Consider the following 57,671-nt stretch of genomic DNA (forward strand, 5'->3'; position numbering starts at 1 on the left):
GCGTTTTGTTTAGTTTTCAAGGAACTTTTTCGCTGTCGTTTAATGATGACAGCTATTAAATAGTAACGCGTGGATAACGAAAAGTCAACAACTTTTTTGTTTCGTTGTCGTCACAAGCAATGCTCATTGTATCACATCGATGTTGTTTAGGCAATAGATCAATCTTGCACCATTTCCTCGATATAGATGTCCCTCTGAGCGCTTAGTGAAAGCAACTGTCCGGTTTCGATGATCTTGACGATTGGCCGGGCTGGCTCGTCCGAAGGAATAAACATCACTTCAGCCATTTCACCGTTGGAAAGTTTGACGATGGCTCCTGATTGCAAACCAATGAGACCATTTACTAACGCAGCGACAGCTTCAGCATTCAGTTTACCAAACTGCTCCCGCTGCATCGTTTCAATGGCCCGAAATGGCGATTGTTTGCGGCGATATAACCGTTCAGAAGTCATGGCATGGTAAACATCGGCGACGGCGATCAGCTGACTGTAAGGGTGAATTTTTTCCGCTTTTACTCCGAGTGGGTAGCCGCTGCCGTCATTTCGCTCATGATGCTGCAATACGGCGAGCTTTGCCCCATGGTTTAGCGCGGCGATTTTCTGCACCATGCGATAGCTGAAGACCGGATGTTGCTTTACTTCATTGAACTCGGCTTCAGTAAGCGCCGACGGTTTCGCTGAAATTTGTCGGCTTATTTTCGCCATGCCGCAGTCCGCTAACACACCAGCAAGGACGATTTGATAGCATTCTCCTGCACTGTACCCAAGCTGCATAGCTAAAAAACCAGCGAGCAGCCCGACGCTGACAGCATGGTGGTGCAAATAGTCACCCTTAGTTGCGTAATGATGCAGCATAAGCAGCTCCTGTTTTTGGCCCGCCATTTGTTCAAAAAGCGGGATCATGATCCCTCTGATTTCGCCGATATCAACCGGCAAACCGGCTTGCCATGATTGGAACCATGTTTTGTATTGTTCGACTGCTTCTAAGTAGGAGGCCATCGGCTGTTTGGCGGCCGCCGTTGATGCGGAATCAGCGACAGGAAACGGTTCGCCGTTAGCGAGCAACGGTTCAACGTCCACTTCTTCAACGAGAAATTTTTCCATAACGAGAAGCAACGTTTTCGTGATTACTGTGTTTTTCGGTATAATCGGGCGTTTCGTCTTGCCGAGCACATCTTCAGCGAGCACGCATCCTTCGCGAAGCTGGGAGCGTTTCACGCGGACCATCGGTTGATCCCCCTTGTCTTTTTCGTCATATTTTTATCATACATGATTTTTTCTACGATGGCAGTGCTTTCGAAACAGAAAAACGACGCCCCGCGCATGTGCACACGTAAGCGAAGCGTCGTTTCCGCCTAAGCTGAATGATCTCCTTCTTGTTCTTCTTTCTCCTCTTCAGGCACTTTCGCCACCGTAGCGACGCACTCGTGCCCATCCTCGCTCGAAAGGCGGATGAGTTTTACGCCTTGGGCGATTCTTCCTGTTCGGGAAATATCGCTGATGGCAATGCGGATGAGCACGCCGCCGGTTGTGATCACCATGAGGTCTTCATTGCCGACGACGGTTGTCACTGCGACGACAGAACCGTTTCGATCCGTGACGTTGCATGTTTTCAATCCTTTGCCGCCGCGGCTTTGCACGCGGTACTCCGAAGCCGGGGTGCGCTTGCCGAAGCCTTTTTTCGTAACGACAAGCACATCGTGATCGTCTTCTAAAATTTCCATGCCGACCACTTCATCCCCGTCACCAAGCGTGATCGCTTTGACTCCCGTCGCGCTCCGTCCCATCGCCCGGACGTCGGTTTCCGGGAATCGAATGAGCATGCCGTTTTTCGTGCCGATGATCAAATGCTTTTTGCCATCCGTCAGCCGGACGGAAATCAGTTCATCCCCCTCGCGCAAATGAATGGCGATGAGCCCGTTGTTGCGAATATGGGCGAACGCCGAAAGCGGAGAGCGTTTGGCAATTCCTTGTTTTGTCGCAAACACGAGGTAGCGTTCATCGCTAAACTCGCTTTCAATCGGGATGATGGCGTTGATCCATTCATCTTTATCGAGCTCGAGCAAATTGATGATCGGCAACCCTTTGGCTGTGCGGCCGAATTCCGGGATCTCATAGCCTTTTGCCTGATATACTTTTCCTTTGTTCGTGAAAAACAGCACCGTGTCATGCGTCGACGTAACAAGCAAATGTTCGACGAAATCGTCTTCTGACGTATGCATGCCTTGCACGCCCCGGCCGCCGCGCTTCTGACTTCGGTACGTTGATAAAGGCAGACGCTTGATGTAGCCTTTATGGGTGAGCGTGATGACGACATGCTCGTGCGGAATTAAATCCTCGTCATCGAACTGCTCGACGGCTCCAGAAACGATTTCTGTGCGCCGTTCATCGTTGAATCGCTCCTTAATTTCGCTCAGTTCGTCGCGGATGATTTGCAATACTTTCTCTTCGTCAGCCAATACACCTTTCAGTTCTGCGATCAAACGGACAAGGTCTTGATATTCTTGTTCGATTTTTTCCCGCTCAAGGCCGGTCAACCGTTGCAGGCGCATGTCCAAAATCGCCTGCGCTTGCCGTTCGCTGAGCGAAAATCGCGCCATCAGCCCTTCGCGCGCCGCCTCCGTCGTTTGTGAGCGGCGGATGAGGTCGATCACTTCATCCAAATGGTCCAGGGCAATGCGCAACCCTTCCAAGATGTGGGCGCGCGCCTCGGCTTTTTTCAGCTCAAACGCCGTCCGGCGGCGGATGACCGTCTTTTGATGGTTCAAATAATGCTCCAAACATTCTTTTAAGTTCAGCACTTTCGGCTCGCCGTTCACCAAAGCGAGCATGTTGATGCCAAAACTCGTTTGCAACGCCGTATGTTTGTACAAATTGTTCAACACAACTTTCGCGTTGGCATCGCGCCGCACTTCAATGACGATGCGCATGCCGTTCCGGTCCGACTCGTCGCGCAAATCAGTGATGCCGTCAATTTTTTTCTCGCGCACGAGTTCGGCGATCCGCTCGATCAGTTTCGCTTTATTCACTTGGTAAGGAAGCTCGCTCACAATGATCGTTTCTTTGCCGTTCGGTTGCCGTTCAATTTCCGCTTTGGCGCGCAATGTAATCGAGCCGCGGCCCGTTTCGTACGCCTTGCGGATGCCGCTGCGGCCAATAATTTGTCCGGCGGTTGGAAAGTCAGGGCCTGGGATGTATTCCATCAAATCAGCGACCGTCATCTCTGGATTTTGGCTGAGCGCGAGCAAGGCGTCAATCACTTCGCCAAGCTGATGCGGCGGAATGTTCGTCGCCATCCCGACAGCGATGCCGGATGAACCGTTGACAAGCAAGTTTGGAAACCGGGACGGCAACACGACCGGTTCTTTTTCCGATCCGTCATAGTTGTCTTGGTAATCAATCGTGTCTTTGTTAATGTCGCGCAAAAGCTCCATAGCCATTTTCGACATGCGCGCTTCCGTGTAACGCATGGCCGCCGCCGCGTCGCCGTCGATCGAGCCGAAGTTGCCATGTCCGTCAACGAGCATATAGCGGTAGTTGAAATCTTGGGCCATGCGCACCATGGTGTCATATACAGCAGCATCCCCATGCGGATGGTATTTCCCGATCACTTCACCGACGATGCGGGCCGACTTTTTATATGGTTTATCGGCGGTCATGCCGAGGTCGTGCATAGCGTATAAAATGCGACGGTGCACCGGTTTCAACCCGTCGCGCACGTCCGGCAGGGCGCGCGAAACGATGACGCTCATCGCATAGTCAAGAAACGAAGAACGCATTTCTTGGCTGATGTTGACTTCTCGGATGCGCGGTTGTTCTTGTTCTGCCATTCGTTCAAACCTCCCTTTGAAACCTCCTCCAGTCCGGCCCGGCCAGGCGGACGCAGATGGATGGCGGGCGCCGCTTCGCTCGCGCGCCGGGTAGCCCCGTCGGCAAAGTGAAGCGGGGAGGGCGTGCTTCCCTCTCTTTTCAGCCTAAATATCCAAGTTTTTCACGTAACGGGCGTTTTCCTCGATGAATTGGCGGCGCGGCTCGACTTTATCACCCATTAAAATTTCAAACGTTTCATCCGCTTCAATGGCATCTTGCAAACTGACTTGGAGCAACGTTCTCTTTTCCGGATTCATCGTCGTTTCCCAAAGCTGCTCTGGGTTCATTTCTCCCAACCCTTTGTAGCGCTGAATGGTCGGCTTCGGCTGATCTGGAAGCTCAGCGAGAATTTTTTCGAGCTGGCGATCGTTGTATGCATAGCGCACTTGTTTCCCCTGCTCAATTTTATATAGCGGCGGCTGGGCAATGTACACGTAGCCATGCTCGATGAATTCGCGCATGTAGCGGTAAAAGAACGTCAAAAGAAGCGTGCGGATGTGAGCGCCGTCGACGTCCGCATCCGTCATGATGATGATTTTATGGTAACGTGCTTTGGAAATATCGAAATCTTCGCCAATGCCGGTGCCAAGAGCGGTAATGATCGCCCGCACTTCGTTGTTGGACAAAATTTTGTCCAGTCTTGCTTTTTCTACATTGAGAATTTTCCCGCGCAATGGCAAAATCGCTTGAAAATGGCGGTCACGCCCTTGTTTTGCCGAACCGCCGGCCGAATCGCCCTCAACGATGTACAGTTCGCTGATGGACGGGTCTCTCGATGAGCAGTCGGCTAGTTTTCCCGGCAAATTGGAAATTTCAAGCGCACTTTTGCGCCGCGTCAGTTCGCGCGCTTTTTTCGCTGCCAATCGCGCTCGAGCCGCCATCATTCCTTTTTCGACAATTTTCCGGGCAATGGTTGGATGTTCAAGCAAAAACGTTTCGAACTGTTCGGAAAAGACGGCATCGGTCACCGTGCGCGCATCGCTGTTGCCAAGCTTTGTTTTTGTCTGTCCCTCAAACTGCGGCGATGGATGCTTGATCGATACGATGGCCGTCAGCCCTTCGCGCACATCTTCGCCGGTCAAGTTGGCATCGTTGTCTTTGAAAATTTGCTGTTTGCGGGCATAGTCGTTGATGATGCGTGTCAGCGCCATTTTAAAACCGGATTCGTGCGTGCCGCCTTCGTGCGTATGGATGTTATTGACGAACGAATAAATGTTGCTCGTATAGCCGTCGTTGTACTGCAAGGCAATTTCTACAGCAATGCCGTCGCGCTCGCCAGCGATATAAATCGGCTCCTCGTGCAGCACTTCCCTCGTCCGGTTCAAATGACGGACGTACGAACGAATGCCGCCTTCATAAACATATTCGTTTTTTCGGTTATCAACCCGTTCGTCCGTCAGCGTAATTTTCAGCCCGCGGTTTAAAAAGGCGAGCTCACGCAGCCGAGTGGCCAGCGTTTCATAGTCGAATTCGGTCGTCTCGGTGAAAATTTCCGGATCCGGCTTAAAGCGAGTCGTCGTCCCGGTCCGATCTGTCTCGCCAATGACTTGCAAATCGGTGCACGGCTCCCCGCGCTCGTATCGCTGGTAATGAATTTTTCCATCTCGATAGACGTACACTTCGAGCCATTCCGATAAGGCGTTGACGACCGAAGCGCCAACGCCATGCAATCCACCGGACACTTTATAGCCCCCTCCGCCGAATTTCCCGCCGGCATGCAGGACAGTCATAATGACTTCGACGGCGGGGCGCCCGGTCGCTTCATGAATGTCAACCGGGATGCCGCGTCCATTGTCGGCGACGGTGATGCTGTTGTCTTTGCCGATTGTTACATCAATGTTTGTGCAATAGCCCGCCAACGCCTCGTCAATGCTGTTGTCGACGATTTCCCAAACGAGATGGTGCAACCCTTTCGGCCCCGTTGAACCGATATACATCCCCGGGCGCTTGCGGACCGCTTCAAGGCCTTCAAGCACTTGAATTTGGCTTGCATCGTACGTCTGCTCAACCCGTTGTTCCATTGTCATGTCTGATCACCTACGCTTTCTTTGCAAACGTTCAATATTGCGCGGTCAAGAAGGGGCGGTTACCGAACCGGAACGGACTCGATAAATGGCCGCTTCTTGAATGATGTCGTGTTTAATGCCGTCGATGCTTGTTGTTGTGACAAACGTTTGTACTTTCTTTCGGATGGCATCAAGGAGGTGGGTTTGCCGAAAGTCATCAAGTTCCGACAACACATCATCAAGCAATAAAACGGGGTAATCGCCTAACTCGGAAAAGATGAGCTCAAGCTCCGCCAGTTTGACCGCCAGCGCCGTCGTGCGCTGCTGTCCTTGGGAACCGAACGTTTGTACGTTTTTTCCGTTTACGAAAAATGCGATATCATCGCGATGAGGACCGATCAGCGTCGTCCCTCGCTGAATTTCCCGCTCCCTCATATCGGCGAACGTTTCGTTGTATGCTTCTACTATTCTCGACAATTCTGCCCTTTCTGATACGTCGACCGACGGTTCGTATCGGATGTGAAGCTGTTCGGCGCCGCGGCTGATTTCATAGTGGATCGGCGCCGCCCATTGCTCAAGCAGCGACAAAAACTGGCGGCGCCGCAGTGTAATTTTGGCCGCCAGCAACACGAGCTGTTCCGTTAACACGTCAAGCACTGCTTCGTCGCTCCGCTCACGCGCCTGCATCATTTTTAAGTAATGGTTGCGCTGTTGCAGCAACTTTTGGTATTGGCTTAAATCATGTATATACACAGGCGATACTTGCCCGATTTCCATGTCGACAAACCGGCGTCGCACTTGCGGGCTTCCCTTGACTAAGTTCAAATCTTCGGGAGCGAACATGACAACGTTTAAATGACCGACGTATTGGCTGAGCCGCTGTTGTTCGATGTGGTTGCACTTTGCTTTTTTTCCTTTTTTCGAGATCAACAGCTCAAGCGCTAATGATCCGCTCCGCTTTTCCGCTCTTCCCTCTATTTTAGCATACTCTTCGTTCCAACGGATAAGGTCTTTATCATTGGACGTGCGGTGCGACTTTGCCATGGCCAAAACGTAGATGGCCTCCATCATGTTCGTTTTTCCTTGGGCGTTTTCCCCTAAAATGACGTTTACGCCTTCGTCAAAATGTAACGTTTCATGCTCGTAATTGCGATAATTCGTCAACGTTAAGCTGGTTAAAAACACCTAACTTTCACCTACTCCGCCTTCACGACGACAAACGTGCCGAACGATTCAATGTCGACCCGGTCGCCGTCTCTCAGCTTTCGCCCACGCCGATTTTCCCGCTCTCCATTGACCAGCACGTGATGTTCTTGCAAAAACCATTTGGCCGCACCGCCGGTATCGATCAAGCGCACGAGTTTCAAAAGCTGCCCCAGTGTAATGGTTTCTGTTGTGATCGTCACTTGTTGCACCATCCGTTCATCGCTCACTTTCCTTACAAACTGCCTATTTCTTTATTTTACCGAAAAATCGGCTCATTCGCAAAGAAAGCCGATGGGAGGGATAGGCAGAGACGTTGCCCACCTTCTCATCGGACATAGAAAAAAGCAGCGGAACGGCTTTCCTTCTTCAGATCAGCTCTTTTTTGGCCAACAGGGAGGGTGGTAGATCAATACGTTCTCACCGGCAAAATAAGCTGGAGCATTGAGTCGGTATGAAGCGGACGCAGCAAGAACGGCCGCATCGCTCCAGTAAAGCTGATTTGAATGTCTGTGCCGTCGAGCGCCCGCAGCGCGTCCATCATGTATTTGGCGCTGAAGGAAATGTTTAATTCCTCGCCTTCGAGTGATTCCGTTTGCAGTTGCTCCGTCACTTTCCCAATCTCCGGAGAAATCGAGGAAATTTCAAGCATCCCTCCAGGAAGCGTCGTCAGTTTCACGACATTGTTTCTTCCTTCCCGCGCGAGCAAGGACGCTCGGTCAATCGCCTGCAAAAACTCTTTTGCATTGACGATCATAGTTGTTTTGCTGTCGGTTGGAATTAAGCGGGCCGTTTCCGGATAGTTTCCGTCAAGCAGCCGCGAGAAAAAGAGGAGATGCTCAGCCTTAAACAACACTTGATTGGCCGTCATAACGATCTCAACCGGGCGGTTGTCGTCATCCAAAATTTTGCTCAGTTCATTCAGGCTTTTTCCTGGGATGACGACGTTGTATGACACGTCGCGTTCCGACTCGATTTTTACTTTGCGCATCGCCAAGCGATGGCTGTCGGTCGCTGTGCAGACAAGTTCGCCATGTTCAACTTTCCAGTTGACACCTGTCAAGATCGGGCGCGTTTCCGATGTAGAAACGGCGAACACCGTTTGCCGAATTACGGCTTTCAACAAGTCTGCAGGAATTTGAAACATATTTTCTTCCTCAATTTGCGGCAGACGCGGATATTCGTCAGCGTTTAGCCCATTAAGGCGAAATTCTGAATGACCCGAGCGGATGATTGTCAGAAAGTTGTCTTCCGTTTCGATTTCCACCGTCTGCTGCGGCAGTTTTTTCACGATTTCAGCGAAAAAGCGCGCCTGCAGCACAATGCTTCCTGGTTTTTTCACATCGACGAGCAGTTTCCCTTCTTTTTCAAGCGGAATGAACGATTCGATCGAGATGTCAGAATCGCTTCCTGTCAGTGTCACTCCTAAAGCGGTCGCGGTCAATTTGATTCCTGTCAAAATCGGGATCGTTGTTCTTGTTGATACAGCTTTCATTACATCTTGAACGCTTTTCGCCAGCGCTTCGCGGTCAATGGAAATATTCACGTTCCTGTTCCTCCCCGTTTCTTTGATCCTTTAGGAAATAAATTATAAAAATATAAAAACAAAAACCGTAGTACTAGTCGTATGGCTTGTTAGTATGTGGATAAACAAAAAAAGCGAAGCAAGCACAGCCTGTCCACATGTGGATAAGCTGTGCATAAAGCCGCCGCCGTTGTTCACAGTTGCTTCAGCTTTTCTTGAATCTCCTGGATATGTCTTTGCAGCTGCGTGTCAGTTTGCAAAAGTTTCGATATTTTTTCATGGGCGTGGATGACGGTCGTATGATCGCGTCCGCCAAATTCATCACCGATTTTTGGCAACGAACAGTCAGTCAGTTCACGAGAGAGATACATGGCAATTTGCCGCGGAAACGCGACCGATTTTGTTCGTTTTTTCGCTTTGAAATCTTCCATTTTGATGTTGAAATACTGCCCAACGACGCGTTGAATGTCTTGAATCGTGATTACTTTCGGCTTTGCGCTCGGGATGATGTCTTTCAACGCCTCCGCTGCCAAGTCAGCGGTGATCTCTTTGTTGATGAGCGATGAATAGGCGACGACGCGGATGAGGGCGCCTTCAAGCTCACGGATGTTCGAGTCGATTTGATTGGCGATGTAAAGCATCACTTCGTTCGGGATGTCGAATCCTTCCGCCTTCGCCTTCTTGCGCAAGATGGCGATCCGCGTTTCCAAATCAGGCGGCGTAATATCGGTGATGAGCCCCCACTCAAAGCGTGAGCGCAAGCGGTCTTCAAGCGTTGGAATTTCCTTCGGCGGCCGGTCGCTTGAGATGACGATTTGTTTGCTTTCTTCGTGCAACGTATTGAACGTATGGAAAAACTCCTCTTGCGTTTGTTCTTTTCCGGCCAAAAACTGAATATCATCGATCAGTAGAACGTCGACGTTCCGGTACTTGTTGCGAAAGTCGTCAGGGCGGTTGTCGCGGATGGCGTTAATAAACTCATTCGTAAATTTTTCGGAAGATAAATAGACCACTTTCGCCGATGGGTTATGTTCAATCACGTAATGGCCGATTGCGTGCATTAAGTGCGTTTTTCCCAGTCCGACGCCGCCGTAGATAAACAAGGGGTTGTACGCTTTGGCCGGGGCCTCAGCGACCGCTAATGAAGCAGCGTGGGCGAACCGGTTGCCAGAGCCAATGACAAATGTATCGAACGTGTATTTCGGATTTAACATGCTTTGAGGGAAATCGTTCGCCTCTTCATACGGTTTCCGTTGCTTTTTCTTGGATGACTGGAACTCCAGTTCTTCATCATCCTGATTTGGCGGAATGATAAACTTGACAGCCAATTCTTCGCCGGTGATGGCGTAGATCGTTTCCGCAATCAAATGGGAGTAGCGGGTATCAAGCCAATCTCTAGCAAACTCGTTCGGGGCTACGATGACGAGCGTGTCACCTCGTAAAGAGTGGGCTTTCGTTGACTTGAGCCAAGTTTCAAAGCTCGGCTTGCTGATTTTTCGTTCGATCTCCGCGAGCACGCGACCCCATAAGTCATGGATATTTTCCACCCGTTGCCCCTCCCTTAAGTCAGAGGATGATCGTTTGTTTTAAAAAATGAAGTTTGTGGAAAAATATATTTAAGGAAAAAAAGCGGCTTTTCGACAAAATCCACCATCTGTGGACAATGTTATAAACATGCTGTGAAAAAATATATCCACAACCTATCCACAGAATGTGGGTATCTTTTTTTATCCACACATTTATCCATAGTGAAAACACAATAATAATAGCAAATAAAACGTCTTGTTGCAACGGGATTTTTTGATTATCCACATAACGGACAGGTTGTGCAAAAAATCGTTATCCACACCGTTGGATATGTGAAAAAGTTGTCGATAAATGTTGTGGATTGTTGATGGGGGAAGGAGAGATTATCCACGTCATCGATCAAAGCTGGAAAAACGAAGAGGCGGTTGACAGTAGCTAAGATTGTTCAATATAATGAGAAAGACTGCCCGTAACTGTTATTCCCTAGGGAGGTGTCATAGATGAAACGGACGTATCAACCGAATAGACGGAAACGGAGCAAAGTGCACGGATTCCGTGCGCGCATGAGCACGAGAAACGGAAGAAAAGTGTTGGCGCGCCGCCGTCGCAAAGGAAGAAAAGTATTGTCTGCATAATAGGCCACTGAAGTTTCAGTGGTCTTTTTTCTCAATATTTTGCCGCCGGGAAACTAGGCGAATGGAGTGTTTCAGGAGAATGAAAAAAAAGTATCGGATCAAGAAAAATGAGGAGTTTCAGGAAGTGTTCCAGCGGGGCGCTTCAACGGCCAACCGCCAATTTGTCGTCTATACGCTCGACCGCCCGGAGCAGCCTTATTTCCGCATCGGGCTGTCCGTCAGCAAAAAGCTCGGCAAGGCGGTCGTTCGAAACCGAATCAAGCGATATATCCGCCAATGCTTTCTCGAATTGAAAGAGGACATCACCCCAGGAAAAGATTATGTTGTGATTGCTAGGCAACCGGCAGCGGAGATGAACTATGCGGAAGTGAAAAAAAGTTTAATCCATGTACTCCGGAAAGCCGGGGGGCTGAAAAAAGGGGGGCAGCCGCCGCATTCGGCTTGAAAAAATGCTCCACGCGGCGAAAAAAGATGGTAAAATACATACGTGAACTTGTATATGCGGGAGGAAAAAAGAAGGTGAAAAGGCAAATCGGATTGATCGTTTTGCTTGGCGCGCTGGCGGCCGTGCTGGCCGGATGCACGGAAATTCATAAACCAATCACTCCGGAAAGCAAGGGGTTTTGGAACGAGTACATCGTTTATCCGCTTTCTTGGCTGATCAAATATGTCGCCGGGCTGCTTGGCGGAAGCTTTGGGCTGTCGATCATTGTCGTCACCATTTTCATCCGCCTGTTGATTTTGCCGCTGATGATCCAACAGACGCGCAACGCAAAGGCCATGCAAGCGCTTCAGCCGGAAATCGAAGCGCTGCGCAAAAAATACAGCTCAAAAGATGCCCAAACCCAGCAAAAGCTCCAGCAAGAGATGATGCTCTTGTTCCAAAAACACGGCGTCAACCCAATGGCCGGCTGCTTCCCGATTTTGATCCAAATGCCAATTTTAATTGGCTTTTACCATGCCATTATGCGCACGAGGGAAATTGCCCAACATAACTTTTTATGGTTTGACCTTGGCGAAAAAGACCCATACTACATTTTGCCGGTCATTGCCGGCATAACGACATTCATTCAGCAGAAAATCATGATGGCCGGCTCTGCTCAGCAAAATCCACAAATGGCGATGATGCTTTGGATGATGCCGATTATGATCGTCATTTTCGCCATCAACTTCCCGGCTGCTTTGTCGCTTTATTGGGTCGTCGGAAATATTTTCTCCATTGTGCAAACGTATCTCATTAAAGGGCCGGAGATTGCCGCCCATTCAGGGGGAGCGAAAAAGTGAAAGAAGTGATTGCGGCTGCCCAAACAGTCGAAGAGGCGGTGCAGTTGGCGCTCGCGCAGCTTGGCGCGCCCCGGGAACGTGCGGACATCGTTGTGCTTGACGAAGGGAAAAGAGGCTGGTTTGGCTTGTTTGGCAACCGGCCGGCGGTCGTGAAAGCGGTGTTGAAAATCGACCCGGTTGAGGAGACGGTTCGCTTTTTGCAACAAGTCATCGCGCAAATGGGGGCGGAAGGGGCAAGCATCGAAGCCGTCCGCCGCGGCAAGCAGGTGACGCTTCAGGTGCACGGGGGGCTGGTCGGTCTACTGATCGGCAAGCACGGGCAAACGTTGAACGCTCTTCAGTTTTTGGCGCAGCTCGTCGCCAACCGCCATGCGGACGAATACGTGTCGATTGTCGTCGATGTCGAAAACTATCGCGAACGGAGAGAAAAAGTGCTGATCGAACTGGCGCACAAGCTGGCCGCCCGGGCGGTGAAGACGGGAAAAGAAGTGAGGTTGGAGCCGCTGCCGGCGCATGAGCGGAAGATCATTCATGCGGCGCTGGCTGGCAATAAACATGTCTTGACGTATTCCGTCGGCGTTGATCCGCACCGTTCGATCATCGTCGCTCCGAAAACAGGCCAAATATCGTCGAAAAGAGAGGCGCCTCGCTAAATTGGGCAGAGGCGGTTTTTTTATGCTTTCCCGCGGCTTGGAAGATTGGCGGTTGAATGGAGAGAACGCTCCAGCGAGAGCTTTTTCAAATGGGGAAAGAACGCAGCAGCCTTTTTTGCGTATACGGCCGGGCGATGGTGAAGAAATCACTGATTGCTGCTAACTTTTTACGGCTCGGCAGATGTTGCTTGCATTTTTCAACAACCGTGCTGAGTGCACCATATTGTTATTCACATGTGGATAAGTTAAAATTGAACTAAGTGAACATGCACAAGGGAATAAGCAGCTGAAGCGGGCTGTGGATATAGACAAAACAGTGAAAAGAGAGGTGAACGGCTTTGACGGAATTTGATACGATCGCCGCCATTTCCACGCCAATGGGGGAAGGGGCGATCGCCATTGTTCGGCTGAGCGGCGATGAGGCGGTTGAGATTGCCGATCGGATTTTTCGCAGTCCGAGCGGAAAGCGGCTCAGAGACGTCCCATCGCATACAATTCATTACGGGCATATCATTGATCCAAAAAGCGGGCGGATCGTCGAAGAAGTGATGGTGTCGGTCATGCGCGCACCGAAAACGTTCACGCGTGAAGATGTGGTCGAGATCAACTGCCACGGCGGGTTTGTTTCTGTCAATCGGGTGCTGCAGCTCGTGCTGGCGAACGGAGCTCGGCTCGCCGAGCCCGGAGAATTTACGAAGCGGGCGTTTTTAAACGGGCGCATCGATCTGTCTCAAGCGGAGGCGGTCATCGATTTGATCCGCGCCAAAACGGATCGGGCAATGAACGTCGCCCTTCAGCAAATGGAAGGGCGCCTGTCGAAATTGATTCGCGAATTGCGGCAGACGATTTTGGAGACGCTCGCGCACGTGGAGGTCAACATCGATTATCCAGAATACGACGACGTGGAAGAAATGACGCCGCGCCTGTTGCGGGAAAAGGCGGAATACGTGCGCGGACAAATTGAAAAGCTGCTGTTGACCGCCGCGCAAGGAAAAATATTGCGCGAAGGCTTGGCGACGGTCATCATCGGGCGGCCGAACGTCGGCAAATCGTCGCTTTTGAATGCGCTCGCCCATGAAAACCGGGCGATCGTCACCGACATTCCAGGGACGACACGCGACGTGATCGAGGAATATGTCAACGTCCGCGGCGTGCCGCTCCGCTTGATCGACACGGCTGGCATCCGTGAAACGGAGGACGTCGTTGAACGGATCGGCGTTGAGCGCTCGCGGCAAATGTTGAAGCGGGCCGATTTCATTTTGCTCGTCTTGAACTATCACGAGCCGCTGACCGAGGAGGATGAGCGGCTGTTTGCCATGATCGAAGGAATGGACGCCATCGTCATTGTCAATAAAACCGACTTGCCGCAACGGATCGATATGGGCCGGGTGAAAGAGCTGGCGGGCGGCCGTCCGATTGTGGCGACGTCACTGTTGCATGAGCAAGGAATTGATGAACTGGAAAAAGCGATTGCTGACCTGTTTTTTGGCGGTGAGCTGGAAGCTGGCGATTTGACGTATGTTTCCAACTCTCGCCATATCGCCTTGCTTGAGCAGGCGAAACAAGCGATCGAAGATGCCTTGGCCGGCATTGACGCCGGCGTGCCGATCGATCTCGTCCAAATCGATTTGCGCCGTGCGTGGGAGCTGCTTGGCGAGATCATTGGCGATACCGTCCACGAGAGCTTGATTGACCAACTGTTTGCTCAGTTTTGTTTAGGAAAATAAACGAGGAGGAAATGCCGTATGGATTACCATGGAGGAACGTATGACGTCATCGTCGTCGGCGCCGGTCATGCCGGCTGTGAAGCAGCGCTCGCTTCTGCCCGCATCGGTGCAAAAACGCTTGTCATTACGCTCAACCTCGATATGATCGCATTCATGCCGTGCAACCCGTCGATCGGCGGCCCGGCGAAAGGAATCGTCGTGCGTGAAATCGACGCCCTCGGCGGGGAAATGGCGAAAAACATTGACAAAACATACATCCAAATGCGAATGTTAAACACCGGCAAAGGGCCGGCCGTCCGCGCGCTCCGGGCGCAAGCCGATAAAGTGCTGTATCAGCGGGAAATGAAAAAAACGCTTGAAAGACAGGAAAACTTGACGCTTTTACAAGGGAAAGTCGAGCGGCTCATTGTTGAAGACGGCGTCTGCAAAGGCGTCATCACCCATACAGGGGCGCATTATTACGCCAAAGCGGTCGTCATTACGACCGGGACATTTTTGCGCGGGGAAATCATCATCGGCGACATTAAATATTCGAGCGGCCCGAACAACCAGCAGCCGTCGATTAAGCTGTCCGAGCATTTAGAAGAGCTCGGGTTTGAGCTTGTTCGCTTCAAAACGGGCACGCCGCCGCGCGTCAACAGTCGGACGATCGACTACAGCAAAACCGAGATCCAGCCGGGTGACGAGGAGCCGCGGGCGTTTTCGTACGAGACGACGACATACATCACCGACCAGCTGCCGTGCTGGTTGACGTACACGACGGAGGAAACGCACCGCATCATCGACGAAAACTTGCACTTGTCGCCGATGTACTCCGGCATGATCAAAGGAACCGGGCCGCGCTATTGCCCGTCCATTGAGGATAAAGTCGTCCGGTTTCACGACAAGCCGCGCCATCAAATTTTCCTCGAGCCGGAGGGGCGGGAAACAGAGGAAGTGTACGTACAAGGGCTGTCAACAAGCTTGCCGGAACATATCCAACGCAAGCTGCTTGAGACGATTCCAGGGCTTGAGAAAGCGCAGCTCATGCGGGCCGGCTACGCGATCGAGTACGATGCGATCGTGCCGACGCAGCTATGGCCGACGTTGGAAACGAAGCTCGTGAAAAACTTGTATACGGCGGGGCAAATCAACGGCACATCCGGCTATGAGGAAGCGGCGGGCCAAGGCATCATGGCCGGCATTAACGCCGCCCACCGGGCGCTCGGCCGCGAAGAAATCATTTTAAGCCGTTCAGATGCTTACATCGGCGTTTTGATCGACGACTTGGTGACAAAAGGGACGAATGAGCCGTATCGTCTGTTGACATCGCGCGCTGAGTACCGGCTTTTGCTTCGCCATGACAACGCCGATTTGCGCCTGACCGAGCTCGGCTACCGGATCGGCTTGATTTCCGAGGAGCGGTATCAAAAGTTTTTGGCGAAAAAAGAAGCGATCGAACGGGAGAAAAAGCGGCTGCAAACGGTGATCATCAAACCGACGCCCCAGGTGCAGGAAGTCATCCGCGAAGCAGGCGGAAGCGAATTGAAAGACGGCATCCGTGCGGCCGATTTGCTCCGGCGCCCGGAGATGACGTACGAGCACATCCGAAAACTGGTGCCGGCTGACGAAGAGATTGCTCCGGAAGTGGCTGAACAAATCGAAATTCAAATCAAATACGAGGGCTACATCCAAAAATCGCTCCAAGAAGTTGAACGGCTCAAAAAAATGGAAAACAAAAAAATTCCGGAAGACATCGATTACGACGCCATTCAAGGGTTGGCGACCGAGGCTCGGCAAAAGCTGAAACAAGTGCGCCCGCTCTCGATCGCCCAAGCGTCGCGCATTTCCGGCGTCAATCCGGCCGATATTTCAATATTATTAGTGTATTTGGAACAAGGAAGAATTGCGCGTGTGTCGAATGAATAAACAATGAGGGAAAGGATTGGCTTATGGAGGCGACACAATTTCAAGCCATGCTCGAAGAGAGGGGGATCCCCCTCTCTTCCCGGGCGCTTTCGCAGTTTGAGCGCTATTACGAACTGCTCGTTGAGTGGAACGAGAAGATGAATTTGACCGCCATTACGGACAAGCCCGGCGTTTATGTGAAGCACTTTTTCGACTCGGTCTCCCCGGCGTTTTACTACGATTTTTCCGCGCCGCTTGCGCTTTGCGATGTGGGCGCCGGGGCGGGATTTCCGAGCATTCCGCTGAAAATATGTTTTCCGCATTTGCGCGTTTCGATCGTCGATTCCCTGCAAAAACGCATTCGTTTTTTAGAGCATCTCACTGCCGAGCTCGGGCTTGCGGACGTGGCGCTTTACCATGACCGCGCCGAGACGTTCGCCCGTCAAAAGGGGATGCGCGAATCGTTTGACGTCGTCATGGCCAGGGCGGTGGCGCGCATGCCGGTGCTTGCCGAACTTTGCCTTCCGATGGTGAAAGTGGGCGGCACATTCATTGCGATGAAAGCTGCTTCGGCGCCCGAAGAGCTGAAAGAGGGGCGAAAAGCAATCAGCGTGCTCGGCGGCGAAGTGGCGGCAGCGGAAACGTTCACGCTGCCGTTTGATGAAGGCGGACGGACGATCATTTTCATCCGCAAGACGAAAAAAACACCGAACCAATACCCGCGCAAACCGGGAACGCCGAACAAGCAACCGATTCAATAGCGCCTTTGCGGACGGCGGGATGGATTTGCCGGCGGAAAGAGAGACAAGCTGCGCCGCCTCCTGCTTTTGTTCCGCGCCAAAAACCGGCTGTAAAGGCGCCTGCCGGGCGAGACAGAGATATTTTGGCCAAGTATGTCCAAAGGTGGTGTAGGGGGATGAAGCATCCATTTTCGCGCTTGTTCAGCTTTGGAGAAAAAGAGCAAGAAGAAACAGGGGAAAAACAAGAGCGGGAGGAAGTTCGCCACATTCCGGTTGCCAGCATCATTCCGAACCGCTTCCAGCCGCGCACGATGTTTGATGAAGAGAAGATCGACGAGCTGGCGCTGACGATCCGCACGCACGGCATCATCCAGCCGATCGTCGTCCGCGAATGCGGAAACGGGCGGTTTGAAATCATCGCCGGCGAGCGGAGATGGAGAGCGGTGCAAAAGCTTGGCTGGACGGAAATCCCCGCGATTATCAAAAACTTAAATGACAAAGAAACCGCCTCCGTCGCCCTCATTGAAAACTTGCAGCGCGAGGAGCTGACGCCGATCGAAGAGGCGATGGCGTACGCCAAATTGATCGAGCTTCACGATTTGACGCAAGAGGCGCTCGCCCAGCGGCTCGGCAAAGGGCAATCGACGATCGCCAACAAACTGCGCCTGCTGAAGCTTCCGCAAGAGGTGCAAGAGGCGCTCCTGCAGCGGGCGATTACCGAGCGCCATGCGCGCGCGTTGATTGCGTTGAAAGATAAAGAGAAACAGCTGAAGCTGCTGCAAGAGATCATCGACAAACAGTTGAACGTCAAACAGACCGAAGACCGGGTGTTAAAGCTGCTCGAGGCGAAGGAACGGAAGCCAAAGCCGAAGCGGAAGGCGTTCAGCCGCGATATGCGCATCGCCGTCAATACGATCCGCCAGTCGCTTTCTATGGTGGAAAACAGCGGGGTGTCCGTCCAATCGGAAGAAGAAGAATTTGATGACTACTACCAAATTACGATTCGAATCGCAAAAAAATAACGAACGTCATCTTTGGCCTCATCAAGCGCAGCTGATGGGGTTTTTTCTTTCAGAAAACAAAGTCATTTTCCGGTTTTCGTGCTAAAATAAAATGGATTGAGGAAGAGATACGAGGTAGGTGGCATCGTGGGAAAAGTCATTGCTATTGCAAACCAAAAGGGCGGAGTTGGAAAAACGACGACAGCCGTCAATTTATCGGCCTGTTTGGCGCATCTTGGGAAAAAAGTGCTGCTTGTTGACGCCGACCCGCAAGGAAATGCGACGAGCGGCATCGGCATTGAACGCGGTGATGTCGATGAATGCATTTACAACGTCATCATCGGGGATATGAAGGCGAAAGATGTCATTCGGCCGACGGACGTCGAAAACTTATACGTCATTCCGGCGACGATCCAGCTTGCCGGCGCGGAAATTGAGCTCGTCTCAGTCATCTCCCGTGAAATTCGGTTGAGAAACGCGCTCGAGCCGCTAAAAGACAAATACGACTTTATTATTATCGACTGCCCTCCTTCGCTCGGCTTGTTGACGCTCAACGCATTGACAGCGGCCAATTCCGTGCTCATCCCTGTTCAATGCGAATATTATGCGTTAGAGGGATTGAGCCAGCTGCTGAACACGATCCGGCTTGTGCAACGGCACTTAAACTATGATTTGCGTCTTGAAGGAGTTCTATTGACGATGCTTGATGCAAGGACGAATCTAGGCCTGCAGGTCATTCAAGAAGTCAAAAAGTATTTTCGCGAAAAGGTGTATCAGACGATCATCCCGCGAAACGTGCGGCTGAGCGAGGCGCCAAGCCATGGCAAACCGATCATTTTGTACGATGTGAAATCGCGGGGGGCGGAAGTGTATTTGGAACTGGCGAAGGAGGTGCTTGAACGTGGCTAAAGGTCTCGGCAAAGGCATCAGTGCGCTGTTTGACAATCTCTCGCTTAATGAACTTACTGGGAGAGAGGAAACAGTGCGGGAAGTCAGCATTCACGACCTTCATCCGAATCCGTATCAACCGCGAAAAACGTTTCAGCCTGAGGCCATTGAGGAGCTGAAACAATCGATTTTGCAGCACGGCATTTTGCAACCGCTCATCGTCCGCCGTGTGCCGGGCGGATTTGAAATCGTCGTCGGAGAGCGGCGCTATCGGGCGGCGAAAGAGGCGAATTTGCCGTCGGTGCCGGTCGTCGTGCGCGAGTTGACTGATGAGCAAATGATGGAATTCGCCCTTCTTGAAAACTTGCAGCGCGAGGATTTGAACCCGATCGAGGAAGCGATGGCGTACAAAATGTTGATGGACAAGCTGCACTTGACTCAGGAGGAAGTCGCGAGCCGGGTCGGGAAGAGCCGTCCGCACATCGCCAATCATTTGCGTTTGTTGTCCCTCCCTTCAGATGTGCAAAAGCTGCTTATGGACGGCACACTTTCGATGGGACATGGCCGCGCGTTGTTGGGGCTGAAGCAAAAAAGCAAAATGAAACCGATCGTGGAACGGACGATTCGCGAAGGATTGAACGTCCGCCAGCTTGAAAAGCTGATCCAACAGGCGAACGAAAATGTTTCACGTGAAACATCGAAGCGGAAACCGCCGGAAAAAAGCGTGTTTATTCGGGAAAGCGAATCGCTGCTGCGCGAAAAATTCGGGACGAATGTCACGATTAAACAAATGAGGAAAAGAGGAAAAATTGAAATTGAGTTTTTTTCTCCGGAAGATTTAGAGAGAATATTAGAACTGCTCGATGTGCGGTTCGACGAGTAGGTCGGCCCTTTGATCAAGGCCGGTTTATTTTTTTTGCAAGAGAGGGTTGGACATCATGGTGTTGTTAGGAACGATTGTCAACGGAGTGAGCATTATCGCCGGGGCGTTGATTGGAAAATGGCTTCATCGCATCCCCGAGCGGGTAAAGGAAACGGTGATGGGGGGGATTGGGCTTGCGGTGGCGCTGCTTGGCATACAAATGGGAATGAAAAGCGAACAGTTTCTCGTTGTTATTTTCAGCCTTGTTTTCGGCGGCATTCTCGGGGAGTGGTGGAACTGGGAGGAAAAGCTGAACCGGCTCGGTCAATGGCTCGAGGCGAAAGTGGGCGGAAACGGGCAAGGAAGCATCGCTAAAGGGTTTGTCAGCGCGACGTTGTTGTTTGTCATCGGGGCGATGGCCATCGTCGGAGCGCTTGACAGCGGGCTGCGCGGCGACCATAGCGTCTTGTATACGAAATCGATTTTAGACGGCTTTGCCAGTGTCATTTTGACGACGACGCTCGGCATCGGCGTCATCTTCTCCGCCTTGCCGGTCGTTGTTTATGAGGGGGGCATCGCGCTGTTGGCGACGCAAATCGAACGGTTTGTGCCGAAGGAAGTGCTTGATTCGTTCATTGCTGAATCAACAGCGACTGGCGGCATTTTAATTATGGCCATTGGACTCAACATGCTCGGTTTGACGAACATTCGCGTAGCGAACTTGCTGCCGAGCATTTTCGTTACAGCAGCGGCCGTTTTCGTTTTTTCCTTCGTCTGATAGCCGGCCTCGTGCCCCTCGAAAGCAAACAAAACACATTCATGAGTGTGTTTCGCTTTCCACCCCCGGTATGAAAATGGCGATTCAAGGCGCGCAAAAGAAATCCCCTCCTTGGACAGCTGAACAAGAGGGGGATTTGCCGCCTACCATAATGAATGCCGTTCTGTTGAGAGCAAAGGGGCACCGAGCCGCTCTTTTCGGAGGATGAACCGCTCCGCTTCATAAATGCCGTTGGCGATCGTTTTCGCCATATTCATGACAAGATGAAGGCGCGTATTTTGCAGGACGAAAAACTCCATAAACCCGCTGACATTGACAACTCCTGTAATATGGGCGTCGCCGACGGGAAGAAGCTGTTTATTGACCCCGGCGCCAGGACGGACAGGCCCTTTGGCGATCGTAATGGCGCCGACGCTTTTCAACCGCCCAAGGCAGGCATCGACCGCGATCATGAACGGATCGTCATGAATGAGCCGAATGGATTCTACTTTTTCTTCCAAATTGACGGCATGAATCGGTTCTTCGAGCGTTCCGTACACGTGGAAGCGAGCCAGCGGCTTTTCCTTGAGCATCGTGCCGACGAGCGGCCCGAGTGAATCGCCGGTCGAGCGGTCCGTGCCGATGCAAACGATGGCGACTGGCTGAACGAGCGGGTCGGGAAGCAGCGAAGCGATCCGCCAGGCGATCGACGACACCGCCCCTTGCTCGTCATAAAAGACGCGGTCTCTTTCCTCCTTGGACGAGAAAAATATCGATGGGATGCTCATTCGCTTCACTCCTACTTTCGTTTCAAAAGTATTAACAGTATACGGAAAATAAAAGAATGATATACATTTCTCCGTTTGTTTTCTTGCTTTTTCTCCGCTTTAGCAGCTCTCTATTGAGAGATCGGGCTACAAATCGGCGAGCGGTCTTGTTAAAATAAAAGCGCAGAAAAAGAAAAAGGTTGAGGTGTCTCTAACGTTGAACACGATGGAAAAAACGGTTAGCCGATTGTTCGCATTTTTGATGGATGAACAATTGTGGCTTCAGATCGGAAAAGGAACGCTGAAAATCGTCCTTATTCTACTCATATGCGCCGTAGCGGTGAAAGTGTTGAAAATCGCTGTCCATAACATGTTCAAAGTGCGGCAGAAGGCGCCGATCCGCATTTCTGAACGTCGGGAGGCGACGCTCGTACGGCTGCTCGACAACGTTATTACGTATGTATTATATTTTATTGCACTGTTGATGATTTTAGATGCGTTTGGCGTTCCGGTCAAAGCGCTGCTCGCTGGAGCCGGGGTCGTCGGACTGGCTGTCGGTTTTGGCGCGCAAAGTTTAGTGAAAGACATCATCACCGGGTTTTTCATCATTTTTGAAGACCAGTTTGCGGTCGGCGATTATGTGCGCATCGGCAATTTTGAAGGATATGTCGAAACGATTGGGCTTCGGGTGACGAAAATTAAAAGCTGGACGGGAGAAGTGCACATTTTGCCAAACGGCAGCATCACTCAAGTGACGAACTATTCACTGCACAACAGCCTCGCTGTCGTTGACGTCAGCATCGCCTATGAAGAAGACATTGAAGAGGCGGAGGAAGCCATCCGCGAGCTTCTGCCGCAGCTGCCGGCGAAGTATGAAGACATGGTTGCCCCGCCGGAATTGCTTGGTGTGCAAAATTTATCAAGCTCGGAAGTCATATTGCGCATCACGTGCGAAACGAAACCGATGCGTCATTTAGCGGTCGCTCGGGCGATCCGCAAGGAAGTGAAGATGCTGTTGGACGAACGGGGAATCGAAATCCCGTACCCGCGGCTTGTGCTGCATCGCCGCGACGGACAAGAGCAGCCGGGGGCAAAGCCGCAACGGGAGCAATCGCTGTCATGAGGAGGTGGACGGATGGAAGAGAAACAGTTTGGACTATACGATATCGTTGAAATGAAGAAGCCGCACCCGTGCGGAACGAACCGCTGGAAAGTGATCCGCTTAGGCGCCGACATCCGCATTAAATGTGAAGGGTGCGCCCATAGCGTGTTATTGCCGCGCAAAGAATTTATCCGCAAAATGAAAAAAGTGCTCGTGAAGCATGAGGAATAGGCAAACGAAGCATGGGGGCGGACCCATGCTCTTTTGTTGCAAAGAGAGGGGGGAAGATGGTGAAAGCGACGCATGTGACATCATGTCCGCTCAACTGTTGGGATGTGTGCGGGCTGAAGGTGACGGTGAGCGAAGGAAAAGTCGTGCGCATCGATGGCGACGAACACCATCCCATCACGAAAGGGAACATTTGCGGGCGCGGGCGGATGTTGAAAGAGCGGGTAAACGCCAAAGAACGCCTTCTCTATCCGTTGAAAAAAGTAAACGGGCAGTTCGTTCGCATTTCTTGGGAAGAGGCGCTTGATGACATCGCCAGAAAGATGCGAGAATTGAAAGAACGGTTTGGGCCGACTGCTGTACTCCACAGTCATGATTACGCCAACAACGGGTTGCTGAAAAACCTGGACCGCCGTTTTTTTAATTGCTATGGTGGGGCAACAGAGCTTATCGGCAGCCTTTGCTGGGGCGCGGGCATTGAGGCGCAGACATGGGATTTTGGCAACGCCTATAGCCATGCGCCAGAAGATATCGACAACAGCCGCCATATCGTCATTTGGGGGCGAAACGTTGCCCGCACGAACATGCATTTATTCGAGCGGTTGCTTGCCGCGAAAAAACGCGGGGCGACAATTGTGGTCATCGATCCGCTGTTTGGCCCGACGGCGCGCATCGCTGATCGGTACGTATGCATTAAGCCGGGAATGGATGCGTTTTTGGCGATGGGCGTCATGAAAGAATTGCTTCGCCTCGGACTTGAGGACCGTGCCTTTATCGAGCAGCATACGCTTGGGTTTGATGACGTCAAACAAGTATTAGATATGATTTCGCTTTCTGAGATCGAGCGGCATACCGGCGTCAGTCGGGATCAAATGACGGAGCTGGCCCGGCTTTACGGGGACCGGCCAACGGCGACGTATCTCGGCCTTGGCATGCAGCGTTATGCGAACGGCGGCAATACAATCCGATGGATCGACGCCCTTGTCGCCGCAAGCGGAAACGTCGGCATTCCCGGCGGAGGGGCGAACTTCGGCAACTTGCAAGTGAGCGAATGCTTCGATAAAGCGGCGTTGACGCTTCCGGAGCGGAAAACGGCCTCGCGCACATGGACGATGATGAAGCAGGCGGAAGAAATATTGCGGGCGAATGATCCACCGATCGGCATGGTGATCGTCACGTGCGGCAACCCGCTCGTTCAAGTGCCGAACACGAACTTAATGAAAAAAGCGTTCGCTTCCGTTGAGACGGTCGTTGTATTCGAGCAGTTTATGACCGACACGGCCGCCGCCGCCGATTACGTTCTTCCAGTGGCCGCATCGTTTGAAGAAGAGGATGTGTATTGTTCCTCCATGTACCATGCATATGTAAACTACGGGCCAAAGCTTGTTGATCCGCCGGGCGAGGCGAAACCGGATTTGTGGATTTGGACGGAGCTGGCGAAACGGCTCGGGTTTGGGGACGATTTTGCCTATACGCGCGAGCAATTCCTTGCGATGGCGCTTCGGCCGTTGGAACAGCACGGCATTACGCTTGCGCGGCTGAAAACGGAGCACCGCGTCCTTTTGCCTGTCGAACCTGTGCCGTGGCGTGGCCGCCGATTTCAAACGCCAAGCGGCAAATATGAATTTACATCGACCATCGCCAAACAAAAAGGGATGGACGGCCGGCTGCAAATCATGTATCCAGCCGAATCGGAGGAAGCCAATCCGGCATTAGCCGCCAAATATCCGTATCGGCTGTTGACGATCCATCCGCTCCGCTCGAACCATTCGCAGCATTACCCGCTCATCCCGGCGCTGCAGGTGGTGCGCATTGAGGTGGCGGCCGACGTCGCCGTGAAAAAAGGGCTCGCCGATGGCGACCGGGCGCGTGTTTACAACGACCGCGGATCGCTCGTGGGAACGGTCAAGGTGCTTGATGGCGCCTACCCAGGCACGATCAACATTGACGAAGGACAATGGGGAGTGTTCGGCGGGCCGGTCAACGTCCTCACGTCCGATTTGGAGTCGGATAACGGCTGCGGCAGCACGCTTTATGACTGTTTGGTTGATATCGAAAAAGTCGCGCCGGAAGCGAAGTAAACAGTCAAAAGTGTTTTGGCAGTAGAAAAATGACGTTGTTGACGGCAACAAGCGGTTTAAGGCGGCTGATTCGAAAATGAAAATACAGAGTCGGCTTTGGGCGGCCGAGTGTTGGAAAAAGGGCGCCAACTCTTGCCTTTTTCGAAGCGGGCGGGAGAGGAAACATTCCCCGCCCGCGGAGCGCTTGTCATTTTCTGCGCCAGCCCATATAATGAGGGAAGATGTGAACGGGAAAGAGGAGTGGAACGAATGGGATTGACAGCAGGAATCGTCGGATTGCCGAACGTCGGCAAATCGACGTTGTTTAACGCCATTACGAAAGCAGGTGCTGAGTCAGCCAACTATCCGTTTTGCACGATTGAGCCGAACGTCGGTGTCGTCGAAGTGCCTGACGAGCGGCTCGATGTATTGACGGAAATGTTTCGCCCGAAGCGGACAGTGCCGACTGTTTTTGAATTTACCGATATCGCCGGCATTGTCAAAGGAGCAAGCAAAGGAGAGGGGCTTGGCAACAAGTTTTTGTCGCATATCCGCCAAGTCGATGCGATTTGCCAAGTCGTCCGCTGCTTCAGCGATGAAAACATCACCCACGTCGCCGGCAAAGTCGACCCGCTTGCCGATATCGAAACGATCAATTTGGAGCTCGTATTGGCCGATTTAGAGACGGTTGACAAACGAATCGAGCGGGTCGGCAAAATCGCCAAGCAAAAAGATAAAGAGGCGGCGTTTGAATACGACATTTTGCGGCGGTTGAAGGAGACGCTCGAGGCCGGCAAGCCGGCGCGCACGCTCAAGTTCACTGATGAAGAGATGAAAGTCGTCAAGCAGCTGCATTTGTTGACGACAAAGCCAATGCTTTACGTCGCCAATGTCGGCGAGGAAGACGTCGCTGACCCAAGCAGCAATCCGTTCGTCAATGACGTGCGCGAGTTTGCGAAGCGCGACAACGCGGAAGTCATTGTGGTCTGCGCCAAAATCGAAGAGGAAATCGCTGAGTTCAGCGATGAGGAAAAACGGCAGTTTTTGCAGGAACTCGGCATCGAGCAGTCCGGCCTTGATCAGCTGATCCGCGCCGCTTACAGCCTGCTCGGGCTGGCGACGTTTTTCACCGCCGGCGAGCAGGAAGTGCGGGCGTGGACGTTCCGCAAAGGGATGAAAGCGCCGCAATGCGCCGGCATCATCCATTCCGACTTTGAGCGCGGATTTATTCGCGCAGAAACGGTGTCGTACGATGACCTCGTCGCGGCTGGATCGATGGCGGCGGCGCGTGAAGCCGGCAAAGTGCGCCTTGAAGGGAAAGACTACGAAGTACAAGACGGCGATATTATGCACTTCCGGTTCAACGTATAACATCTAGGCAAGTTCGGGGGTTATACAGCAGGTGTGGAGGCAAAAAGCTGGCCGTTTGCGCTGACGGAATGCGGCAAACTGCCTTGCTTATCGTTGTCGATCATGGTATAATAAGCAAATGTGAGTAATGGTGATTGCTCCTTGCCCTTCCGAACGGAAGGGCCGCTTAGACCAAAAGGAGGTGACGAGCGTGAGAAAGTACGAAATCATGTACATCATCCGCCCGAACATGGACGATGAAGCGAGACAAGCTCTCGTCGAACGGTTCAACAACGTGTTGAAAGAAAACGGCGCGGAGATTACGAACGTGACGGATTGGGGCAAGCGCCGCTTAGCCTATGAAATTCAAAAATACCGCGACGGCTATTACATGATTGTCAACGTCGTATCGGAGCCGCGTGCGGTGCAAGAATTCGACCGCTTGGCGCGCATCAGCGAAGACATCATCCGTCACATCGTTGTCAAAGAGGAAGAATAATCTTTTCGATTAGGATGAAGAGGTGGTTCTGATGATTAACCGCGTCATTTTAGTCGGCAGGTTAACGAGAGATCCGGAGTTGCGCTACACTCCAAGCGGAGTGGCTGTTGCCACGTTTACGCTCGCGGTCAACCGTCCGTTTACAAATCAGCAGGGCGAGCGAGAAACGGATTTTATCCAGTGTGTCGTTTGGCGCCGCCAGGCGGAAAACGTCGCCAACTTTTTGAAAAAGGGAAGCTTGGCTGGCGTCGATGGCCGGCTGCAAACCCGCAGCTATGAAAATCAAGAAGGTCGGCGCGTGTATGTGACGGAAGTGGTGGCTGATAACGTCCAATTTCTTGAGCCGAAAGGAACGAGCGAGCAGCGAGGGGCAACAGCGGGCGGCTACTATGGGGATCCATTCCCGTTCGGACAAGATCAGAACCACCGATACCCGAACGAAAAAGGGGTTGGCCGCATCGATGACGATCCGTTCGCCAATGACGGCCAGCCGATCGATATTTCTGATGATGATTTGCCGTTTTAATAAACAAGTGGCTTCAAGCCCATGCCTCTAAACAACGCGCAGGCAGCGGGCCATTCCAGCAATGAGGAAACGACGGCAGCGGAAAGGAGGAAACAAGCATGGCAGGACGGAAAGGCGGACGTGGCAAACGCCGCAAAGTATGTTACTTCACAGCGAACAACATTACGCATATCGACTACAAAGACGTCGATTTGCTGAAGAAGTTCATTTCCGAACGCGGCAAAATTTTGCCGCGCCGTGTCACAGGAACGAGCGCGAAATATCAGCGCAAATTGACGGTCGCGATCAAACGCGCGCGCCAAATGGCGCTTCTGCCGTACGTTGCGGACGAGTGAGCCGAAAGCAAGCAGTAAGGGGGATCCTTACTGCTTTTTTTATCTCCTTTGACCGAGAGGACTCCTACTCCCAAGCAGAGCGAAGGTGGGGAAGGAGGTCAAATCACCAAAAAACAAAGAAAGGGGAACGTCCATTGCGAAAAACGCACGCCCTCGCCGAAGCGGCGATTGAGCTTGCGCTGTTTGCCGTTTTGTTTTTGCTTGCCTTATATGCGCCGGTCATCGGGGTTGTCGCCGCTTTGTTTTTAGCGCTCCCGTTTATGGTATTTACGATGCGCCATGGATGGATTCCAGCTGTTTTGTTGCTGGCTGCGGCTCTTGTCATCTCCGGCTTGATCGGCTCGCTTTTGTCGCTGCCGATGGCGCTTATGTTTGGTACTTTCGGCATGGCCGTCGGCGCGATGTTGGCGAAACAGAAAAACCGTTACGTCGTTCTTCTTGTCGGCGCGCTTGTATTTTTGGCGAATATCGTGCTCGATTACATCATCTCGATTCAGTTTTTGCACGTTGATATGATCAAAGATACGCTCGCGCTCGTACGCGAATCGTTTGACACAGCGATGCGCCTAATGGAAGGAATGGGGCAAGCGCCGCCTGTGGAGATGCAAAGGCAGTTCGAGCAAGGGCTGAAGCTGATCGGCTATATGGTTCCGACGTTGTTTGTCGTTGCCTCGTTTGCGCTGGCGTACGCGACGATCATCGTCTCGCTGCCGGTGATGAAGAGGCTGAAGCTGCCGGTCGGTTCATGGCCGCCGTTTCGCGAGTTGACGTGGCCGAAAACCGTATTGTGGGTGTATGTCTTCGTGCTCCTTCTCTCCTTGTTCCCGTTCGAAGAAGGATCGTTTGCCTATATCGCTGTGTTGAATTTATCGTATGTATTGCAGTTGGCGATGATCGTGCAAGGATTTTCGTTTCTTTACTACGCCGCTTACAAAAAAGGGATTGGCAAAGGAGTGGTGGCGGCAGGGACGGTCGTTTGCTTATTCCTGCCTTTTCTACTTTATCTCGTGGCGATATTCGGTATAATTGATTTAGGATTTGATTTGCGCCGCCGCATATGATAATTGGATAAGGTGAGTCATTTCTTCAGTGTAGGAGCTGACTTGAATGTCCCATTTTTATGAAAGGAAAGCGTATCGCTACCCGTTATATGCGTTCGCCGCTCTGGCGGTGCTGATGGCGATCGGCTTGTTTTACTTCCAATGGCTGCTCGGCCTTGTCGCCCTTCTTGGCATAGGGTTTGTGCTTTATTATGTCATTGAGTCGCAACGCTCCTTGCATAAAGAGTTGGAGCACTATATTGCCAATTTATCGCACCGAGTGAAAAAGGTGGGCGAGGAAGCGTTAATGCAAATGCCAATCGGCATTATGCTCATCGATGAAGAGGGGGAAATCGAGTGGTCGAACCGTTTTTTAGCCGCCTGCTTTAAGGAACAGACGCTCGTCGGCCGCTCGCTCGCCGAGCTTTCCGAACCGTTGGCCGCTTTTGTGAAAAGGGGAAAAACGGATGAAGAGATTTTCGAGCTGAACGGAAGGCAGCTGAAAGTGATCATTCGCCGCCCTGAACGGCTTCTTTACTTTTTCGACGTCACCGAACATATGGAATTGAAGCGGCAGTACGAAGCGGAACGGCTGGTGCTCGCCATCATTTTTCTTGACAATTATGATGAAATTACGCAAGGGATGGACGATCAGGCAAAAAGCCAACTAAACAGCCTCGTCACTTCTGTGTTGAACCGTTGGGCGAACGACTATGGAATTTTTTTGAAGCGAACGTCATCCGACCGATTTATTGCCGTATTGAACGAACAGATTCTTGGGCGGCTCGAGAAAAGCAAATTTTCCATTCTCGACGAAGTGCGTGAGCAGACGGCAAAGCATCATGCCCAGCTGACGCTGAGCATCGGCATCGGCGCCGGCGTGTCCCCGCTCCCCGAGCTGGGGGCGCTCGCCCAATCAAGCTTGGATTTAGCGTTGGGCCGCGGCGGCGACCAAGTCGCGATTAAGCAAGGAAATGGAAAAGTGAAGTTTTACGGCGGCAAAACGAACCCGATGGAAAAGCGGACGCGCGTCCGCGCCCGCGTCATTTCCCATGCGCTTCGCGAACTGATCGCGGAAAGCGACAAAGTGCTCATCATGGGGCATAAATATCCCGATATGGACGCCATGGGAGCGGCTATCGGCGTTTTAAAAGTCGTCCAGTCGAACCAAAAGGAAGGGTTTATCGTCATCGATCCGGCGAAAACCGATGCCGGGGCGCAACGGTTGCTTGAGGAAATGAAAAAACATGCTGAATTATGGTCAAGATGCCTAAAGCCGGAGCAGGCGCTCGAGCTCGTCACCGAGGATACGCTTTTGATTGTCGTCGATACGCATCGCCCGTCGCTCGTTATTGAAGAGCGGCTATTGTATCGCACCGACCATATCGTCGTCATCGATCACCATCGCCGCGGCGAAGAGTTCATTGAGGCGCCGATTCTCGTCTATATGGAGCCGTATGCTTCCTCGACATCCGAACTTGTCACCGAGCTGTTAGAGTACCAACCGAAACGGATGAAGCTGGCGATGCTCGAAGCGACCGCCTTGCTTGCCGGGATCGTCGTCGACACGAAAAGTTTTACGCTTCGCACCGGTTCGCGGACATTCGACGCCGCGTCATACTTGCGCGCCCAAGGGGCGGATACGGTGCTCGTGCAAAAATTGCTGCGGGAAAGCGTCACCAACTACGTCAAACGGGCGAAATTGATCGAACGGGCGGCGATCGATGAGCGCGGCATCGCCATCGCCAAAGGGGGCGAGAACGAAGTGCACGACCAAGTGTTGATTGCGCAAACGGCCGATACGCTTCTCACCTTGAGCGGCGTCATCGCTTCGTTTGTCATTTCCAAACGGGCCGACGGGACGGTTGGCATCAGCGCCCGCTCGCTCGGTGATGTCAACGTGCAAGTCATTATGGAACGGCTTGGCGGAGGCGGACATTTGACGAACGCTGCCGCCCAGCTGTCTCAAGTAACGGTCGAAGAGGCGGAGCGGCAGCTGCGCGAAGCCATTCACGATTATTTCGAGGGGGGGAAGCCATCATGAAAGTGATTTTTTTAAAAGATGTGAAAGGAAAAGGAAAAAAAGGGGAAATCAAAGACGTCGCCGACGGCTACGCGAACAACTTTTTGTTCAAACAAGGGCTTGCCATTGAAGCGACGCCGGCGAACATCAAGGCGCTCGAGGCGCAAAAGCAAAAAGAGCAGCGCCAAGCGGCGGAAGAGCTAGCCAATGCAAAAAAATTGAAAGAAGAGCTCGAAAAGCTGACGGTGGAAATTCCGGCGAAAGCGGGCGAGGGCGGCCGTTTGTTTGGCTCGATCACGAGCAAGCAAATCGCTGAGGCGCTTCACGCCCAGCACGGCCTGAAGCTGGACAAGCGGAAAATCGAGCTTGCTGATGCCATTCGCTCCCTCGGATATACGAACGTGCCGGTGAAGCTCCATCCGGAAGTGACGGCGACATTAAAAGTGCACGTCAAGGAACAAAAATAACGGTGAGCCATGATGCCCCCGCCCACTGCGGCGGGGGCATTATCGACGGAAACGAAACGGGGGAAAAGGCGGTGAGACGATGAGCGAACTTTTTTCAGAACGAATTCCTCCGCAAAGCATTGAAGCCGAGCAGGCCGTGCTTGGCGCCGTGTTTTTGGATCCCACTGCGCTGACGCTAGCCTCGGAACGATTAATTCCCGAAGACTTTTACCGCGCGGCCCATCAAAAAATTTTCCACGCCATGCTTCGTGTCGCCGATAAGGGCGAGCCGGTCGATTTAGTGACGGTGACGGCGGAACTGGCCGCTTTGGAGCAGCTTGAGGAAGTCGGCGGCGTCTCCTACTTAAGCGAGCTCGCCGATTCTGTGCCGACAGCGGCCAACGTCGAATACTACGCCCGCATTGTTGAAGAAAAATCAGTGCTTCGCCGCCTCATTCGCACGGCGACATCGATCGCTCAAGACGGGTACACGCGGGAAGATGAAATTGACGTTTTGCTCGATGAAGCGGAACGGAAAATTATGGAGGTTTCCCAACGGAAACATTCGGGCGCCTTTAAAAATATTAAAGACGTCCTCGTACAGACGTATGACAACATTGAAATGCTCCATAACCGGAACGGAGACATCACCGGCATCCCGACCGGATTCACTGAACTCGACCGGATGACGTCCGGATTTCAGCGCAGCGACTTGATTATCGTCGCCGCCCGGCCGTCGGTCGGGAAGACGGCATTCGCGTTAAACATCGCTCAAAATGTGGCAACGAAAACGAGCGAAAATGTCGCCATTTTCAGCTTGGAAATGAGCGCCCAGCAGCTTGTGATGCGGATGCTTTGCGCTGAAGGCAACATCAACGCGCAAAACTTGCGCACCGGCAGGCTGACGCCGGAAGATTGGGGCAAGCTGACGATGGCGATGGGCAGTTTGTCCAACGCCGGCATCTATATTGACGACACGCCGAGCATCCGCGTCAGCGATATTCGCGCCAAATGCCGCCGCTTGAAACAGGAAAGCGGTCTCGGCATGGTGGTGATCGATTATTTGCAACTCATTCAAGGAAGCGGGCGCAACCGGGAAAACCGCCAGCAGGAAGTGTCAGAAATTTCCCGTTCGCTAAAGGCGCTCGCCCGGGAGCTCGAAGTGCCGGTCATCGCTTTGTCGCAGCTGTCGCGCAGCGTCGAGCAGCGCCAAGACAAGCGGCCGATGATGTCCGACCTCCGCGAGTCGGGGAGCATTGAGCAGGACGCCGATATCGTCGCCTTTTTGTACCGCGACGATTACTACAACAAAGATTCTGAGAACAAAAACATCATTGAGATCATCATCGCCAAACAGCGGAACGGCCCGGTCGGGACGGTGCAGCTCGCCTTTATTAAAGAGTACAATAAATTCGTCAACTTAGAGCGCCGCTTCGATGAGGCGCAAATTCCGCCAGGGGCGTAAGGTGTCGACGGCGGGCGCCTTTGTTATCTGCTTCGGCCGTTTGAACATTTCTTCACTTGCACTGCAGCATGGAAGTAGGGGCTCTCTCGTTTACTAATACACGAATAAAAAACGTTATTCCCCTTTTAATGTTCGTGTTTCATTGACTTTATGGCCGAAAACTGGTACACTGACAATGTTTAGACCGAGGAAACTGGAGGTGCTCGCCATGTCGTCAGTCGTTGTTGTCGGCACGCAATGGGGCGATGAAGGGAAAGGAAAAATTACCGACTTTTTATCGGAAAATGCGGAAGTGATTGCCCGATATCAAGGGGGAAACAACGCTGGGCATACGATCGTGTTCAACGGGGAAAAGTATAAGCTGCACTTGATCCCATCGGGCATTTTTTATAAAGATAAAATTTGCGTCATCGGCAATGGGATGGTCGTCGACCCGAAGGCGCTCGTTGCAGAGCTTTCGTATTTGCACGAACGCGGCATTTCCACCGACAATTTGCGCATCAGCAACCGCGCCCATGTCATTTTGCCGTATCATTTGAAATTGGACGAGCTCGAGGAAGAGCGGAAAGGAGCAAACAAAATCGGCACGACAAAAAAAGGGATCGGGCCGGCGTACATGGACAAAGCGGCGCGCATCGGCATCCGCATTGTTGATTTGCTCGACCGCGACGTGTTTGCGGAAAAGCTGGAGCGCAACTTGAAGGAGAAAAACACGCTGCTTGAAAAAGTGTACGGAGTCGAAGGCTTCCGGTTGGAAGACATTTTTGAGGAATATTACGAATACGGCCAGCAAATCGCCAAATACGTCTGCGATACATCGGTCGTGTTGAACAACGCGCTCGATGAAGGACGCCGCGTCTTGTTTGAAGGAGCGCAAGGCGTTATGCTCGATATCGACCAAGGGACGTATCCGTTTGTCACATCGTCGAACCCGGTCGCTGGCGGGGTGACGATTGGCGCCGGTGTGGGCCCAACAAAAATCAAACATGTCGTCGGGGTGGCGAAAGCCTATACGACGCGCGTCGGCGATGGACCGTTCCCGACGGAGCTGCACGATGAAATCGGCGACCGCATCCGCGAAGTCGGGCGCGAGTACGGAACGACGACCGGCCGCCCGCGCCGCGTCGGCTGGTTTGACAGCGTCGTCGTCCGCCATGCCCGCCGGGTGAGCGGCATTACGGACTTGTCGCTCAACTCGATCGACGTGTTGACCGGCATTGAAACGTTGAAAATTTGCGTCGCCTACCGCTACCGCGGCCAGGTGCTTGAAGAATTTCCAGCCAGCTTGAAAGTGTTGGCCGAATGCGAGCCGATCTATGAAGAACTTCCTGGCTGGACGGAGGACATCACCGGGGTGAAAAGCCTTGATGAGCTGCCGGCGAACGCCCGCCATTACGTCGAGCGCATTTCCCAACTCACCGGCATCCCGCTTTCCATTTTCTCCGTCGGTCCTGATCGTTCACAAACGAACGTCGTCCGCAGCGTCTACGCGTAAGCGGCGATAGTGGACGGTGGCAGGCGGCGTATAAACAAAGCAAACTACAGGCATAGATGCGCGCGCGTCTATGCTTTTTTCTTTGATAGGCTCCTCAAAATGGCAATCGGCAAAGGATGATTTCATGTTCATAACATGGTAAATTAGTAATGATAGAATTCCATCGCAAAAGGAAGGATGTGAGCGAGATGGAAAAACGCATTTTAGTCGTTGATGATGAAAAACCGATTGCCGATATTTTGCAATTTAATTTGCAAAAAGAAGGATATGAGGTCATTTGCGCCTACGACGGCGAAGAAGCGCTGCAAAAAGTCGAAGAAACGATGCCGGACTTGATTTTATTGGATATTATGCTGCCGTTAAAAGACGGCATGGAAGTATGCCGCGAAGTGCGGAAAAAATATGATATGCCGATCATTATGCTGACGGCGAAAGATTCTGAGATTGATAAAGTGCTTGGGTTGGAGCTTGGTGCGGACGATTATGTGACAAAGCCGTTCAGCACGCGCGAGCTCCTGGCGCGGGTGAAGGCAAACTTGCGCCGCCATGCGCAAACGGCCAACCAAGAAGAAGGAGAAAGCGAAACAAATGAAATTGTCATTGGCCCGCTTGTCATCCGTCCAGATGCGTATGCCGTGCAAAAGAGGGGGGAAACAATTGAACTGACCCATCGCGAATTTGAACTGCTTCATTACTTGGCGAAGCATATCGGCCAAGTGATGACGCGCGAGCATTTGCTGCAAACCGTCTGGGGCTACGATTACTATGGCGATGTGCGCACCGTCGACGTGACGGTAAGACGTCTGCGTGAAAAAATTGAGGACAACCCTTCCCACCCGAATTGGATCGTCACAAGACGGGGCGTCGGCTATTACTTGCGCAATCCGGAACAGGAGTCATGAGCCAGCATGAAAAAAGTAGGCCCATTCCGTTCGATTCATTTTAAGTTTGTCATCATTTATGTATTACTGATTCTCGTCGCCATGCAAATCATCGGCGTGTACTTCGTTCGCAAGCTGGAAACGGAGCTTGTGCAGAACTTTAAAAACTCATTAAACGAACGGGTGACCTTGCTCGCCTATAACGTCGAGCAGGCGATGAATCGGGAACGCGATGAAAAAAGCCCGACATTGGAAGAAGACATCCGTTCGCTTCTTCATGATTTCGTTTCCCAAGACATTTCCGAAGTGCGCGTCATCGATGAGAAAGGGAAAGTGCTGGCGACATCCAATCCGTATATGCAAAACATCGTCGGAAAGCGGACGACCGAGATTTATGTAAAACGTTCCCTCGTCACCGGCGAAATCGTCGACCGGATGATGCTCGATTCGAAAACGGGCCATCGCATGTACATTTCGTCGACCCCGATCAAAACGAGCGGCGAAATCAAAGGTGTCATTTATGTCATCGCCTCGATGGAAAACGTCTTTTCGCAAATGCGGCAAATCAATATGATTTTGGCGACCGGGACGGGGATTGCTCTCGCCATTACCGCCGTGCTCGGCATTTTTTTGTCGCGCACGATCACCCGGCCGATTTCCGATATGCGCCGGCAAGCGCTGGCGATGACGAGGGGAGATTTCTCCCGCAAGGTGAAAGTGTATGGCTATGATGAGATCGGCCAATTGGCGATGACGTTCAACAATTTGACGAAAAAATTGCAGGAAGCGCAGGCGACGACGGAGGGAGAGCGGCGCAAGCTCGAGTCGGTGTTGACGCATATGACCGATGGCGTCATTGCGACCGACCGCCGCGGGCGCGTCATTCTCATTAACGATGCGGCGTTAAACATTTTGAATGTTTCACGTGAAACAGTGCTGTCGAGTTCGATCGTCGACGTGCTTGGCATTGCCGACCAGTATACGTTTGAAACGCTGCTTGAGGAGCGCGATTCGCTCATTTTAGATTTCAGCACGGATGAGGAACTGTATATTTTGCGCGCGTCGTTGTCGGTGATTCAAAAAGAGGGCGGATTTGTCAACGGGTTGATCGTCGTTTTGGACGACATTACCGAACAGGAAAAAATCGACCGCGAGCGGCGGCAGTTTGTCGCCAATGTGTCGCATGAATTGCGCACGCCGCTCACCACGATGAAAAGCTACTTAGAAGCGCTCGCTGACGGCGCTTGGCAAGATAAAGACATCGCGCCGAGGTTCATTCAAGTCGTGCAAAATGAAACGGAACGGATGATTCGGCTCGTCAACGACTTGCTCCATCTGTCCAAGCTCGACAGCAAAGACTACAAGCTGAAGAAAACGTGGATCAATTTTTCAGCCTATTTCCATAAAGTCATTGACCGATTTGAGTTGACGAAAAGCGACAACATCCGGTTCGTTCGCAAAATTCCGCGCGAGGCGATTTTTATTGAAGTTGATGAAGATAAAATTACGCAAGTGTTAGACAACATTATTTCGAACGCTTTGAAATACTCTCCGCAAGGCGGGACGATTACATTTCGCGTCCGCAAACTTGCTGATGAAATTATTGTCAGCGTCAGCGACGAAGGAGTCGGCATTCCGAAAGCCGACTTGGCAAAAATTTTCGAACGGTTTTACCGGGTCGACAAGGCGCGATCGCGCAAATTGGGCGGTACGGGGCTTGGGCTGGCCATTGCCAAAGAAGTCGTCGTTGCCCATGGCGGGACGATTTGGGCAGAAAGCAAGGAGCATAAAGGAACGACGATTTATTTTACGCTGCCGCTAGAACGCGAGCAAAAGGATGACTGGTGCGATGTATGAAACGATCAAAACCATCGTGTTGACGTTGCTTGTGCTCATCAGCATTACCTTAACGTTTGCCTTATGGACATATCATCCGAAATACGACGTGCTGCAAAACGACGAATACATTCAACACGTCTCGGTGAGCAATACGCAAGTGGATACAGCGATGGTCGTGCAGCCAAAGCAGATTCTCATTCATAAAAACGGCGTCCCCTATGCTGTGACGAAAGACGACGAGAAAAATGAAGTGCTGAAAGAAATGAAAAAATGGACGCTTGACGATTTCGAAGATGTCTCGTCTTCTGTTCCACAAGGGAAGTTTTTATCGTTTTTAAATGGCAAAGAGCGGCTCGAGATCATTTACCCCGATGAGGTGCCGATCGACATATACCGATTGATTTTCACGATCGATGACAGAGGGCTCGACGGATTGGCGTTTGACCGCCTGCTCGTCCCGCTCGGTGGAAAGGACGAGTTCCCCATCTATTTCATCGCGACCGACAAGCGCAAAATTTATAAGGCTATCGCCAGCGATGCCTCCTTGTCGGCGATCAGCCGTCTGGCGAAAGAAGCGAGCCATTTTCCGCGTTATTTCGCTTATCCGGTCAGCGAAACGAAGCAGTTGTATTTGCCGGAAAAAGAAGTGGTGCTCAGCAGTCTGCAATATTATACCGACGAGCTGGACGCAGACAAGTTTAAAGAAGCGCTTTTTAGCGATCCGAGCTTTGTCAAAAAAGATTTGATTCCGTTTGGCGAAGAATATACAGACGGTTCGCGGCTGATGGACGTCGATTTTCTTCAACGGATGCTGCTGTATGTGAATCCAGCGGCGCGCGTCTCGAATATGGGACAAACGGAGCAAGAAACCCATATCATCCAAAAAAGCATTGATTTCGTCAATGAGCATGGCGGTTGGACGGATCTGTACCATTTCGCCCGCTGGAGCGAGGAGGATCGAAAAGTCACGTTCCGGCTTGTCGTCAACGGCTATCCAGTCTTTAATGAGTACGGCATGTCAGAAATCGTGGAGACGTGGGGAGCGTCCGATTTGATGAAATACCAGCGCCCGCTCTTCCGCCTTGAAATCGCGGATCGCAACCGCACACCAAAAACGCTGCCGTCCGGCCATGAGATCGTCAACTGGTTCGAACAGACGAAAGGCGTTCGCAAATCGCTCATCAAAGATATCGCCATCGGCTATGAGCTCATCAAAGATCCGGAGCGGGCAAAAGTCATCCGCCTTGAACCGGCATGGTTCTACTTGTACGGACAAACGTGGAAAAAGGTGAACATGGGCGATGAGGCGGGAGGAGGGGGAACAAATGGACTGGAGTAAAACGAAGACGATTTTTATTATCGTGTTCCTCATCCTCGACTGCTTTTTAGGCTATCAGTTTATGGAAAAACGAAACAGCAGCCAGCTCGATGTCATTTTGGAAACGACGATTGAAGAGCAGCTTGAGGCGAACGGCATTACGTACGTCGAGCTGCCGAAGGAAGTGACGAAAGCGGCGTATGTCAGCGGCAAAAGCCGCTCATTCACCATGGCGGATGTAAAAAAGCTGCCCGGGCAAAAAGTGAAAATCGAAGGAGAAACGAAAGTCAAAGGGACGTTCATCGATCCGGTTGCGCTGCCGATTGACGATCCATACCAGTTGCGTGAGTTTTTGCAGCGCTACATCATCGGCGGCGGGCAATATGCCTTTTGGTCGTTTGATGAAAAACAAGGAATCTTGACCTGCTACCAAGTGTATGACGGCAAGATGATTTACGGCAATGAAAACAGCAAGCTCGTCATCCATGTCAACGGGAGACGGGAAGCGCTGTCGTATGAACAGACGATGCTCAGCGACTTGGAAAAGTACGAGCGGAAGCAAGATATCGTCCCGGCGATTAAAGCCATTGAGACGTTGTACCGAAAAGGGCATTTGCAGCCGGGCGACCGCGTCACGAAAGTGGAGCTTGGCTATTACGGGCTTGTTCAATTTACTGCATCCCAAGTGTTGACTCCAACTTGGCATATCGTTGTCAATCGGAAGGAAGACTATTTCGTCAATGCGTTTGAAGGGCAAGTGATCAATGATCAAGGAAATGTGCTGGAGTGAAAGAACATGACGATGCGATTTAGTGTGCTGGCCAGCGGCAGCACCGGCAACGCCTTTTACATTGAGACAGACCGCCAGCGCCTGCTTGTTGACGCCGGTTTGAGCGGCAAGCAGCTTGAGGAGTTGTTTGCTGAGATCGGCCGCCATCCGGGACAGCTTGATGCGCTGCTTGTCACCCATGAACATAGCGACCATATTAAAGGGCTTGGCGTCCTCGCCCGCAAATATCGGCTGCCGGTGTATGCGAATGAAAAAACGTGGCGGGCGATGGAACAAGCAGTCGGCGACATTCCGGCCGAGCAAAAGTTTGTCTTTCCGCTCGGCGCGGTAAGGACGTTCGGCGACATCGACGTCGAATCGTTCGGCGTCTCCCATGACGCCGCCGAGCCGATGTTTTACGTTTTCCACTGCGGGGGGAAAAGGCTTGCGTTGCTCACCGATACCGGCTATGTGAGCGAGCGGATAAAAAAGACGATTGAAAATGCGGATGTGTTCGTGTTTGAAAGCAATCACGACGTTGGCATGCTGCGGATGGGGAAGTACCCATGGAACGTCAAGCGCCGCATTTTAAGCGATGTCGGCCATATTTCGAATGAGGAAGCGGGTTTGGCGCTTGCTGACGTGATCGGCGACCGGACAAAGCAAATTTATTTGGCCCATTTGAGCCAAGATAACAATATGAAAGAGCTGGCGCGCATGACCGTGACGCAAGTGTTGGAACAGAAAGGCTTAGCGGTCGGCGCCCGCTTTCATTTGTATGATACCGACCCGCGTCGGGCGACGGCGCTGGCGTATGTATAAAGCCCGTTTTGCCGAAACTGTGGGAAACGCATTTGTTGGATTTTTTCTCCTGTTCATGATTATAATGAGGGATGGAGACGAATGTGGAAAGGATGGTGAGCATGGGATACTACGACGACCATTATGAGCCGTACGAACAAACGAGGAGGAAGCGGCGCAGCGGATCGTTTGTTTCCGCGCTTGTCGGCGCCGTGTTAGGAGGGCTGCTCGTCCTTATGTCCATTCCGGCGCTTTCCCGTTGGGATATCCTCCCGTATGATGTTGTGCCGAATCAAAGAGCAGAGGAAGAGCCAAAAACAGAGGAAAATGGAACTCCACCGATTCGGCAGAGTGTTTCCGTTGATGTGACGACGGCGGTGACAAAGGCGATCGACCAAGTGTCGGATGCGGTTGTCGGCGTTGTCAACATTCAAGAAGCCAGCTTCTGGTCGCAAGGAGGCGAGGCTGGCGTCGGATCGGGCGTCATTTACAAGAAAGCGGGAGGCCGGGCGTTTATCGTCACGAACCATCATGTTGTTGAAAACGCCAGTCAGCTCGAAGTGAGCCTCAAAGATGGGACGAGAGTGCCGGCGAAGCTGCTGGGCAGCGATGTGCTTATGGATTTAGCCGTCTTGGAAATTGACGCGAAGCACGTGAAAAAAGTCGCCCAGTTCGGCAACTCCGATACGGTGAAGCCAGGCGAGCCGGTCATTGCCATCGGCAACCCGCTCGGCTTGCAGTTTGCCGGCTCAGTGACGCAAGGCATTATTTCCGGAACGAACCGGACGGTCGAAGTCGATTTGGACCAAGACGGCGCTCCAGACTGGAACGCAGAAGTATTGCAGACAGATGCGGCGATCAACCCGGGCAACAGCGGCGGCGCTCTTGTCAATATCAAAGGGCAAGTCATCGGCATCAACTCGATGAAAATCGCCCAAGAGGCGGTTGAAGGCATCGGGTTCGCTATTCCGATCAACACGGCCATTCCGATCATTTCGGACTTGGAAAAATACGGACAAGTGCGCCGTCCGTATATGGGCGTTGAACTTCGCTCGCTGAGCGATATCCCATCGTACCATTTGCAGGCGACGCTCCATTTGCCGCCGAACGTAACGGAAGGAGCGGCGGTCATTCAAGTCGTACCGATGTCACCAGCTGCACAGGCGGGCTTAAAGCAATTTGATGTCATCGTCGCGCTTGACGGCGAAAAAATCCGCAACGTGCTTGATTTGCGGAAGTATTTGTACACGAAAAAATCAATCGGAGATCAGATGAAAGTCACGTTTTATCGTGATGGGAAAAAACGTACGGTCACGATGAAGCTGGCGCGCGAGTCGTATTAAACGAAAACGGACGGAGGGAGCGGAAACGCTCCTTCTTTTTTCCACAAGGAAAGGGGCGAGAATGATGATATTCACATGTGAAGAACATGTCGACATCGCCATTGATCAATATATAGATGAAACGGAACAGGCGCCGGATCTTCTGCCTGTGGACAACAGCGAAAAACAGTGCCATTTTTGTTCGAAACAAGCTGTATATGTCGTAGGGGGATAACAGTTTTTTCACAACATGTGGATATGTGTTGTGTATATGTGGATAAATTCTGTTGATAAGCTGTTTATAAGGCAGGGGTTGTTTGTGCATATTTTGATTGTTGCTGTGGGCAAGTTGAAGGAAAAGTATTTGATCGCGGGGATCAACGAATATACAAAGCGTCTGTCCGCGTACGCCAAAATCGACATCATCGAAGTCGCTGATGAAAAAACGCCGGAGCGGGCGAGCGAACTTGAGGAGGAACAAATCAAAGAGCGCGAAGGAGGACGGCTGCTGGCGAAAATCCCGCATGACGCCCACGTCATCGCGCTTGCGATTGAAGGGAAGATGAAATCGTCCGAGCAATTTGCCGCCCGTCTCGATGAGCTCGCCACCTACGGCAAAAGCAAAGTAGCGTTCGTCATCGGCGGCTCGCTTGGCTTAAGCAAACAGGTGATGGCGCGCGCCGATGAGACGCTGTCGTTTTCGAAAATGACGTTTCCACACCAGCTGATGCGCCTTATTTTGCTCGAGCAAATTTATCGCGCATTTCGGATTAACCGCGGCGAACCGTATCATAAATAAAGGTCGATCAACGACAAATCCGAGAACGCCTTTACCAGCTAGCTTCGGCGTCAACGAATTTCCCGCTGCCTGCTTGCGGTTATGCGATCTCTGTGCCATTGTAGAGGCGGCACTTTTTCATACGGGCTTGGAATCAACCGGGAGGGAAAAGGGGCCACCTCCTCACGCAACTCCCCCGCATTGGGCTGATACTTTATTTTTGCCGCTTTCTTTCGAACGGAGCAATAAATGGTCGGCATAAATATACGCTTTTTCAATTGACATTGTTCCTTCTGCTTGACAAAAGTAAAGACCGAACGACGATGTATAGGCAATGGGACGTTTCGCCGCCATATAATCGATCAACACGGTGCTGCGGCGCACCGCTTCCCGAATCTCCTCGACAAGTCGGACGCTCTCTTCAAACGTGCGATGGCGCAAAAACATCGTAAATTCTTCGCCGCCGCTGCGGAACAAAAAATCGCCCTCTTTGAGAAACTGTTTCAATGTTGAGGCAAAATGGCGGATCACTTCGTCACCGACGGCATGGTTGTACGTGTCGTTGATCGTTTTGAAATTGTCGATATCGGCGACGACCACGCCGATCCATTCGCCGGATCCGTTTAACTTGGCGATCGTTTGATCCATATAGGCGCGGTTATGGACACCGGTCAGAAAGTCGGTGTAGGCCATTTTTTCAAATTGATCGCGCTCTAGCTTATGCTGGATGCTTTGCGACTTGGAAAAGAACGAGCGGCTGACGAAGTAATTGAGCAAAAATAGGCTCAAAAGCATATCCCACCGCTGTTCTTGCAAAAAGAGAAATAACAGGCCGTTCGTCAGCGCTGTTTTTCCCATGTCAGTCCAGCTTCTCGTCTTAATGAAATCCAACGCCTCGCGCTGCGTCTGAATGTCGCCGGTTATATAAAAAATGACGATGAGGCAGCAGTCGGTCAAAAATGAAACGATGACGACGAGCAGGAATAGAAGCAGCCAAAAGCCGATGAACGGAACAGGCTGAAACAGCGGACGAAGGAGATCGTATAAGGCAAATGCCAGCGAGTTGAACGTCACAAAAGAACCGATATTATACAATGTGTGCAGCCATTCATCCGGTTCCGCTGTTTTCAAATATTTTTTTGCCATATGTTCAGTCAAGCGAAACAATGTTTCAAAGATAAACAGCCCGAGCGGGCCGGCAAATAAGGCGAACGATAAGCTATAGTTAATGCCGTAATCCACTGGAATATTGTTTTTCGTTTTGTCGACGACGCGCAAGTGTGAATACAAGCTGGAAAACAGCCAATAAAACAGCAAAGCGATGACATAGGTGCGATCGAAGGAAGGCGGTTCTGACACAAAAACAACAGCAATGGACGCGGAAAAAACAGCAAAAATGATCGGTCGCGCTCGGAGTAACATCTCGGCTCTCTCTCCTATAAATCTGACCTCTGACAACTTCGGCGCTGGCGAAGTGATGCCAAAAAAGAGGATGGCCACTCACATGCCAGTGGCTTTCAGCAAAAATACGGGTTATAGCAGGCGATGGCGGATGGTGAATTTGGAAACCGCCATTTTTTTTATAGAATCAATATGTTCCCAATTGGAACAAACGAACATATGGTTAAATCTATTATAGTACTATATACACAATTGTGAAAATAGACGAAATGGCGTTGTTTTTCGCCTTTTTTCCACAAAATTTGACACATATTGAGTAAAAGCTGGCTCAAATCGATGCCGATTCTTTAGTGAACAATACAGCTGGATCGTGCTTGTTTCGCTGAATGAAAAGGGAAGCAGATAAAGCATGGGTGGTTCTTCCAGTACAGCTAGCGCGATTGCGGCGTTGTCGGCGACGGAAAGGCCGGAAATATCGTATCGCCGAATCCGAATGCGATTGCGGCGGCCGAGGTGTTTGGCGCTTCTCTTTTCCCGCTCATGACGGCTAGGGTCGTTCGGGCAGCCATGGCTTGTTCGTTGCATAGTATGTTGGCCGGCTTGTTTGCGCACAAAGGAAGCAGCGCTTCGGTTGGCGAACAACATTATAGTGGAGGATGCTGCCATAGTTTACGCCGGGGCGACCGTTCCCGACCATTTGCTGTATACAAGTGTTTGGATGGGGACGAAGGAACGGCTCAAGGCTTTGCCGTATGGGTCGCCCAACGGTTCTGTATTGGCGGTCGTTTCCATATGGTTTTTTGGCATGTTTTGTCCCGTTTCAGAATGTAGAGGAGGGAAAAAAGGATGAAAATCGTCATTGCCCCTGATTCGTTTAAAGAAAGCCTTTCTGCGCTTGAAGTCGCCGAGGCGGTCGAGCGTGGATTTCGGGCGGTGTTTCCGGATGCAGAATACATCAAAGTGCCGATGGCTGACGGCGGGGAAGGAACGGTGCGGTCGCTTGTTGACGCGACCGGCGGCCGCATCGTCGAAACGGAAGTGACCGGGCCGCTCGGCGAGCCAGTGCGGGCGTTTTTCGGCTTGCTTGGCGATGGGAAGACGGCGGTGATTGAAATGGCCGCCGCCTCGGGATTGCACCTTGTCCCGCGCGACCGGCGCAACCCGTTGGTGACGACGACGCGAGGGACAGGGGAGTTGATCCTTGCAGCGCTGGATGCCGGCGCCACCCACCTCATCATCGGCATCGGCGGCAGTGCGACGAACGACGGTGGGGCCGGCATGGTGCAGGCGCTTGGGGGGCGGCTTTTGGACGAAGACGGCCGCGACATCGGTCCGGGCGGCGGCGCGCTGGCCGATTTGCATGCGATTGACCTTTCCGGTCTCGACCCGCGTCTTGGGGGAGTCCGCATTGACGTGGCGTGCGACGTCGACAACCCGCTCACCGGGCCGAACGGAGCGTCCGCCATTTTCGGTCCGCAAAAGGGAGCGACGCCGGACATGGTCGCGGTCCTCGACCAGAATTTAGCGCATTACGCTGATGTCATCCGCCGCGAGCTCGGCAAACAAGTCGGCGACATTCCCGGCGCTGGCGCGGCCGGCGGTTTGGGGGCAGGGCTGCTCGCGTTTCTCCCGGCCGAGCTGAAGCGCGGCGTGGAGATTGTGATCGAGACGGTTCAGCTCGCGGAGCGCGTCAAAGACGCTGACTTGGTCATCACTGGCGAAGGGCGGATCGATGGACAGACGGTGTTCGGCAAAACGCCGATCGGCGTCGCCAAGACGGCGAAACGGTTCGGCGTCCCGGTCATCGGCATCGCCGGGTCGTTGGGCGACGACAGCGCCGTCGTGTTGGATCATGGCATCGACGCGCTGTTTACGATCGTTCCAGGCGTTGTGTCACTGGAAAAAGCGTTGGAGCAGGCGGAACATTATGTGACACAAACGGCGCGGCATATTGCCTCTGTGTATCGTCTCGGTCAAATGAAAGGGACATCTTCCTCCTAAGCGGGGAAGATTTTTTTACAAGCATAATGACAGAAAAATAGAAATATTTTATAATAAAATTTGTATTATAGATAAAGAAAGGGGATGAATGGATGGAGAAATGGGTGGAGACGGTCAGTAATCTTGTTTGGAGCCCGGCGTTGATCATCCTTTGCATTGTCGTTGGCTTGTTTTTTTCGCTATCAACCCGTTTTTTGCAGCTTCGGCATTTTGCAGAGATGATCAGACAAATGTTCCGCGGCAAAAGTTCAGACGAAGGAATTTCGTCATTCCAGGCGCTTTCATTGGCGCTCTCCGGCCGGGTCGGCACGGGGAACATCGCTGGGGTGGCTACGGCGATCGCCTACGGTGGTCCAGGTGCGGTGTTTTGGATGTGGCTCATTGCCTTCGTCGGAGCCGGTTCGGCGTTCGTTGAAGCGGCGTTGGCTCAGGTGTACAAGACGAAACAAGACGGTCAGTTTCGCGGTGGTCCCGCTTACTATATTGAAAAAGGTCTGAAATGGAAATGGTATGCTGTGCTGTTTGCAGTTGTCACTGTACTGGCGACCGGCGTCCTTCTTCCGGGCGTTCAGGCCAACAGTATTGCTGAGGGGATGAAAAACGCCTTTTCTATTCATCCGGCGATAACAGGGATCGGGATTGTCGTTTTGCTAGGCATCATCATTTTAGGCGGTGTAAAGCGCATCGCCCGGGCAGCGGAATTCATCGTGCCGTTTATGGCCATCGGCTATATTTTAATGGCAGTCATTATCGTTGTGGTGAATATTGAGAAACTGCCGGAAGTGCTCGGTCTTATTTTCCGCAGCGCGTTTGGCGCCGATGCCGCGTTCGGCGGCATTTTAGGGGCGGCCATCTCGTGGGGGGTCAAGCGCGGCATTTACTCGAACGAGGCGGGACAAGGGACGGCGCCGCATGCAGCGGCTGCGGCCGAAGTGTCGCACCCAGCGAAGCAAGGCCTCGTTCAGGCGTTTTCGGTTTATATTGACACATGGTTTGTCTGCTCGGCGACGGCCTTTATGATTTTAATGACAGGCATGTACAACGTGACGCCGGAGGGAAAGGCGCCGATCGTGCAAACGCTTGGCGATGTCGCGCCTGGCCCGATTTATACGCAAAAAGCGGTGGAAACTGTTTTCCCTGATCTCGGCGCGCCGTTTGTCGCAGTTGCTTTGTTCTTCTTTGCATTTACAACCATTATGGCCTACTACTATATGGCGGAGACGAACATCGCGTACTTAGGACGGCTGCTGAAATGGAAAAACGTCCGAGCGTTCCAGTTTGCGTTGAAAATCGTCATGTTAGGCGTTGTCTTTTACGGTTCAGTAAAAACGGCTGAACTCGCTTGGATGCTCGGCGACATCGGCGTCGGCAGCATGGCGTGGCTGAACTTGATCGCGATTTTGCTGTTGGCCAAACCGGCGCTCAAGGTGTTGAAAGACTATGAACAGCAGAAAAAAGAGGGGAAAGATCCGGTGTTTGACCCGATGAAGCTCGGCATTGAAGGGGCCGATTTTTGGGCGTACGACTACAAAGCGCGAGAAACAAAGGCAGCAAGCGGAAAATAAATGAAGAAGGCCTGTCCGCCCGGCCGTCTTGGAGGCTGGTGAAAAAACAGTCATTTCTCCTAATCGACAGTTCTCGAGTGAAGAGAAAGACAGCCTTTATGGGGTTTCTCAATTTGAGAATCCCATTGTTGAGCCATATTTTCTGTTCAATCAACATCCTTCTCGGGCGGGCAATAGAGAAAAAAGGTGTCCCAAAGGCGGCGGGACACCTTTTTCTTGCGTTGAAACAAATTCGCTGAGGCGACCAGCCGTTTTATTTGCCTGCCCGCGGCCATGAGGCGATCGCCTCAAGCATCCCGCGGATCGTGAACCGGCCGCACTGGTGCGGCAAAATAAAGTGGTCGCCTTGGCGGATCGCGTATGTTCGCCCGTCATGAACGAGCTCAGCTTCACCTTTTAGGATGCTCACGATGAGAAACGGCTTCGTCTGCTCCCACTCAGCGGCGCCGCGGACGTCCCATTTTTGGACGCCGAAGTAGTCTCCTTCCACGAAGGTCGTCACGGTCGCGCCGGGAATTTCGGCGACATGGGGGCGGACATCCGTGTCGCGGTGCGGGACGGTCGTGACGTCAATCGCTTTCTCAAGATGGAGCTCGCGCTTCCGCCCTTGGCTGTCGACGCGGTCGTAATCGTAGACGCGGTAGGTTGTATCCGAGCTTTGCTGCGTCTCAAGGACGAGCGTCCCTTCGCAAAGGGCGTGGATCGTGCCGCTCGGGACATAGAAGAAGTCGCCGGGGCGGATCGGCACTTTCCGCAGCAAACGATCCCATTCGCCCGCCTCCATCATGGCGCGCAGCTCTCCTTTCGTTTCTGCATAATGGCCGTAAATGAGCTTAGCGCCCGGCTTGCAGTCGATGATGTACCAGCACTCCGTTTTGCCGAGTTCTCCGCCTTCATGCGTTTTCGCGTATTCATCATCCGGGTGGACTTGGACCGACAAATCAGCGTTGGCATCTAAAATCTTCGTCAACAACGGAAAGCGGTCAGACGGAAAATGGCCGAACAAGTCGCGGCGTTCCTCCCATAATTGTCCAAGCGTCATTCCGGCAAACGGTCCGCGGGCGACGACCGTCTGCCCGTGCGGATGGGCGGACACCGCCCAGCATTCCCCTGTTTGCGAAGATGGAATGTCGTAGCCGAAACGTTCGGCCAGCTTCGTGCCGCCCCAAATGCGCTCTTGAAAGACAGGGGTGAGAAAAATCGGTTCAAGGTCCATGCGTCATCCCTCCCGAAAACATCATGCAACATGCAGTCCACTCTAATTTTCATCTTATCACGAAATGCGCCATCGGCAAATGAAAACGATAAGAGGGTTGAGAACATACGTTCCCAACCCCGTTGGAACTCAAGGTCGGCATGCCAACCGCGATGATGTTCCTCACGCGTCGCCGTCCTGCGTCAGCGCGTCACGTCGCGTCATCAAGTTCAATGCGCGCGAGCGGCTGTTTCGCCGGTCCTTCGATCACATCGCCATCGATCGAGAAGCACGAGCCATGACACGGGCAGTCCCATGTCAGGTCGCCGCTGTTCCACTCCAGTTCGCAGCCCATATGGGTGCACGTCGTATCGACGATATGGAGCGTCCCGGACTCATCCTTGTAGGCGCCGGCCCGTTTCCCGTTGACCGAGACGACCGCCCCTTCGCCGCGCGCCAAATCTTGCGGCCGCCGAACGGCTGGCTCCATTTTCCCAGAGAATAAATGTTTGGCGACATCGAGGTTTGTCGCAAAAAACTGTTTAATGCTCGGGTCGGCGTAAAAGCGAGACGGGGAGTACAAGTCGCGGTATCGGTTGTCGCGGCCGAGGATGAGGTCAGACAAAAGCATCCCTGCGACCGTCCCGTTCGTCATCCCCCACTTCCGGTACCCTGTCGCGACATAAATGTTTGGCGCCCCTGCCGTCATCGGACCGATGTACGGCACTTTGTCCAGCGTCGTCAAATCTTGGGCCGACCAACGGTAACGGATATCGTTCACCGTAAACAGCTGCGAAGCGAACGAGGACAGCGCCTCGTAATGACGCATCGTCGGCACGCCTTGGCCGGTTTTATGATTTTCGCCGCCGATCAAGATGAGCGTCTCGCCGCCTGCCGCTGCGAAGCGGACTGAGCGTTTCGGTTCGTCAGCGCTTAAATACATGCCGCCCGGGTACGGTTCAGCGATCGTCACTCCCAATACGTACGACCGTTCGGCGTACATGCGCGAAAAGTAAAACCCGCCGTCGTAAAACGGAAAGTGGGAACAGGCGACGACATGGTCGCACTCGACCCGTTTTTTGTCGCGCGTTGTGACTGCTAGCCGTCTTCCTTGCTCGATGTCCGCCGCCGGCGTGTGCTCGTAAATGGCGCCGCCGGCCTGCGTGATGGCGTTAACGAGCTTGACTAAATATTTGAGCGGGTGGAACTGTGCCTGCCGCTTCATCACAACCGCTGCCGCCACCGGCAGCGGGAGCGGGATCGACTCAACGAAGGCGCCGTCAATGCCGAGCCGTTCATACGCTTTCCACTCTTTCACTAGTTTTTGGAAAGAGGAGGAAGCCGTCGTATAAATGTAGGCATCTTGCTCGCAAAAATCGCAGTCGATCTGTTGCTCTTCGATCGTGCGGCGGATAAAATGGAGCGCATCCATGCAAGCGTCATAATAGAGCCGCGCCTTTTCTGCACCGAAATGGTTGAGAAATTCATCATAGACGAGATCGTGCTGGGCGGTGATTTTCGCTGTCGTATGGCCGGTCGTGCCGTTCAGGAGCCGGTCGGCTTCCAGAAGGGCGACGCGCGCCCCTTGCGTCGCCAGCAAATAAGCGGTTGTAATGCCGGAAATGCCGCCGCCGATGACCGCGACGTCGACGGAAATGTCCGCATCGAGCTTCGGAAACGACGGAAGTGAAACGGAATCGCGCCAGTACGGTTCCACTATGGGAGGAAGGGACGACATCACTACACCTCCTTGGCTGTCAATGTTGTCTTCTGTAGTTTTCCTTTTGTCAGGCGAACTATTCCACATATCCACAACTGTTTTCTTTTTTGGCAACCGTCCGCAAGAAGAGTGAAAGATGATACAATAGAAAAAAAGAGGACAAAACTGTTTTGCAAAAATAATGTCAAAGGAAGATCAGGAGTGAATAAATATACAAATTCGTTTCATGAACGCGCCAACGCGATGGCAGACAGCCTAATTTTGGAGCACTACAGCTTAAGCGAGCTCAATTTTGAGACCGTCAGCCATTACCGCGAGCGGTTCGCTCGAGTGAAGCCGGGCCATCCGTGGAACGGGCTTGAGACAAAAGAATTTTTGTACAAAATCGGCGCGTGGGGCAAGCTGCGCGACAGCAGCAAAGAAGGGCTGACGCTCGCGGGATTGTTGATGTTCAGTGAGGAGCGGATCATCACCGAGGTGTTGCCGCAATACTTTTTGGAATATCGAGAGCACGCTGACGGAGAAGCGGCAGGATGGACGAAGCGGTTCACGTCGCAAGACGGTACATGGTCGGGCAACATTTACGATTTTTATTTTCGTGTGTTGGCTGAGCTGGAGCGTCACGTTTGGACGGATGAAGGGCGCGCTCTGCTTGGCGAGGCGCTGGTGAATGCCATCGTGCACGCCGACTACGGAGAGGAAGGCGGCATCACCGTTGAAAAAGAGGATAGCTCATTTCGCTTCGCCAACCCGGGACGGTTCCGCATCCCGATTGAAGCGGCGATGGCGGGGCATACGAGCAATTTGCGCAACCCGAATATTTTTAAAATGTTTTTGCTGATTGACGTATGCAAACGCGCGGGATCGGGCCTCAAGCGAATGCTCGATATGCAAGAACAGGCGCTTGTCTGTCCGGTCGATATCTCGCAACAAACGAATCCGGACCGTACAATCGTTGTGTTGTGCCCATTGCGATTTCCAGCTGACACTAGCGAGACAATCGAAACAGAACTGGATGAACGGCTGCAACAGACGGAACTTGAATGGATGGGTTCGGACAACCGACAGGAAACCGAGAGCTTCGTAACTAACGAACTAAGCTCCGTAAATACAGACACTAACCCCGTTAATAACGGAGAAAACTCCGTAAATATAACAAAAAACTCCGTAAACAGTGGACCAAGCTCCGTAAAAAATGACTTTGGCTCCGTAAATAGAACTCCGGACTCTATAAATAAAGAGCTGGGGTTCGTAAATAGCTTGCTTAGCTCCGTAAACAACGACATCCGTATGCATGACAGCAACGAAAAAGGAGAAACGATCGACGAACGGCTATGGAAGATGGCGGAATTAGCACGGCGAAAAAAACGGTTGGCTCCAGCGGTCATGGAACAATTGATCGTTCGGTTATGCCGCGAGCGGCCGCTGCGTCTGAAAGAGCTGGCGGAGCTGCTCGAACGGACGCCGGATGGGTTGCGCAACAATTATTTAGGAAAGCTGTTGGATGAAGGGAAAATCCGCTTAAAATACCCGGATCAACCAAATCATCCTCGCCAAGCCTATATGGCGGCCGATGAATGAAAAGGTTGGAGGGGAGTCCACACCCAACCGGGTTTCCTATTTCAATCATCAGTCTTTCTAGAAGACCGGTGATTTAAATGGATATAAAGATTTACAGAGATATTTCTCAATTTGAAAAACCTTGCAACATCGTGTTTTCTTTTCTCAGCGATTCCTCATGGATCGAGCGAATCCATTGTTTTTCACCAGCCTTCTAGAGGGAATCAGCGTCTGCGCGCCTACGATTCTCAAAAAAAGAAGAGGATCCCGCGATCAAATGGGATCCTTTTCATACTTGTCATCCAGCTTGTTTTTCTTCAGCTTGGCCGTGTTGACGGCGATGCATTCCTTTGGCGAAGTATACTGTTGTCAAAAGCAGCAGCCAGGCTGGGCCGACGATCAAGGCGATGCGCGTATCCGGGAAATACGCCATTAGGGCGGCAACGCCGATCAAAAAGGCAAGCGACACGTATGAGCTGTACGGATAAAGCGGAAGTTTGAACGTGAGACGTTGTGCTTGTTCCGCGCTCAATTGTTTGCGGAATTTCAGCTGGGACAGCAAAATCACCGCCCACGTCCAAATGGCGCCGAACGTTGCGATGCTTGTCACCCATTGGAACACTTTTTCCGATACGTAGTTCAAATATACGCCGACAAGCATGACAAGCGCAGTGGCGATCAAGGCGGCGCCCGGAATGCCGCGTTTTGTCAACCGGCCGAATGCGCTTGGCGCTTCTTGCTGTTCAGCGAGGTTAAACAGCATCCGGCTCGTGCTGAAAATGCCGCTGTTGCATGACGACAAGGCGGCGGTCAAGACGACAAAGTTGATGATGCCAGCCGCGGCGTGAATGCCGATTTTTTCAAACGTCAGCACGAACGGGCTGCCTTTTTCACCGATCTCGTTCCACGGATAAATGGACATGATGACAAACAGTGCACCGACATAGAAAATTAAAATGCGCCAAAATACGCTGTTAATCGCTTTCGTCAACGACTTTTGCGGATTTTTCACTTCCCCGGCCGTTACGCCGATCATCTCGATGCCCAAATAGGCGAACATGACCATTTGCAGCGACATCAAAACGCCGCTGATCCCGTGCGGGAAGAAGCCGCCGTGCTTCCAAAGATTGCTGATGCCGGTGGCGACGCCGCTGTTGCCGATGCCAAAAAGGATCATGCCAAGGCCGATGATGATCATGGAGACGATCGTCACGATTTTGATTAAAGCAAACCAAAATTCAAACTCCCCGTACGCTTTCACAGCGAGAAAGTTAATGAACGTCATGAGCACCAGTGCGGCAAGCGCCCACACCCAGCGCGGCGTGCCGGGGAACCAAAACTGCATGTAAATGCCGACGGCTGTAATTTCGGCGATGCATGTGACCACCCATAAAAACCAATAATTCCAGCCGGTCAAGTAGCCGGCAAGCGGACCTAAATATTGATAAGCATAGCGGCTGAACGAACCGGCAACCGGGTGTTCGACTGCCATTTCCCCTAGCGCGCGCATGATGAAAAACATAATGGCGCCGCTGACCGCATAGCCAAGCAAAATCGCCGGTCCGGCCATCTCAATCGCGGACGCTGAACCGAGGAACAAGCCGACGCCGATCGCCGCGCCGAGCGACATGAGAGAGATGTGCCGTTCTTCCAATCCCCGATGCAATTGCGGCTGTTTTTGCCCCATTGTTTCTCCTCCTTAATCCAATAATAAAAAATATTTTTTTTAAAAAGTATTTTTAAAGCGTTTACATCATAATACTAGTCGATATAAAACCGTTTTGTAAACGATCAATATTTTAAAATACTATATATAGAATAATCTAAATAGTATTAAAAAATATAGAAATTGCCTCAGTATGATGTGATTCTGTACAATGGGAAACGCGAGATACGCAGGCAGAGGGTGATGCTGTATGGAAGAACGGGAAGCGAAAGCGTTTCTTGAACAGCTGCAGCACGAAGGGCTGATCACCGAATCGACGCGTCCGGTTTGGGAAATGATTTTGCCAAGGCGGTTGAAGCGGATGTATGAGGTTTTGAATGAGCGCACCCGCTATATTACCGTCTTGATCGAAGCGGTCGATGACCCGCATAACCAAGCGGCGGTGCTGCGGACGGCTGAAGCGTTTGGCGTTCAAGATGTTCATATCGTGACGGGAAAGGCGCCGTTTTCGCCGAACCGGCTTGTGACGCGCTATGCCGATCAGTGGCTGACGCTCCACCATAAGCCAGATATCAAAACGGCCATTGCCGACTTGAAACAGCAAGGGTATCAAGTGTATGCAAGCTATCTTGGTGAGGGGACGATTCCGGTTTCCGACCTCGATCTGTCCCAACCGACAGCGCTGTTGTTTGGCAACGAGCATAGCGGCGTGTCGGAAGAGGCGCTCCGCTTGGCGGACGGAACGTTTGTCATTCCGATGTACGGCTTTGTGCAAAGCTTTAACATTTCCGTCGCCGCCGCGTTGGCGCTCTATGATGTCACCGAGCGGGCGCGCCGCCAGGCAGGGGAGCGCTACTATTTATCGTCCGGGGAGAAAAAGGTGTTGTATGAACAGTGGATGTGGCAAACGTTAAATCCACGAATCCGCAAACAATTGGAACAACAAGGATATACAATACAAAACAACGGAGGACAGCCGGGCTCCTTTCAATAAAGAATCCGGCTGTTTTTTTATGGCGTATTTTTCCGCAACTCCCCTTCCTCATCAATATTTCCCTAAACGAGGAAAACAAGTGGCGATTTGTTGAACAATGATTGAACAGTTTGTGACAAATGTTTTGCCGATTTATGAACTTTTTCGCTCGTTCGTTTCAAACATTTTCAATTTTGATATGGTAGAGACAGAAGAAAATGCATGGAAGGCCCCGAAACGGCTGGGGCGGAAGAGGGAGGACCGATAGCGATGAAACGGGCGAGATGGCGCGCGGTGCTGGTTTTGCCGCTTTTGTTTTTGCTTGGGGGCTGCGTGGAGCGCACAGCTGTGCTCAATCCGCAAGGGCCGGTGGCGCGCATGCAGTATGATTTGATCATGTGGTCGGTCGGCTTTATGTTGTTCATTATTGTTGTTGTGTTTACGTTATTTGCCGTTTTTCTCATTCGTTATCGCGAGAAGCCGGAAAATGCCGGCTATGAGCCGCCGGATGAGGAAGGGAACACGCTGCTTGAAGTTGTCTGGACGGCCATTCCGATTTTGATCGTCGCTGCGCTCGCTGTTCCGACGGTGAAGGCGACGTTTGCGTTGGAGAAGCCGCCGACCGAGAAAGTCGAGCCGATCACGATTCATGTGACGGCGGCGAACTGGAAATGGATTTTCAGCTATCCGGAAGAAAACATTGAAACGGTCAACTACGTCCATATTCCGGCCGGTGTGCCGGTTAAGTTTAAGCTGACTTCGGTCGGACCGATGAACTCGTTTTGGGTGCCGGAATTAGGCGGGCAAAAATATGCGATGGACGGCATGGAGACAGAGTTGATTTTGCAAGCCGACAAGCCGGGTTCCTACATGGGGCGGAGCGCCAACTTTTCCGGGGAAAAGTTCGCTCATATGGAGTTTGAGGTCGTCGCGCAAACGGGAGATGACTTCCGAAAATGGGTGAATGAAGTGAAACAAACCGCCCCTAAGCTCGATGAGAAAAAATATACACAAATTTTAAAACCGGGGCTTGTTGGGCGGATGACGTTTTCGAACACCCACTTAGAATGGATTGACCACGCAAAACAGAACAGCCATCATGGGAATGACCATTCAATGAAAAACGAGAATCAAAGTGATGAAGCGATGACAGAGAGCCATCACTATGGCGAATAGGAAAGGGGGAGTGAAAGATGAAATGGAGTGAGTTTTTTGTCACTGGCGAGCCGCTCATTTATGCGGCCGATGTCGCCATCGTCTTGACAATGGTCGGCATTGTGTTCGTGTTGACATATTTTAAAAAGTGGAAATGGCTGTGGAACGAATGGCTCACGACGGTGGACCATAAAAAAATCGGCGTCATGTACATTATTTGCGCGGTGCTCATGCTGTTCCGCGGCGGCGTCGATGCGCTTTTGATGCGGGCGCAGCTGACCGCGCCGAACATGAAGTTTCTTGACGCGCAACATTACAATGAAATTTTCACGACGCACGGGACGATTATGATTTTGTTTATGGCGATGCCGTTCATCATCGGTTTGATGAACATCGTCGTTCCGCTGCAAATCGGGGCGCGCGACGTCGCGTTTCCATATTTGAATGCGTTAAGCTTTTGGCTCTTTTTCTTCGGCGCGTTGCTGTTTAACATTTCGTTCGTCATCGGCGGATCGCCGGATGCCGGTTGGACGGCGTACTTCCCGCTCGCCGGCAACGAATTCAGCCATGGCGTCGGCAACAACTACTATGCCGTTGCCTTGCAAATTTCCGGGATCGGGACGTTAATGACCGGGATCAACTTCCTTGTCACGATTTTAAAAATGCGCGCGCCGGGCATGACATTGATGCGCATGCCGATGTTTACGTGGACGATTCTCATTACGTGCGTGCTCATTATTTTTGCGTTCCCGGTATTGACCGTCGCCTTGGCATTAATGACGTTCGACCGCATATTTGGCACGCAATTTTTCACGATGGCCAATGGCGGCATGTCGATGTTATGGGCGAACTTGTTCTGGATTTGGGGTCACCCGGAAGTGTATATCGTCATTTTGCCTTCGTTCGGCATTTTCTCGGAGGTCGTCAGCACGTTTGCCCAAAAACGCTTGTTCGGTTATAAGGCAATGGTCGGTTCGATCGTCGGCATTGCTTTCCTAAGCTTTATCGTTTGGGTGCACCACTTCTTTACGATGGGCGCGGGGCCGGCAGTGAACTCCGCCTTCTCGATCACGACGATGGCGATCGCGATCCCGACCGGGGTGAAAATTTTCAACTGGCTGTTTACGATCCGAAAAGGGAAAATTCGTTTTACAACGGCGATGCTTTGGTCGCTGGCGTTCATCCCAAATTTTGTCATCGGCGGCGTGACAGGCGTTATGCTGGCGATGGCGGCGGCCGATTATCAATACCATAACAGTTATTTTCTCATCGCCCACTTCCATTACGTTTTGATCGCGGGTACGGTGTTCGCTTGCTTTGCCGGCTTGCATTACTGGTATCCGAAAATGTTTGGCCATATATTGAACGAGCGGCTTGGCAAGTGGACGTTTTGGCTGTTTATGATCGGCTTTAACATCTGCTTCTTCCCGATGTATTTCCTCGGGCTGATGGGGATGACGCGCCGCATGTACACGTACTCGGCTGACCTTGGCTGGACGCCGCTGAACGTCGTGGCGACGGTTGGGGCGGCCTTGATGGGCATCGGGTTCATTGTGCTTTGCTATAACATTTACTACAGCGCCCGCTACGGCGAGCGCGACATGACCGGCGACCCGTGGAACGGGCGGACGCTCGAGTGGGCGACCGCGTCGCCGCCGGTGCATTATAACTTCCCGGTGACGCCGGTTGTCGAAGATTTGGATGCGTATTGGGTGATGAAGAAAAAATACGGCGGCTTCCAAGTGAAAGAAGAAGACTTGAAGCCGATCCATATGCCAAGCAACTCAGGCCGTCCGTTTTGGATGTCGGTGGCATTTTTCGTCGCCGGGTTCGGCCTCGTGTTCAAATGGTTTGCGTTGGCGATTGTCGGTGCCTTGTTCATTGTGCTTGGGCTTATCCTCCGCTCATTTGAAGATGATGATGGCTACTATATTCCGGTTGATGAGATTAAACGGATGGAGCGGGCGGCGCGAAAGGGGGCGTAACGAATGGGAGAAGCTGCACATCGCTATGATGGAACGCTGCCGCTGGAGTATCGGACACAGGAAAGTCGCTTGAACATATTGGGCTTTTGGATTTTCCTTGGGGCGGAAGTCGCGTTGTTTGCGACGCTGTTTGCGACGTATCTCGTCTTGTTCCAACGGACCGGCTCGGGACCGACGGCAGGCGAGCTGTTTGAGGTAAAAGACGTTCTGATTGAAACGCTGTTGCTTTTAACGAGCAGTTTTACGTGCGGGCTGGCCATTTTTGAAATGCGTCGCGGCCGGCTCGCCGGGCTGCTGGCTTGGCTGCTTGTCACGCTGTTGCTTGGTGCAGGGTTTATCACGTTTGAAATTCGCGAGTTCATCCATTACGTCCATGAAGGGGCGACGATGCAGACGAGCGCGTTTTTATCGAGCTTTTTCGTGCTCGTCGGCACGCACGGCGCCCATGTCAGTCTAGGGATCGGCTGGATGATTTTGATCATCATTCAGCTCTTACAGCGCGGCTTTACGCCGAAAACGGCGCGGAAAGTGTTTATCGTTAGCCTATATTGGCACTTTTTAGACGTCGTTTGGATTTTCATTTTCACGCTCGTCTATTTGTTGGGGATGGTGATCTAACATGGGTGCGAACGACCATCATGAATCATTTCCGTGGAAACATATCATCGGGTTTTTGTTGTCGCTCGTCTTGACGTTTGCCGCTCTTTGGGCGGCGCTCTCATCCGGGCTGCCACTCAAAACGGTCATTGTCATCATTGTCGTGTTTGCTGTGATTCAAGCAAGCTTGCAGCTGTTTATGTTCATGCACGTGACCGAAAGCGACAGCGGCCGCATTCAAACAT

General features: G+C 52.2%; 52 protein-coding genes (1 of these 52 running past the window's edge). 39 read left to right on the top strand and 13 right to left on the bottom strand.

All coding sequences use genetic code 11. The features are described 5' to 3' along the window. Positions 1-158 precede the first annotated feature (158 nt). From GJ1_RS04220 to dnaA, 7 genes are all read right to left on the bottom strand, one after another. Positions 159-1,226: an HD-GYP domain-containing protein gene (locus tag GJ1_RS04220; protein ID WP_066228915.1), complete on the bottom strand. Its 1,068-nt coding sequence runs from the start codon at positions 1,224-1,226 to the stop codon at positions 159-161. A 128-nt stretch (positions 1,227-1,354) separates the two neighbouring features. Next, positions 1,355-3,829, bottom strand: coding sequence for a DNA gyrase subunit A (gene gyrA, locus GJ1_RS04225; RefSeq protein WP_066228917.1), 2,475 nt, complete (start codon positions 3,827-3,829; stop codon positions 1,355-1,357). Positions 3,830-3,973: 144 nt separating this feature from the next. Then, positions 3,974-5,896, bottom strand: coding sequence for a DNA topoisomerase (ATP-hydrolyzing) subunit B (gene gyrB, locus GJ1_RS04230; RefSeq protein WP_066228919.1), 1,923 nt, complete (start codon positions 5,894-5,896; stop codon positions 3,974-3,976). A gap of 45 nt (positions 5,897-5,941) precedes the next feature. Beyond that, positions 5,942-7,060 carry a DNA replication/repair protein RecF gene (gene recF, locus GJ1_RS04235; protein WP_066228922.1) on the bottom strand — a complete coding sequence of 373 codons (1,119 nt, stop codon included), beginning with the start codon at positions 7,058-7,060 and terminating at the stop codon, positions 5,942-5,944. Between the two features lie 11 nt (positions 7,061-7,071). Continuing rightward, positions 7,072-7,293, bottom strand: coding sequence for a S4 domain-containing protein YaaA (gene yaaA / locus GJ1_RS04240; protein ID WP_066228925.1), 222 nt, complete (start codon positions 7,291-7,293; stop codon positions 7,072-7,074). A 194-nt stretch (positions 7,294-7,487) separates the two neighbouring features. After that, positions 7,488-8,624: a DNA polymerase III subunit beta gene (gene dnaN / locus GJ1_RS04245; RefSeq protein ID WP_066228928.1), complete on the bottom strand. Its 1,137-nt coding sequence runs from the start codon at positions 8,622-8,624 to the stop codon at positions 7,488-7,490. 173 nt (positions 8,625-8,797) lie between these two features. Next, complete coding sequence (dnaA, locus tag GJ1_RS04250) at positions 8,798-10,150, bottom strand: chromosomal replication initiator protein DnaA (protein WP_066228930.1); 1,353 nt, start codon at positions 10,148-10,150, stop codon at positions 8,798-8,800. 480 nt (positions 10,151-10,630) lie between these two features. Between dnaA and rpmH the strand changes: the two genes are divergently transcribed. The 11 genes from rpmH (at position 10,631) to GJ1_RS04305 (ending at position 20,585) form a co-directional block, all read left to right on the top strand. Further along, positions 10,631-10,765: a 50S ribosomal protein L34 gene (gene rpmH, locus GJ1_RS04255; protein WP_003253900.1), complete on the top strand. Its 135-nt coding sequence runs from the start codon at positions 10,631-10,633 to the stop codon at positions 10,763-10,765. 79 nt (positions 10,766-10,844) lie between these two features. Continuing rightward, complete coding sequence (gene rnpA, locus GJ1_RS04260) at positions 10,845-11,210, top strand: ribonuclease P protein component (protein WP_066228933.1); 366 nt, start codon at positions 10,845-10,847, stop codon at positions 11,208-11,210. A gap of 74 nt (positions 11,211-11,284) precedes the next feature. Further along, entirely contained in the window at positions 11,285-12,049 is a 765-nt protein-coding gene (gene spoIIIJ / locus GJ1_RS04265) for a YidC family membrane integrase SpoIIIJ (RefSeq protein WP_066229070.1), read from the top strand. After that, a complete protein-coding gene (gene jag / locus GJ1_RS04270) occupies positions 12,046-12,702 on the top strand; it encodes an RNA-binding cell elongation regulator Jag/EloR (protein ID WP_066228935.1) in 657 nt (218 codons plus the stop codon). Before spoIIIJ ends, jag begins: the two co-directional genes overlap by 4 nt. A gap of 338 nt (positions 12,703-13,040) precedes the next feature. Then, positions 13,041-14,429, top strand: coding sequence for a tRNA uridine-5-carboxymethylaminomethyl(34) synthesis GTPase MnmE (gene mnmE, locus GJ1_RS04275; RefSeq protein WP_083509937.1), 1,389 nt, complete (start codon positions 13,041-13,043; stop codon positions 14,427-14,429). Between the two features lie 18 nt (positions 14,430-14,447). Then, positions 14,448-16,337, top strand: coding sequence for a tRNA uridine-5-carboxymethylaminomethyl(34) synthesis enzyme MnmG (mnmG, locus tag GJ1_RS04280; RefSeq protein ID WP_066228938.1), 1,890 nt, complete (start codon positions 14,448-14,450; stop codon positions 16,335-16,337). A gap of 23 nt (positions 16,338-16,360) precedes the next feature. Then, on the top strand, positions 16,361-17,077 hold the full coding sequence (gene rsmG, locus GJ1_RS04285) for a 16S rRNA (guanine(527)-N(7))-methyltransferase RsmG (protein ID WP_066228941.1): 717 nt from the start codon (positions 16,361-16,363) through the stop codon (positions 17,075-17,077). Between the two features lie 155 nt (positions 17,078-17,232). Continuing rightward, positions 17,233-18,078: a nucleoid occlusion protein gene (noc, locus tag GJ1_RS04290; protein ID WP_066228943.1), complete on the top strand. Its 846-nt coding sequence runs from the start codon at positions 17,233-17,235 to the stop codon at positions 18,076-18,078. A gap of 126 nt (positions 18,079-18,204) precedes the next feature. Beyond that, entirely contained in the window at positions 18,205-18,966 is a 762-nt protein-coding gene (locus GJ1_RS04295) for a ParA family protein (RefSeq protein WP_066228945.1), read from the top strand. Then, on the top strand, positions 18,959-19,828 hold the full coding sequence (locus GJ1_RS04300) for a ParB/RepB/Spo0J family partition protein (protein ID WP_066228948.1): 870 nt from the start codon (positions 18,959-18,961) through the stop codon (positions 19,826-19,828). Before GJ1_RS04295 ends, GJ1_RS04300 begins: the two co-directional genes overlap by 8 nt. A 55-nt stretch (positions 19,829-19,883) precedes the next feature. Continuing rightward, the gene (locus GJ1_RS04305; protein ID WP_066228951.1) at positions 19,884-20,585 is read left to right on the top strand and encodes a DUF554 domain-containing protein; all 702 of its coding nucleotides are present in this window, start codon (positions 19,884-19,886) and stop codon (positions 20,583-20,585) included. Between the two features lie 143 nt (positions 20,586-20,728). Here the strand turns inward: GJ1_RS04305 and yyaC are convergent, their stop codons facing one another. After that, positions 20,729-21,352: a spore protease YyaC gene (gene yyaC / locus GJ1_RS04310; RefSeq protein WP_066228954.1), complete on the bottom strand. Its 624-nt coding sequence runs from the start codon at positions 21,350-21,352 to the stop codon at positions 20,729-20,731. Positions 21,353-21,548: 196 nt separating this feature from the next. Here yyaC and GJ1_RS04315 point away from each other — a divergent pair, with 196 nt between their 5' ends. The 20 genes from GJ1_RS04315 (at position 21,549) to rlmH (ending at position 41,629) form a co-directional block, all read left to right on the top strand. After that, a complete protein-coding gene (locus tag GJ1_RS04315; protein ID WP_066228958.1) occupies positions 21,549-22,454 on the top strand; it encodes a mechanosensitive ion channel family protein in 906 nt (301 codons plus the stop codon). A gap of 12 nt (positions 22,455-22,466) precedes the next feature. Then, positions 22,467-22,664, top strand: a complete 198-nt coding sequence (locus GJ1_RS04320) for a DUF951 domain-containing protein (protein WP_011232948.1) — start codon at positions 22,467-22,469, stop codon at positions 22,662-22,664. Positions 22,665-22,720: 56 nt separating this feature from the next. After that, positions 22,721-24,742, top strand: a complete 2,022-nt coding sequence (locus GJ1_RS04325; protein WP_066228961.1) for a molybdopterin-dependent oxidoreductase — start codon at positions 22,721-22,723, stop codon at positions 24,740-24,742. A gap of 249 nt (positions 24,743-24,991) precedes the next feature. Further along, positions 24,992-26,092, top strand: a complete 1,101-nt coding sequence (ychF, locus tag GJ1_RS04335) for a redox-regulated ATPase YchF (protein WP_066228967.1) — start codon at positions 24,992-24,994, stop codon at positions 26,090-26,092. 190 nt (positions 26,093-26,282) lie between these two features. After that, positions 26,283-26,570, top strand: coding sequence for a 30S ribosomal protein S6 (gene rpsF, locus GJ1_RS04340; protein WP_066228970.1), 288 nt, complete (start codon positions 26,283-26,285; stop codon positions 26,568-26,570). 31 nt (positions 26,571-26,601) lie between these two features. Then, positions 26,602-27,096 carry a single-stranded DNA-binding protein gene (ssb, locus tag GJ1_RS04345; RefSeq protein ID WP_066228973.1) on the top strand — a complete coding sequence of 165 codons (495 nt, stop codon included), beginning with the start codon at positions 26,602-26,604 and terminating at the stop codon, positions 27,094-27,096. 98 nt (positions 27,097-27,194) lie between these two features. Then, on the top strand, positions 27,195-27,431 hold the full coding sequence (gene rpsR / locus GJ1_RS04350) for a 30S ribosomal protein S18 (RefSeq protein ID WP_008880812.1): 237 nt from the start codon (positions 27,195-27,197) through the stop codon (positions 27,429-27,431). 134 nt (positions 27,432-27,565) lie between these two features. Continuing rightward, a complete protein-coding gene (locus GJ1_RS04355; protein ID WP_066228976.1) occupies positions 27,566-28,492 on the top strand; it encodes a YybS family protein in 927 nt (308 codons plus the stop codon). Between the two features lie 46 nt (positions 28,493-28,538). After that, on the top strand, positions 28,539-30,515 hold the full coding sequence (locus tag GJ1_RS04360; RefSeq protein ID WP_066228978.1) for a DHH family phosphoesterase: 1,977 nt from the start codon (positions 28,539-28,541) through the stop codon (positions 30,513-30,515). Next, positions 30,512-30,961 carry a 50S ribosomal protein L9 gene (gene rplI / locus GJ1_RS04365; protein WP_066228981.1) on the top strand — a complete coding sequence of 150 codons (450 nt, stop codon included), beginning with the start codon at positions 30,512-30,514 and terminating at the stop codon, positions 30,959-30,961. Before GJ1_RS04360 ends, rplI begins: the two co-directional genes overlap by 4 nt. A 79-nt stretch (positions 30,962-31,040) precedes the next feature. Beyond that, entirely contained in the window at positions 31,041-32,405 is a 1,365-nt protein-coding gene (gene dnaB, locus GJ1_RS04370) for a replicative DNA helicase (RefSeq protein WP_066228983.1), read from the top strand. A gap of 208 nt (positions 32,406-32,613) precedes the next feature. After that, positions 32,614-33,900, top strand: a complete 1,287-nt coding sequence (locus GJ1_RS04375) for an adenylosuccinate synthase (protein WP_066228986.1) — start codon at positions 32,614-32,616, stop codon at positions 33,898-33,900. Positions 33,901-34,088: 188 nt separating this feature from the next. Next, positions 34,089-34,802 (top strand): response regulator YycF, encoded by a 714-nt coding sequence (gene yycF, locus GJ1_RS04380; protein WP_066228989.1) that lies wholly within the window; start codon positions 34,089-34,091, stop codon positions 34,800-34,802. Positions 34,803-34,808: 6 nt separating this feature from the next. Beyond that, complete coding sequence (walK, locus tag GJ1_RS04385; RefSeq protein WP_066228994.1) at positions 34,809-36,638, top strand: cell wall metabolism sensor histidine kinase WalK; 1,830 nt, start codon at positions 34,809-34,811, stop codon at positions 36,636-36,638. Then, positions 36,631-37,959: a YycH family regulatory protein gene (locus GJ1_RS04390; RefSeq protein WP_066228997.1), complete on the top strand. Its 1,329-nt coding sequence runs from the start codon at positions 36,631-36,633 to the stop codon at positions 37,957-37,959. The genes walK and GJ1_RS04390 overlap by 8 nt, the downstream gene beginning before the upstream one ends. Further along, the gene (locus tag GJ1_RS04395) at positions 37,946-38,728 is read left to right on the top strand and encodes a two-component system regulatory protein YycI (RefSeq protein WP_066229000.1); all 783 of its coding nucleotides are present in this window, start codon (positions 37,946-37,948) and stop codon (positions 38,726-38,728) included. The genes GJ1_RS04390 and GJ1_RS04395 overlap by 14 nt, the downstream gene beginning before the upstream one ends. Before the next feature lie 6 nt (positions 38,729-38,734). Beyond that, a complete protein-coding gene (locus GJ1_RS04400; RefSeq protein WP_066229003.1) occupies positions 38,735-39,529 on the top strand; it encodes an MBL fold metallo-hydrolase in 795 nt (264 codons plus the stop codon). 101 nt (positions 39,530-39,630) lie between these two features. Continuing rightward, on the top strand, positions 39,631-40,851 hold the full coding sequence (locus tag GJ1_RS04405) for a S1C family serine protease (protein WP_066229006.1): 1,221 nt from the start codon (positions 39,631-39,633) through the stop codon (positions 40,849-40,851). Between the two features lie 61 nt (positions 40,852-40,912). Next, on the top strand, positions 40,913-41,065 hold the full coding sequence (locus GJ1_RS17615; protein ID WP_083509938.1) for a CxxH/CxxC protein: 153 nt from the start codon (positions 40,913-40,915) through the stop codon (positions 41,063-41,065). An 84-nt stretch (positions 41,066-41,149) separates the two neighbouring features. Next, complete coding sequence (rlmH, locus tag GJ1_RS04410; RefSeq protein ID WP_066229009.1) at positions 41,150-41,629, top strand: 23S rRNA (pseudouridine(1915)-N(3))-methyltransferase RlmH; 480 nt, start codon at positions 41,150-41,152, stop codon at positions 41,627-41,629. Between the two features lie 162 nt (positions 41,630-41,791). Here rlmH and GJ1_RS04415 read toward each other — a convergent pair whose 3' ends face one another. Together GJ1_RS04415 and GJ1_RS18280 are read right to left on the bottom strand one after the other, a co-directional pair. After that, positions 41,792-43,030, bottom strand: coding sequence for a GGDEF domain-containing protein (locus GJ1_RS04415; protein ID WP_066229012.1), 1,239 nt, complete (start codon positions 43,028-43,030; stop codon positions 41,792-41,794). 648 nt (positions 43,031-43,678) lie between these two features. Then, complete coding sequence (locus tag GJ1_RS18280; RefSeq protein ID WP_157068356.1) at positions 43,679-43,816, bottom strand: hypothetical protein; 138 nt, start codon at positions 43,814-43,816, stop codon at positions 43,679-43,681. A 39-nt stretch (positions 43,817-43,855) separates the two neighbouring features. Here GJ1_RS18280 and GJ1_RS04425 point away from each other — a divergent pair, with 39 nt between their 5' ends. Both GJ1_RS04425 and GJ1_RS04430 read left to right on the top strand, forming a co-directional pair. Beyond that, on the top strand, positions 43,856-45,010 hold the full coding sequence (locus tag GJ1_RS04425; RefSeq protein WP_066229017.1) for a glycerate kinase: 1,155 nt from the start codon (positions 43,856-43,858) through the stop codon (positions 45,008-45,010). Positions 45,011-45,102: 92 nt separating this feature from the next. Continuing rightward, positions 45,103-46,575 carry an alanine/glycine:cation symporter family protein gene (locus GJ1_RS04430; RefSeq protein WP_066229019.1) on the top strand — a complete coding sequence of 491 codons (1,473 nt, stop codon included), beginning with the start codon at positions 45,103-45,105 and terminating at the stop codon, positions 46,573-46,575. Positions 46,576-46,828: 253 nt separating this feature from the next. Here GJ1_RS04430 and manA read toward each other — a convergent pair whose 3' ends face one another. Together manA and GJ1_RS04440 are read right to left on the bottom strand one after the other, a co-directional pair. After that, positions 46,829-47,791, bottom strand: coding sequence for a mannose-6-phosphate isomerase, class I (gene manA, locus GJ1_RS04435; protein ID WP_066229022.1), 963 nt, complete (start codon positions 47,789-47,791; stop codon positions 46,829-46,831). 190 nt (positions 47,792-47,981) lie between these two features. After that, positions 47,982-49,508, bottom strand: a complete 1,527-nt coding sequence (locus GJ1_RS04440; protein WP_066229024.1) for an FAD-dependent oxidoreductase — start codon at positions 49,506-49,508, stop codon at positions 47,982-47,984. Between the two features lie 183 nt (positions 49,509-49,691). On the opposite strand from GJ1_RS04440, the gene GJ1_RS04445 reads away from it, so the two are divergent. Continuing rightward, on the top strand, positions 49,692-51,071 hold the full coding sequence (locus GJ1_RS04445) for a DUF8451 domain-containing protein (RefSeq protein WP_066229027.1): 1,380 nt from the start codon (positions 49,692-49,694) through the stop codon (positions 51,069-51,071). 277 nt (positions 51,072-51,348) lie between these two features. Here GJ1_RS04445 and GJ1_RS04450 read toward each other — a convergent pair whose 3' ends face one another. Beyond that, on the bottom strand, positions 51,349-52,737 hold the full coding sequence (locus tag GJ1_RS04450; protein WP_066229030.1) for an amino acid permease: 1,389 nt from the start codon (positions 52,735-52,737) through the stop codon (positions 51,349-51,351). Between the two features lie 229 nt (positions 52,738-52,966). Between GJ1_RS04450 and GJ1_RS04455 the strand changes: the two genes are divergently transcribed. The 5 genes from GJ1_RS04455 to qoxD all read left to right on the top strand — a co-directional run. Then, complete coding sequence (locus GJ1_RS04455; protein WP_066229033.1) at positions 52,967-53,710, top strand: TrmH family RNA methyltransferase; 744 nt, start codon at positions 52,967-52,969, stop codon at positions 53,708-53,710. A gap of 249 nt (positions 53,711-53,959) precedes the next feature. Next, on the top strand, positions 53,960-54,865 hold the full coding sequence (qoxA, locus tag GJ1_RS04460) for a cytochrome aa3 quinol oxidase subunit II (RefSeq protein WP_083509939.1): 906 nt from the start codon (positions 53,960-53,962) through the stop codon (positions 54,863-54,865). A 17-nt stretch (positions 54,866-54,882) separates the two neighbouring features. Continuing rightward, entirely contained in the window at positions 54,883-56,829 is a 1,947-nt protein-coding gene (qoxB, locus tag GJ1_RS04465; protein WP_066229034.1) for a cytochrome aa3 quinol oxidase subunit I, read from the top strand. 3 nt (positions 56,830-56,832) lie between these two features. Then, entirely contained in the window at positions 56,833-57,447 is a 615-nt protein-coding gene (qoxC, locus tag GJ1_RS04470) for a cytochrome aa3 quinol oxidase subunit III (protein ID WP_066229036.1), read from the top strand. Between the two features lies 1 nt (position 57,448). After that, positions 57,449-57,671 carry the 5' portion of a cytochrome aa3 quinol oxidase subunit IV gene (gene qoxD / locus GJ1_RS04475; RefSeq protein ID WP_066229038.1) on the top strand. It continues 77 nt past the right edge of the window, so 223 of the gene's 300 nt are visible here — the first part of the coding sequence; the start codon lies at positions 57,449-57,451; its stop codon lies off the right edge, out of view.

This window comes from Geobacillus jurassicus NBRC 107829 (assembly GCF_001544315.1).
Classification (GTDB): domain Bacteria; phylum Bacillota; class Bacilli; order Bacillales; family Anoxybacillaceae; genus Geobacillus; species Geobacillus jurassicus.

Coding starts and splice junctions, on each gene's coding strand:
- GJ1_RS04390 (WP_066228997.1), top strand. CDS start 36,631: ATGTATGAAACGATCAAAACCATCGTGTTGACGTTGCTTGTGCTCATC.
- GJ1_RS04395 (WP_066229000.1), top strand. CDS start 37,946: ATGGACTGGAGTAAAACGAAGACGATTTTTATTATCGTGTTCCTCATC.
- GJ1_RS04450 (WP_066229030.1), bottom strand. CDS start 52,737: ATGGGGCAAAAACAGCCGCAATTGCATCGGGGATTGGAAGAACGGCAC.
- GJ1_RS18280 (WP_157068356.1), bottom strand. CDS start 43,816: ATGCCAAAAAACCATATGGAAACGACCGCCAATACAGAACCGTTGGGC.
- rplI (WP_066228981.1), top strand. CDS start 30,512: ATGAAAGTGATTTTTTTAAAAGATGTGAAAGGAAAAGGAAAAAAAGGG.
- GJ1_RS04430 (WP_066229019.1), top strand. CDS start 45,103: ATGGAGAAATGGGTGGAGACGGTCAGTAATCTTGTTTGGAGCCCGGCG.
- GJ1_RS04375 (WP_066228986.1), top strand. CDS start 32,614: ATGTCGTCAGTCGTTGTTGTCGGCACGCAATGGGGCGATGAAGGGAAA.
- GJ1_RS04325 (WP_066228961.1), top strand. CDS start 22,721: ATGGTGAAAGCGACGCATGTGACATCATGTCCGCTCAACTGTTGGGAT.
- dnaB (WP_066228983.1), top strand. CDS start 31,041: ATGAGCGAACTTTTTTCAGAACGAATTCCTCCGCAAAGCATTGAAGCC.
- GJ1_RS04415 (WP_066229012.1), bottom strand. CDS start 43,030: ATGTTACTCCGAGCGCGACCGATCATTTTTGCTGTTTTTTCCGCGTCC.
- GJ1_RS04305 (WP_066228951.1), top strand. CDS start 19,884: ATGGTGTTGTTAGGAACGATTGTCAACGGAGTGAGCATTATCGCCGGG.
- mnmG (WP_066228938.1), top strand. CDS start 14,448: ATGGATTACCATGGAGGAACGTATGACGTCATCGTCGTCGGCGCCGGT.
- GJ1_RS04425 (WP_066229017.1), top strand. CDS start 43,856: ATGAAAATCGTCATTGCCCCTGATTCGTTTAAAGAAAGCCTTTCTGCG.
- noc (WP_066228943.1), top strand. CDS start 17,233: ATGAAGCATCCATTTTCGCGCTTGTTCAGCTTTGGAGAAAAAGAGCAA.
- yyaC (WP_066228954.1), bottom strand. CDS start 21,352: ATGAGCATCCCATCGATATTTTTCTCGTCCAAGGAGGAAAGAGACCGC.
- rpmH (WP_003253900.1), top strand. CDS start 10,631: ATGAAACGGACGTATCAACCGAATAGACGGAAACGGAGCAAAGTGCAC.
- manA (WP_066229022.1), bottom strand. CDS start 47,791: ATGGACCTTGAACCGATTTTTCTCACCCCTGTCTTTCAAGAGCGCATT.
- yycF (WP_066228989.1), top strand. CDS start 34,089: ATGGAAAAACGCATTTTAGTCGTTGATGATGAAAAACCGATTGCCGAT.
- rpsR (WP_008880812.1), top strand. CDS start 27,195: ATGGCAGGACGGAAAGGCGGACGTGGCAAACGCCGCAAAGTATGTTAC.
- yaaA (WP_066228925.1), bottom strand. CDS start 7,293: ATGGTGCAACAAGTGACGATCACAACAGAAACCATTACACTGGGGCAG.
- qoxC (WP_066229036.1), top strand. CDS start 56,833: ATGGGAGAAGCTGCACATCGCTATGATGGAACGCTGCCGCTGGAGTAT.
- walK (WP_066228994.1), top strand. CDS start 34,809: ATGAAAAAAGTAGGCCCATTCCGTTCGATTCATTTTAAGTTTGTCATC.
- GJ1_RS04220 (WP_066228915.1), bottom strand. CDS start 1,226: ATGGTCCGCGTGAAACGCTCCCAGCTTCGCGAAGGATGCGTGCTCGCT.
- GJ1_RS04405 (WP_066229006.1), top strand. CDS start 39,631: ATGGGATACTACGACGACCATTATGAGCCGTACGAACAAACGAGGAGG.
- GJ1_RS04400 (WP_066229003.1), top strand. CDS start 38,735: ATGACGATGCGATTTAGTGTGCTGGCCAGCGGCAGCACCGGCAACGCC.
- qoxB (WP_066229034.1), top strand. CDS start 54,883: ATGAAATGGAGTGAGTTTTTTGTCACTGGCGAGCCGCTCATTTATGCG.
- GJ1_RS04320 (WP_011232948.1), top strand. CDS start 22,467: ATGGAAGAGAAACAGTTTGGACTATACGATATCGTTGAAATGAAGAAG.
- GJ1_RS17615 (WP_083509938.1), top strand. CDS start 40,913: ATGATGATATTCACATGTGAAGAACATGTCGACATCGCCATTGATCAA.
- GJ1_RS04360 (WP_066228978.1), top strand. CDS start 28,539: ATGTCCCATTTTTATGAAAGGAAAGCGTATCGCTACCCGTTATATGCG.
- ssb (WP_066228973.1), top strand. CDS start 26,602: ATGATTAACCGCGTCATTTTAGTCGGCAGGTTAACGAGAGATCCGGAG.
- qoxA (WP_083509939.1), top strand. CDS start 53,960: ATGAAACGGGCGAGATGGCGCGCGGTGCTGGTTTTGCCGCTTTTGTTT.
- GJ1_RS04455 (WP_066229033.1), top strand. CDS start 52,967: ATGGAAGAACGGGAAGCGAAAGCGTTTCTTGAACAGCTGCAGCACGAA.
- gyrA (WP_066228917.1), bottom strand. CDS start 3,829: ATGGCAGAACAAGAACAACCGCGCATCCGAGAAGTCAACATCAGCCAA.
- gyrB (WP_066228919.1), bottom strand. CDS start 5,896: ATGACAATGGAACAACGGGTTGAGCAGACGTACGATGCAAGCCAAATT.
- rnpA (WP_066228933.1), top strand. CDS start 10,845: ATGAAAAAAAAGTATCGGATCAAGAAAAATGAGGAGTTTCAGGAAGTG.
- rsmG (WP_066228941.1), top strand. CDS start 16,361: ATGGAGGCGACACAATTTCAAGCCATGCTCGAAGAGAGGGGGATCCCC.
- GJ1_RS04440 (WP_066229024.1), bottom strand. CDS start 49,508: ATGTCGTCCCTTCCTCCCATAGTGGAACCGTACTGGCGCGATTCCGTT.
- ychF (WP_066228967.1), top strand. CDS start 24,992: ATGGGATTGACAGCAGGAATCGTCGGATTGCCGAACGTCGGCAAATCG.